Annotated in this window: 42 protein-coding genes and 1 tRNA gene (1 of these 43 running past the window's edge); 16 read left to right on the top strand and 27 right to left on the bottom strand. The window is 41.5% G+C overall.

Features of this window, described 5'->3' with window-relative positions; all coding sequences use genetic code 11:
- From FXV77_RS22200 to FXV77_RS17090, 3 genes are all read left to right on the top strand, one after another.
- On the top strand, positions 1-216 hold a 216-nt coding region (locus FXV77_RS22200; RefSeq protein ID WP_222867814.1), incomplete at its 5' end, for a PI-PLC domain-containing protein.
- Between the two features lie 74 nt (positions 217-290).
- A complete protein-coding gene (locus FXV77_RS17085) occupies positions 291-1778 on the top strand; it encodes an MFS transporter (RefSeq protein ID WP_148920460.1) in 1488 nt (495 codons plus the stop codon).
- Between the two features lie 10 nt (positions 1779-1788).
- Positions 1789-2664, top strand: coding sequence for an HAD-IIA family hydrolase (locus FXV77_RS17090; RefSeq protein WP_148920461.1), 876 nt, complete (start codon positions 1789-1791; stop codon positions 2662-2664).
- A gap of 13 nt (positions 2665-2677) precedes the next feature.
- On the opposite strand, the gene bglX is transcribed toward FXV77_RS17090, so the two are convergent.
- The 10 genes from bglX to FXV77_RS17140 all read right to left on the bottom strand — a co-directional run bounded on the left by bglX (position 2678) and on the right by FXV77_RS17140 (position 23906).
- Complete coding sequence (gene bglX, locus FXV77_RS17095) at positions 2678-4957, bottom strand: beta-glucosidase BglX (RefSeq protein WP_148920540.1); 2280 nt, start codon at positions 4955-4957, stop codon at positions 2678-2680.
- 35 nt (positions 4958-4992) lie between these two features.
- On the bottom strand, positions 4993-6750 hold the full coding sequence (locus FXV77_RS17100) for a family 43 glycosylhydrolase (protein ID WP_246162504.1): 1758 nt from the start codon (positions 6748-6750) through the stop codon (positions 4993-4995).
- Positions 6734-8212 (bottom strand): sulfatase family protein, encoded by a 1479-nt coding sequence (locus tag FXV77_RS17105; protein WP_222867815.1) that lies wholly within the window; start codon positions 8210-8212, stop codon positions 6734-6736. Before FXV77_RS17105 ends, FXV77_RS17100 begins: the two co-directional genes overlap by 17 nt.
- Positions 8213-8311: 99 nt before the next feature.
- Positions 8312-9676 (bottom strand): glucoamylase family protein, encoded by a 1365-nt coding sequence (locus FXV77_RS17110; protein ID WP_148920463.1) that lies wholly within the window; start codon positions 9674-9676, stop codon positions 8312-8314.
- A 55-nt stretch (positions 9677-9731) separates the two neighbouring features.
- The gene (locus tag FXV77_RS17115; protein ID WP_187444169.1) at positions 9732-11252 is read right to left on the bottom strand and encodes a RagB/SusD family nutrient uptake outer membrane protein; all 1521 of its coding nucleotides are present in this window, start codon (positions 11250-11252) and stop codon (positions 9732-9734) included.
- 17 nt (positions 11253-11269) lie between these two features.
- Positions 11270-14302, bottom strand: coding sequence for a SusC/RagA family TonB-linked outer membrane protein (locus tag FXV77_RS17120; RefSeq protein WP_148920465.1), 3033 nt, complete (start codon positions 14300-14302; stop codon positions 11270-11272).
- 415 nt (positions 14303-14717) lie between these two features.
- Positions 14718-16232 carry a DUF4886 domain-containing protein gene (locus tag FXV77_RS17125; RefSeq protein ID WP_148920466.1) on the bottom strand — a complete coding sequence of 505 codons (1515 nt, stop codon included), beginning with the start codon at positions 16230-16232 and terminating at the stop codon, positions 14718-14720.
- Between the two features lie 26 nt (positions 16233-16258).
- The gene (locus FXV77_RS17130; protein ID WP_246162505.1) at positions 16259-17752 is read right to left on the bottom strand and encodes a RagB/SusD family nutrient uptake outer membrane protein; all 1494 of its coding nucleotides are present in this window, start codon (positions 17750-17752) and stop codon (positions 16259-16261) included.
- Between the two features lie 17 nt (positions 17753-17769).
- Positions 17770-20772, bottom strand: a complete 3003-nt coding sequence (locus FXV77_RS17135; RefSeq protein ID WP_148920468.1) for a SusC/RagA family TonB-linked outer membrane protein — start codon at positions 20770-20772, stop codon at positions 17770-17772.
- Between the two features lie 281 nt (positions 20773-21053).
- The gene (locus tag FXV77_RS17140; RefSeq protein WP_148920469.1) at positions 21054-23906 is read right to left on the bottom strand and encodes a helix-turn-helix and ligand-binding sensor domain-containing protein; all 2853 of its coding nucleotides are present in this window, start codon (positions 23904-23906) and stop codon (positions 21054-21056) included.
- 156 nt (positions 23907-24062) lie between these two features.
- On the opposite strand from FXV77_RS17140, the gene ispE reads away from it, so the two are divergent.
- Complete coding sequence (gene ispE / locus FXV77_RS17145) at positions 24063-24878, top strand: 4-(cytidine 5'-diphospho)-2-C-methyl-D-erythritol kinase (RefSeq protein WP_148920470.1); 816 nt, start codon at positions 24063-24065, stop codon at positions 24876-24878.
- Between the two features lies 1 nt (position 24879).
- Here ispE and FXV77_RS17150 read toward each other — a convergent pair whose 3' ends face one another.
- From FXV77_RS17150 to FXV77_RS17170, 5 genes are all read right to left on the bottom strand, one after another.
- A complete protein-coding gene (locus tag FXV77_RS17150) occupies positions 24880-25857 on the bottom strand; it encodes a bifunctional riboflavin kinase/FAD synthetase (protein ID WP_148920471.1) in 978 nt (325 codons plus the stop codon).
- 5 nt (positions 25858-25862) lie between these two features.
- A complete protein-coding gene (truB, locus tag FXV77_RS17155; RefSeq protein WP_148920472.1) occupies positions 25863-26600 on the bottom strand; it encodes a tRNA pseudouridine(55) synthase TruB in 738 nt (245 codons plus the stop codon).
- Complete coding sequence (locus tag FXV77_RS17160; RefSeq protein ID WP_148920473.1) at positions 26601-27395, bottom strand: undecaprenyl-diphosphate phosphatase; 795 nt, start codon at positions 27393-27395, stop codon at positions 26601-26603.
- Between the two features lie 2 nt (positions 27396-27397).
- Entirely contained in the window at positions 27398-27640 is a 243-nt protein-coding gene (locus tag FXV77_RS17165) for a DUF3098 domain-containing protein (RefSeq protein WP_148920474.1), read from the bottom strand.
- 66 nt (positions 27641-27706) lie between these two features.
- Entirely contained in the window at positions 27707-28585 is an 879-nt protein-coding gene (locus FXV77_RS17170; RefSeq protein WP_148920475.1) for a cell division protein FtsX, read from the bottom strand.
- 202 nt (positions 28586-28787) lie between these two features.
- Between FXV77_RS17170 and leuS the strand changes: the two genes are divergently transcribed.
- The 3 genes from leuS to FXV77_RS17185 all read left to right on the top strand — a co-directional run bounded on the left by leuS (position 28788) and on the right by FXV77_RS17185 (position 33007).
- Positions 28788-31571 (top strand): leucine--tRNA ligase, encoded by a 2784-nt coding sequence (leuS, locus tag FXV77_RS17175; RefSeq protein WP_148920476.1) that lies wholly within the window; start codon positions 28788-28790, stop codon positions 31569-31571.
- A 120-nt stretch (positions 31572-31691) separates the two neighbouring features.
- A complete protein-coding gene (locus FXV77_RS17180; RefSeq protein WP_246162506.1) occupies positions 31692-32282 on the top strand; it encodes a hypothetical protein in 591 nt (196 codons plus the stop codon).
- Complete coding sequence (locus FXV77_RS17185) at positions 32279-33007, top strand: DUF3307 domain-containing protein (RefSeq protein ID WP_148920478.1); 729 nt, start codon at positions 32279-32281, stop codon at positions 33005-33007. The genes FXV77_RS17180 and FXV77_RS17185 overlap by 4 nt, the downstream gene beginning before the upstream one ends.
- Positions 33008-33041: 34 nt before the next feature.
- Here the strand turns inward: FXV77_RS17185 and FXV77_RS17190 are convergent, their stop codons facing one another.
- The gene (locus FXV77_RS17190) at positions 33042-33710 is read right to left on the bottom strand and encodes a copper homeostasis protein CutC (protein ID WP_148920479.1); all 669 of its coding nucleotides are present in this window, start codon (positions 33708-33710) and stop codon (positions 33042-33044) included.
- Between the two features lie 2 nt (positions 33711-33712).
- The gene (locus FXV77_RS17195) at positions 33713-34699 is read right to left on the bottom strand and encodes an isoaspartyl peptidase/L-asparaginase family protein (RefSeq protein WP_148920480.1); all 987 of its coding nucleotides are present in this window, start codon (positions 34697-34699) and stop codon (positions 33713-33715) included.
- A 208-nt stretch (positions 34700-34907) separates the two neighbouring features.
- On the opposite strand from FXV77_RS17195, the gene FXV77_RS17200 reads away from it, so the two are divergent.
- On the top strand, positions 34908-36113 hold the full coding sequence (locus tag FXV77_RS17200; RefSeq protein WP_246162507.1) for a pyridoxal phosphate-dependent aminotransferase: 1206 nt from the start codon (positions 34908-34910) through the stop codon (positions 36111-36113).
- 53 nt (positions 36114-36166) lie between these two features.
- Here FXV77_RS17200 and FXV77_RS17205 read toward each other — a convergent pair whose 3' ends face one another.
- From FXV77_RS17205 to FXV77_RS17220, 4 genes are read right to left on the bottom strand one after another with little or no spacing between them, the layout of a single operon-like run.
- Entirely contained in the window at positions 36167-37666 is a 1500-nt protein-coding gene (locus tag FXV77_RS17205; RefSeq protein ID WP_148920481.1) for a SusD/RagB family nutrient-binding outer membrane lipoprotein, read from the bottom strand.
- Positions 37667-37677: 11 nt separating this feature from the next.
- On the bottom strand, positions 37678-41025 hold the full coding sequence (locus FXV77_RS17210; RefSeq protein ID WP_148920482.1) for a SusC/RagA family TonB-linked outer membrane protein: 3348 nt from the start codon (positions 41023-41025) through the stop codon (positions 37678-37680).
- A gap of 36 nt (positions 41026-41061) precedes the next feature.
- Positions 41062-42090: a FecR family protein gene (locus FXV77_RS17215; protein ID WP_148920483.1), complete on the bottom strand. Its 1029-nt coding sequence runs from the start codon at positions 42088-42090 to the stop codon at positions 41062-41064.
- 33 nt (positions 42091-42123) lie between these two features.
- Positions 42124-42657, bottom strand: coding sequence for a sigma-70 family RNA polymerase sigma factor (locus tag FXV77_RS17220; protein ID WP_148920484.1), 534 nt, complete (start codon positions 42655-42657; stop codon positions 42124-42126).
- 70 nt (positions 42658-42727) lie between these two features.
- Here FXV77_RS17220 and FXV77_RS17225 point away from each other — a divergent pair, with 70 nt between their 5' ends.
- On the top strand, positions 42728-43702 hold the full coding sequence (locus FXV77_RS17225; protein ID WP_148920485.1) for a bile acid:sodium symporter family protein: 975 nt from the start codon (positions 42728-42730) through the stop codon (positions 43700-43702).
- Here FXV77_RS17225 and FXV77_RS17230 read toward each other — a convergent pair.
- Positions 43695-44159, bottom strand: coding sequence for a DUF4268 domain-containing protein (locus tag FXV77_RS17230; RefSeq protein WP_148920486.1), 465 nt, complete (start codon positions 44157-44159; stop codon positions 43695-43697). The two genes, FXV77_RS17225 and FXV77_RS17230, sit on opposite strands and share 8 nt — an antisense overlap.
- A gap of 123 nt (positions 44160-44282) precedes the next feature.
- Here FXV77_RS17230 and FXV77_RS17235 point away from each other — a divergent pair, with 123 nt between their 5' ends.
- Positions 44283-44816 (top strand): lipocalin family protein, encoded by a 534-nt coding sequence (locus FXV77_RS17235; protein WP_148920487.1) that lies wholly within the window; start codon positions 44283-44285, stop codon positions 44814-44816.
- 41 nt (positions 44817-44857) lie between these two features.
- On the opposite strand, the gene FXV77_RS17240 is transcribed toward FXV77_RS17235, so the two are convergent.
- Positions 44858-44931: transfer RNA gene (locus FXV77_RS17240), tRNA-Ala, on the bottom strand.
- A 110-nt stretch (positions 44932-45041) separates the two neighbouring features.
- Complete coding sequence (locus FXV77_RS17245) at positions 45042-45347, bottom strand: hypothetical protein (protein ID WP_148920488.1); 306 nt, start codon at positions 45345-45347, stop codon at positions 45042-45044.
- A gap of 153 nt (positions 45348-45500) precedes the next feature.
- Here FXV77_RS17245 and FXV77_RS17250 point away from each other — a divergent pair, with 153 nt between their 5' ends.
- Positions 45501-46916: an alkaline phosphatase gene (locus FXV77_RS17250; protein ID WP_148920489.1), complete on the top strand. Its 1416-nt coding sequence runs from the start codon at positions 45501-45503 to the stop codon at positions 46914-46916.
- A gap of 78 nt (positions 46917-46994) precedes the next feature.
- Here FXV77_RS17250 and FXV77_RS17255 read toward each other — a convergent pair whose 3' ends face one another.
- A complete protein-coding gene (locus tag FXV77_RS17255; protein ID WP_148920490.1) occupies positions 46995-47393 on the bottom strand; it encodes a single-stranded DNA-binding protein in 399 nt (132 codons plus the stop codon).
- A gap of 188 nt (positions 47394-47581) precedes the next feature.
- Between FXV77_RS17255 and FXV77_RS17260 the strand changes: the two genes are divergently transcribed.
- Positions 47582-47968: a DUF2116 family Zn-ribbon domain-containing protein gene (locus FXV77_RS17260; protein WP_148920491.1), complete on the top strand. Its 387-nt coding sequence runs from the start codon at positions 47582-47584 to the stop codon at positions 47966-47968.
- Positions 47969-48487: 519 nt separating this feature from the next.
- Here FXV77_RS17260 and FXV77_RS17265 read toward each other — a convergent pair.
- Positions 48488-49048, bottom strand: coding sequence for a DUF4230 domain-containing protein (locus FXV77_RS17265; RefSeq protein WP_148920492.1), 561 nt, complete (start codon positions 49046-49048; stop codon positions 48488-48490).
- A 104-nt stretch (positions 49049-49152) separates the two neighbouring features.
- Here FXV77_RS17265 and dnaE point away from each other — a divergent pair, with 104 nt between their 5' ends.
- The 3 genes from dnaE (at position 49153) to FXV77_RS17280 (ending at position 54673) form a co-directional block, all read left to right on the top strand.
- Positions 49153-53577, top strand: coding sequence for a DNA polymerase III subunit alpha (gene dnaE / locus FXV77_RS17270; protein WP_148920493.1), 4425 nt, complete (start codon positions 49153-49155; stop codon positions 53575-53577).
- 97 nt (positions 53578-53674) lie between these two features.
- Positions 53675-53992: a thioredoxin gene (gene trxA, locus FXV77_RS17275; protein ID WP_148920494.1), complete on the top strand. Its 318-nt coding sequence runs from the start codon at positions 53675-53677 to the stop codon at positions 53990-53992.
- 117 nt (positions 53993-54109) lie between these two features.
- Complete coding sequence (locus tag FXV77_RS17280) at positions 54110-54673, top strand: DUF4256 domain-containing protein (RefSeq protein ID WP_148920495.1); 564 nt, start codon at positions 54110-54112, stop codon at positions 54671-54673.
- A 33-nt stretch (positions 54674-54706) separates the two neighbouring features.
- On the opposite strand, the gene FXV77_RS17285 is transcribed toward FXV77_RS17280, so the two are convergent.
- The gene (locus FXV77_RS17285) at positions 54707-55717 is read right to left on the bottom strand and encodes an SMP-30/gluconolactonase/LRE family protein (protein WP_148920496.1); all 1011 of its coding nucleotides are present in this window, start codon (positions 55715-55717) and stop codon (positions 54707-54709) included.
- Between the two features lie 133 nt (positions 55718-55850).
- Between FXV77_RS17285 and htpG the strand changes: the two genes are divergently transcribed.
- Positions 55851-57671, top strand: the 5' portion of a protein-coding gene (gene htpG, locus FXV77_RS17290) for a molecular chaperone HtpG (protein WP_148920497.1). Its footprint extends 66 nt past the window's final position; only the first 1821 of its 1887 coding nucleotides appear in the window; its start codon is at positions 55851-55853; its stop codon lies off the right edge, out of view.

The raw sequence follows: 57671 nt of genomic DNA on the forward strand, positions 1-57671 counted from the left end.
GATATTAACCGGATAGGTTGTCGGCTGGAAGGCACAACGAGGGATATGATTAAAAAGGCAAAAAAGGAAGGTTTCAAGATAACCTTATGGCCGGGTCGCAGTGTGGAAGACTTCCTGCTTGGTGTGATGCTCGAACCTGATGGTCTATGTACGGATGTTCCCGTGGAGGTGATGACATGGGTGAAAGAGAATGCTCCCTGGATCACCATAAAATAAGGTGGCAGTCTAAAAATCCGATGGTGAAATGGAGTAGCCAAGGTAATAAATAAACAATTAGCTAATTCAAAAAAATGAAAGAAGCCACTTCAACTTCAGATCAAACGAAGACCTTTAAATACTGGCAGACGCGTACCCTTATTACAACGATAATCGGCTATGCTGTCTTCTATTTTGTACGTAAAAATTTCTCCTTTGCCATTCCGGCCCTGACAGCTGAGTATGGAATTACAAAAACAAGTTTTGGGATCATCATGACGCTGGTGACCATCGTTTATGGACTATCACGGTTTCTCAATGGGGTGATAGCAGATAGGATGAATGCCCGCTATCATATGTCCATCGGGTTGTTTTTATGTGCTATGGCTAATTTTGCGTTTGGCTGGGGAGACGACCTAAGTACACTGTTTACAGGACAGAAGGGTGGCCCAATGTTTACAAACACGATGGTGTTGGTATTAGGAATTCTTCTGATTTTAAACAACGTTTTTCAAGGAAGTGGTTATCCTCCTATCGCGCGTTTATTGACGCATTGGATACCTCCCCATGAGTTGGCGACAAAAATGTCAATTTGGAACACTTCGCATTCTATAGGCGCAGCCCTGGTCGCTATTCTTGCTGGCTATATCATGGGTACGATGGGTACCAACATGAGCAATAATCCGGAAGTGATCGCTTCCATTGCCGCAAATTTGAAAATAGACCCTACAGATACGGAGAAAATGAAGACCGTCCTCGAATATGCATCTCACTACGGTGCATGGAAGTGGTGTTTTTGGATTCCCGCGACTATCGCATTAGTTGGGTCAATAGGGCTATTCATTAGCTTGCGTGATACCCCCTCGTCGGTAGGCTTGTCCGAATTGCATAAGACTAACAAAAAGGGGAAGGGATCCTCTGCCGAATTTAGAGCTGTTCTCCGTAAAGCGGTTTATCGCAACAAATGGATATGGATATTGGGTGTGGCTAATTTCTTCGTATATGTGGTTCGTTTTGCTGTATTGGATTGGGGCCCGACATTTATGAAGGAAGCCCATGGCATGACATTGAGTAATGCAGGATGGACAGTAGCGCTCTTTGAAATATTTGGTATCGTTGGTATGCTGGCTGGCGGCTGGGTCACCGACAGGTTTTTTGCCGGTAGAGCACACCGCACCTGTCTGTATTGTATGATAGGTGTGGCCATATCCATGACTTTTTTCCTATACTTGCCAGACAGTTCTCCATCCTGGGCAATGATATTGTCTTTGGCTATGTGTGGATTTTTTATTTACGGCCCGCAGGCACTTATCGGTGTTGCTACATCCAATCAGGCAACTAATAGAGCTGCCGCCACCGCTAATGGTGTGGTTGGTATATTTGGGTATGCAAGTGGCTTGGTATCCGGTTTCGGAATTGGTTTTATGGTGGACACCTTCAACAAAGTGGACCCTGAAAAATCGTGGGACTACGTTTTCATGATGATGATAGGCATGGCGATCGTTTGTGTTTTCATTTTCGCCTTGATGTGGAAAGCCAAAGCACACGGTTACGATGAGGAAGACAAAGTTTTAGAAAATTAAAATATAAAAAATGACAGCATATGCATATATCGGTAGCGCAAAACTAGACACTACCGATGAACTTTACAACTGCCTAAAAAATATCAAACATATAGCATTGGATATGGACGGCACGATATACAATGGAAGTACCTTGTTTCCTTTTACGATTCCTTTTCTTGCCAAGTTAAAAGAAAAGGGGATTGGATATTCGTTCTTGACTAACAATCCCTCAAAAAGTACAGAAGACTACCTGGGACATTTAACCAAAATGGGCATCCATGCAGTCAAAGAAGAAATGTACACCTCTGCTCAAGCTACGATAGAGTACATAAAAACGAATATGCCAAAGGCAAAAAGACTTTTCATATTAGGCACACCTAGTATGATCAGTGAATTTGAGCGGGCAGGTTTTGAATCTACAGAAGACGATGAAAACGATATTCCTGATGTCGTAGTGGTCGGTTTCGACATGACGCTTAGTTATGCCCGTCTATGTAGAGCTTCTTGGTGGGTTGCACAAAAACTGCCCTATATTGCGACCAATCCCGATCGGGTCTGTCCGACGGATAAGAAAATCATTTTGGTGGACTGTGGAGCTATATATACTTGCATAGAATATGCTACGGGCAGACTGCCGGATAGGGTTATTGGTAAACCCAATCCGGGTATGTTGGACGGCATCCTGGAACGTTACAAATTAGACCCTTCCGAGGTACTGATGGTGGGAGATAGAATATATACGGATGTTAAAATGGCGCAAAATGCCGGAGCTGTCGGCGTATTGGTTCTTTCGGGAGAAACGACCATGGACATCGTCCAGGACTCGGATACCGTTCCCGATATTATTGCTGAGGATCTGGAAGAACTGCAACACATGCTTATTGCTGCTATGTCCCTGACATAAATGGTACTTCTTGTTAAAGAAGCGAAAACTCCGCTTCTTTAACATCACTGGAATTTGTACCAATAAATAGCTTAAAATCTCCCGGTTCAGCAACAAACTCGAGCGCATTGTTGTAGAATTTCAAATCTTCTACCCCGATTTCAAAAACCACATCCTGGCTCTCGCCTTTTTTAAGAAAAATCTTTTGAAATCCTTTAAGCTCCTTTACCGGACGGGTAACAGAACCCACCAAATCACGAATATAAAGCTGAACGACTTCCTCGCCATCGTAGTTGCCGCTATTCGTCAGCGTAACCGTCGCAGTAATCTTTTCATCGGCTTTCATGCTCGTTTTGTCCAACTGGATGTCGCTGTATGTAAACGTGGTGTAGCTTAAACCATAACCAAAGGGGTAGAGTGGTTCGTTGGTTACGTCAAGATAGTTAGAACGGAATTTTTCGAACCAAGCTCCGGCCGCCAGTGGACGACCGGTATTTTTGGCACTATAATACAACGGAACTTGTCCCACATTCTGCGGAAAGGTAGCTGGTAGCTTCCCCGACGGGTTCACATCTCCAAAAAGGACATCGGCAACGGCTTTTCCGGTTTCTGTACCACCAAACCAAACATTCAATATGGCGGGTACATGCTCGTTTTCCCATGTCAGTGTTAGCGGACGTCCCGCAAACAACACCAAAACCAACGGTTTACCTGTTTTCAATAAGGCTTCTAATAATTTCTTTTGCGTATCCGGAATATCCAATTCTGTTCGGCTTGAACTTTCACCGCTCATTTCAGAGGATTCGCCCAGTGCCGCGACGATGACGTCTGCTGACTCCGCTACCTGTAATGCTTCGGCGATGATCTCCGTTTCCGGTCGCTCGTCTCTCGGTATCGTGCGACCAAACATCGTGGCGCGTTCTTGATATATGGCATCCGATAGTAGGTTTGCTCCTAAATGCTGTACGATGTTAACTTTATCGCCCAATGCGGCTTGCATGCCCTCCAATAGACTAGGCGTGTTCTCAAGATCCGCACTTACACTCCAGGTTCCGGGCATATTAGCTCGGGTATTAGATAGCGGACCGATAAGCGCAACCGTACCACTTTTTTTCAGTGGTAGCGTATTATTTTCATTTTTTAGTAGAACAAAGGATTTACCGGCTATTTCACGCGCTTTCGCTAGATGGGAAGGCGTGAGGATATCGCTTTTTGCCCGCTCGTCATCGTAGTAACGGAAAGGGTCATCAAAAAGCCCTAGCTTATATTTTGTTTCTAATATGAGTCGACAGGCTTCATCAATTTCAGCTTGTGTCACCTTTCCTTCATCCAGCGATTTTTTCAACGTCGTAAGAAAACCTTCACCCACCATATCCATGTGTACACCGGCTTTCAACGCTAAAGCGGATACGGCTTGTAGATCACCCAAGCCATGATCAATGAGTTCGTTAATCGCGGTGTAGTCAGTAACGACCATCCCTTTGAATCCCCATTGGTTGCGTAAAACATCGGTCATCAACCACTTGTTTGCTGTGGCTGGTACGCCATTGATATCATTAAAAGACGTCATAACCGTACCTGCACCGGCATCGACTGCGGCCTTGTATGGAGGGAAGTATTCGTTGTACATACGATGTAAGCTCATATCGGTTGTATGATAATCTCTTCCAGCTTCTGCAGCGCCGTAGAGGGCGAAATGCTTCACACACGCCATCAAGGTATTGTGTGCCGAGAGGTCATTGCCTTGATAACCTTTGACCATTTCTGCTGCGATGCGTGCACTAAGATACGTGTCTTCACCACTTCCTTCTGATATCCGACCCCAACGCGGATCTCGAGAAATATCGACCATCGGAGAGAATGTCCAGTTCAAACCATCTGCACTGGCCTCTACGGCGGCAATACGTGCCGATTCACGAATAAGTGCCATATCCCAGGTAGCTGCTAGACCGAGGGGGATAGGAAACATGGTTTTATACCCATGAATAACGTCCATACCGAAAATAATGGGAATACCCAAGCGCGATTGTTTGACGGCTAATTCTTGTGCAGCTCTGATTTTGGCAGGCGAAGACATACTGAAGATCCCTCCGATTTCGCCTGTTTTTATTTTAGCTTCCACACCGGTAGATACCACAGATCCTGTGACAGCTTCACCTCCGGTAACGAGATTTAGCTGTCCGATTTTTTCTTCCACGGTCATCTTGCCCATGAGTTCCGAAATGAATTGATCCATTTTAGTGTTCGTTTGGGCATTTGTATTTACGCTACAAGTTGTAGCGATACTGAGTATCCATATTGTTAATCTTTTCATCATCGTTATCCTTATCTATGAGATTATCTATACTTTTATTCTATTTTGGTGATGGCGGACAATTCGGAAACACCATTTTCATTAAACGCCTCTATCGCGAAATAATAGGTTTGATCGGTGTTCAAGGACTTTAGCAAGAGTTCATTATCATCATAAACCATCCAGGAACTATACAACTTATCCGGAGCAATGCCCCAACGCACATTATAACCTTGTGTGTTGTTTTGTTTTGTCCAGTGTAGCGAAATATCACGTCTATCCATCTGTCTATCGAGCTGGAAATTTTTAACGGGAGCAGGTTTTTTCCCGTTTCCTATCCCGAAAATCCGGATCTCGGACATGGCAAGATGCGGAGTCGGCACTTCGATATTTTTATAACGGACATATCGCGTCGATACGGCGGATTCCAGCTCAATATAGTCGTTAGGTGTATCCTTAAAACTTTTGCTTTTATCGATAATTGTAAACCAGTTTTCGCCGTCATCGGAACCTTCCAGGGTATAGCGATGTCTTAATCCTTCAAAACGCCCATACATATCCGACTGATAATCGGCATAATTGATTTGGATAGCATATATAGCCGCCTGTTTTTCCAGATCGATAACGACCCATTGACTGGCATCGTTGTTTTCGGCAAGCCAAGACGTTTTAGCAATCTCGTCGGTCAATGCCGATGCATCATATCCCTCTTGGACCGATGATACACGGACGGGTTTGTTATAAGAGAGTAACATCCATCCTCTAAACTGACCTCGTTTATTCGGTACGGAAGGGGCATAACGCGGATAATCTCCGAAATAAGTATCGGTATACATGATTCCATCCTCATCGAAAAAAGTAGGAAACATACAAAGTCGTCTTTCCCAGGTCATGTTCACCGAATAATCCATCGTTGCAAAATGCCAATAATGACCACCGGGACCGACAACCGTACTACCGTGTCCCGCACCGTTCATATAGCCCCCCGGCTTATACGAAACCGGGTTATGTGCTTGATAGGTATAAGGGCCAAGTGGGTGGTCCGCTATATATACACCGTCGCCATACACGTTAAATTGGGTGCCGGGAGCAGCATATTGCATATAATATTTGTTGTTGTGCTTGGTAAGCCAGGGCCCTTCAATATAACCGCCCAGCACGGTATCAGCATGGTTTTCGCCGAAGCGTTCCCAACCATGTTTTTCGGGCGCTAAGTTGAAAAGCTCGACGATAACCGAATCGGCAATGAACCGTTTGTTTTTATCCAATTTACGTCCACGGATAGGAAATTTGTTGGATGAACCCCAGAACATATACGCCTGTCCGTCATCATCGATAAATAGATCTGGATCTTGCAAATTGTTAATGATCGAGGGAGTGGCTTTCCAATCGCCTTTTTTTGGATCGTCGGTGTATAGGACGCTCATGTGGCCAGATGGATCACCCGTAACGTATAATACGGAATCCCTGTAATTGTGCGCGGCTGGTGCATTCGATCCCTCGAAATACCACTTCTCGGGCATGATGAAATTCCAGTTTTGTAGGTCGGTAGAATGCCAGTACCCCATGGATCGGGTAACGAACATATAATATTCACCGCGGAACTCCACAACTGCAGGATCGGCTCCGGATCGGTAAGATATATCGCGATGCGCATTATAGATCATGTAGGTGTAATCCAGGTTCAGTGGATTGCAGTAGGTGTCTGCGCGCATCCCCTGACCGTATCCCGTAGTTATACAGAGAAGGAAAAACACGTAGATGCTTATAGCCTTGGCCATCCTCGTTTTGTTTATCTTATCTGTATTTTTCATCAACTCCATATTTATCTTGTAGCATCAGCAATTCTTGCTGTAGTTCTTGTGTTATTTTCTCTGTTCCTTTTCGCCCGTAAATGTTTTCAATCTCGGAGGGATCTTTTTTGATATCATAAAGCTCCCAAAGATTCTCCTTTGGAAAATGCATCAATTTGTACCGTTCCATTTTTACCCCGTAATGTGCACGCACACTGTGGAAACCCGGATATTCGTAGTAATGGTAGTAGAGCGATTTTCGCCAGTCTTTTGGTGTTCTGCCATTTTGTGCGAGTGCTTTGAAGGATCTCCCTTGCATATCATCTGGTATGGCGATCTGACACAGGTCCAGTAGGGTGGGTGCAAAATCTATATTCTGTGTTAGGCCATCTATTTTGATGCCCGGCTTGATGTGTTTGGGGTAGGACATGAGCAATGGCATACCAAAAGATTCTTCGTACATAAACCGCTTGTCAAACCATCCATGTTCGCCAAGGTAAAAGCCTTGGTCGGACGTGTAGATAACAATGGTGTTTTTATCCAATCCGTTGGCTTTAAGATAATCTAAAATCTCACCGACACTTTCATCTACTGATTTAACCGTAGCCAGATAATCCTGCATATAGCGTTGGAACTTCCAGAGCGCCTTTTCTTTTTCCGTACGCTTCGTCGTATAGAAATCGTTGTTGCGATCTCTATAAGCCGCGAAGAAACGTTTCTGTTCTGCCTGCGTCATGGTCTCTAAGAACGCATGTGGCCAAGGGTCGTACAGTAAAGTATCTGAATCGATACCGGTTACCATCTTCAGATCATGGCCTTCGTACATGTCCCGATAAATATTCATCTCTTGTTGTGCAGCCGCATATCGTCCTTCGTAATCATCAAAATATGTTTCGGGTATTGGAAAGGCAGTGTTTTCATAAAGCTTATAGTGCCGTTCAGCAGGTACCCAATTGCGATGCGGGGCTTTATGATGCATCATGAGGAAAAACGGTTTGTTTTTATCACGATGTTCCAACCAATCTGTGGTCAGGTTGGTAATCAGATCGGTAACATAACCCATACGACGAACGGTATCTCGTTCCGTAATGAAATAAGGATTGTAGTAATCCCCTTGATCATTTAAAATTTCCCAATGATCGAAGCCCGTTGGTTTTGAAATGAGGTGCCATTTACCGATAATAGCTGTTTCATAACCGTTTTGCTGTAGTATTTTGGGGAGCGTCTGTTGGGTACCGTCAAAACCTCTATTTCCATTCTGCATAAATCCATTCTTATGACTGTGCTTACCCGTCAGTATTGCTGCTCGACTAGGGCCACAAATGGAATTGCTGCAATAATTATTTAAGAATAGTGCCCCCTCGCTGGCGATACGGTCGATATGGGGCGTCGGTGCTTTTTGGGAAATAGGGTGTCCGTATGCACTGATGGCCTGCTCTGCATGGTCGTCACTCATGATAAATATCACGTTAGGACGCTGCATGTCAGTTTGACCGTAGGAACTCAGGGAGACTATCCACGCTATGTAGACAAGAATTGAATGTTTTATTTTGTTTCTGAACATGCGACAGGTTTTACTGTTTTAATCTTGTGGAGTGGAGAAGCCTAATTTTTTTAAACCATCCTGTACATCGGGAGCACCCATGAAAAGGTCCCAAATAAAACCATCTTTATAGTTCTGAATCATTACGACCATCGGTCCTTGATCAATGGCAAGATAACGTTGTGGATACCAATTCTCGGATTCGCTGTACGCATCATAGAAACCGTATTTACCCCATACCATATCGCCGATGTTATCCTTTAAGTAGCGCATAAAGCTGATGCTTTCCTTTGGTGTATAAGGTATCGAGGAAATAGCTGCGGTAGGAGAGATCACACCGGTTGGATCGTTGTCCGGATGGTGGGCGTTATAACCATTTGTGGAATAACTTGCCGTCCACCCCCAACCTTTGTCAGCCCCGTATCCTTTGAATTGTTTCGGATTTTCTTTGGCATAGGCAATATTGATTTTGGTATGGTTGGTCACCACATCTTGGTAATTGGCATACTGATCGGATAGACCCATTGGATTAAGCCCCAAAAAGGAGTAATGCGCCCAGAATAGTGGACCGATTTCTCCTTCTTTTGCATTATGTTTTAATACCGTTGGGATATCGTATTTGGTAATGGATGTCCTGATAGTACCATCACGTGCCCAGCCTTTATGGTAAGCTTCCGCTGGAATGGCGTGGGTAGGAGATGATGCGCCTAAGATATAAGCAATCATGCATTCATCAAAGCCATGTATCGAATGGTTCATGCCCCAGCCGTGTTTTGGGCTCCAATGCCAATAAAGTAGATCTTTCCCATTTCGGTAGAAATCCCAGTTAATGCCTTTCCAAAGTTCATCGGCTTTAGCTGCTATTTCTTTCTCTGCATTGCTGCCGTTTTTATAATACTCCCGGATACAGATCAAGGCTTCCGCCATAAATGCAGTTTCGACGATATCGCCCCCATCATCAGCTTCACTGAATGCCTTTGGTTCGCCTGTATCGCCAAAATACCAATGCGACCAGGCACCTTGAAACCGATCGATCTTGTCAAGAAAATTTAGCGCTTTTTCAAAGCGTGCTAGGCCTTCCTCTTTGGTGATAAATTCGTTGTGAATCCCCACTAAAACAGCCATTAAACCGAAACCGCTTCCACCAATGGTAATCACGTTTTCATCGTTTTGAGGATATTCACCATCGATATGGATTCGCTCTCTGGCTAGTCCGGAATTAGGTTCAGCACCATCCCAAAAATACTGGAACGTTTGTTTTTGGACAAGCGTAATCAGCGAATCGTCGGATAGCGTGTCGCCTGTCGGCTCAGTTTCTTTGCCGGTATCGTTTTCTGTATTGTTTGGAGAGGTACAAGACAGGATACCGGCGAGAATACCAAAGTATATAAAATATTTTCTCATAATATAAAATGATACACGTACGAGAGATCCGTACGTGCTTTATTAAAATATGTTTTTATCGTAAATTCGGATTTAAGTCCTTTTGAATTTGTGGAACCGGTAGATACTGTGCTGCAGGTGTAAACCCATAGTCTGCAAGCGCCGTTTGTGCCGTTCCTGTACGTAGAAGGTCATTATAGCGTTCCCCCCACCATTCGCAAGCAAATTCAGCCCGACGCTCGTCGAGTACATCTGTTAGTGTTGCTCCTGTTATCGGATCCAAATCGACACGTTCACGGACCAAGTTTAAGGATGCGTCCCCATTTTGTCCCTTACGGATTTTAGCTTCTGCATTGAGCAATAGCGCATCAGCATAGCGGAGTACACGAATGTTATTGTCCGATCCATAAGCTGTCCGTCCTGGTGTCATCTGATTCGCTGGCGAATATGCTTTTCCATTAAAGTGGGTTTGACCATTGGCATTTCCGTAGACCTTATCACCGCTAGGGCTTTCTACGAAAGACTCTGTGTCCTCACCTGCGTACAAAACAGTAGTTTTTAATCGAATGTCATCGCCGCGTTCTGTTAGAAAGTTGATGATTTTCTGTGATGGCTTCATGAATCCCCAACCAGCAATGGGACTGCCGTGTTGGTTCCCTGCAGGTCCTTGGAAGGCAAAAAACTCACCAGGTCTGACATCAGTACCAGACGGTGTTCCGAAGTCACTATACTGTATCTCATAAAGAGATTCGGTACTCATTTTCCCTTTTATCTTGAATAGCTCGTAAAAGTCCTCATACAATTGAAATTTATTACTTGCAATGATCTGTTCTGTAGCATCCAACACGATATCCCAATAGGGGCTACCGTTATCATTTTTAGCGATATCACTCGCGGCTTTGGCTTTGAGTAAAAGTGCGCTATATTTGGTCACACCGCCCTGATGCTGTGCATTTCTCGGAGCAGCATCTTCCAAGGCATTGGCACTTTCTTCCATTTCATTGATAATAAATTGCCGTACTTGTTCGACACTGCTTTTTTCCGTCTCATTAATGACAACGTTGTCTACCAAAATAGGAACGTCTCCAAATACACGCGAAACAATCAGGTGCGCAAAAGCACGGATAAAGCGCGCTTCGGCTCTATACCGGGCGTTTAATGCTAGATTTTCACTGTCCCCACTTGGAATATGTTCGGCAAACTTATCCAGTTCCAATAGGGTTTCATTAGCATAGAAGATGATGCCATAGTAATCTGTCCAACAGTTATTCAATCCCCAAAAATTCTGCACAGACGCATTATTTTTAAAGTTCTTTATTTCATCTAACTGAGACTGATCACTCTCCGTACTTCCTTTGTCTAAATCATCTCCGCGTACAGCACGCATGCCGACATCTATCCAATGCACGAATCCAGGAGCTCCTTTTGAAGCGGTTCTGTACAAACCTGATACAGGGCCATACATTTGCGATAGATCGGTATAGTCGATAGTTTCCGCTGGTTTCGTATTTTCCATCGGCCTATCTAAAAAATCCTTGGAACAACTTGTCGTCAGGACTAAAGAAGAGAATAATGCGATATTAATATATTTTTTCATGATCATTCTGATTGAAATTAATAAGATACTCTGACTCCAACACTATATGTTGCTGATACTGGATAGATGTTCCGATCATATCCTAAACCTGAAACGCCATCTCCGGTGATCTCTGGTGTAAAACCACTGTAGTTGGTGAAGATTGCCGGACGGTCTGCGGTAGCAAACACTCGGAATCGGGTTTGCTTATCCTCTTTTCCGATATTAAAGTTGTACCCCAGTTGGATATTCTGTATACGAAGATAAGAACCGCTTTCGACCCAAAAAGAGTTGGCTGCAAAGGTGTAACCGTTCGTAGTCGCCTCTGCGGAGGGGTAGGTGTTGGTTGAACCTTCGCCGTTCCATAAACTGGTTACAAATTTTGCATCACCGTTCATCATCGAGTACTGATTACGTGATGAGCGGTTTTGATTCAAGATCTTATTGCCCGTCTGTCCTTGGAAAACGATACTCAGATCAAAGTTTTTATAATCAAAACCCATATTGAAACCGTAGGTGATTTTCGGTAGATAATTTCCGATATCCGTTCTATCGTTTTCATCCAACACATTATCGCCATTTTGGTCTTTATAGATGAAATAACCCGGTTTTGCACCTTCTGCACTACCTATAGGATCATTATCGACTTGGCTTTGATTTTGGTAAATACCCGTTACCTCATATCCATAGAAATAATTCAATGGTTTGCCCACTTCTATGCGGACAGGGAAATTAGTTTGTCCACCCATCAAATAGGCTATTCCTCCCAGATCTTTCACCTCATTTTTTAATGTGGTCAAATTACCACCAATATTGTAGCCAAAATCTCCGATGCGATCAGCCCAATTTAGGTTGAATTCAAAACCGCTATTAGCAACATCACCGAAGTTACCATAAATATCCCCTCCTCGAAGCGCACGCGTACGATTAAATGCCAACCCTCGGGTTAAGCGATGGTAATAATCTACCGTTCCCTTTAACCGCTCATTCGCCATGGTGAAATCTAGGCCGAAATCCCATTCTTCCACTACTTCCCAACCAATTCTGCTAAATTGAGATTCGATGGTGTATCCCGGGAGATAGGCACCTGAACCAAGTCCAATGCTTCCGAAGATACCTGAATAATCATTGCCTGTATTTAATACAGCATACCCTGCATTGGCATTGATACCGTCGTTTCCTAACTTACCCCAACTACCTCTAACTTTCAAAAAGCTTAAAAAATCCTGTTCCTGTAGGAAATTTTCATTTGTCAATACCCATCCCAAACCGACAGAAGGGAAATAACCCCATTTAGTCTGGTATTTGGAACTGCCGTCTGCACGAAACGTCGCTGTTAAGAGATAGGTTTTTCTATAATCATACGTTCCTCTTGCAAAATAAGAAAGGCCGGCATTTCGGGTTCCATCTTCTTCATAGCCGGTTATAGATCTTGTTCCCAGATTAACATACCAACTCTCTTCGTTTGCTGGAATATCATCCGCAGAAGCTTGAGTTTTACGCCAACGTTGTTCACGTACGGAATGTCCTAATAACACACTCCAATTGTGGTCATCAGCGTTGTCGGTATATGTTAGTAAGTTATCCCAAATATAATTGGTGTACCGGTCTTGTACGGAGATTAGCTTTGATAACTGTGAACGCTGCGTATTGTCAACATAATACTCTGGCGTATAATCGTATTTATGATGGGAAGCCAATCGTTGACTTAGTTGCGTTTTGAATTTAAGTTTGTTGCCCCATATATTCACATCAGCGTAAGCGGAAGGTAACACCTGAAAAGCTTTTGTACGGTCATAGTTATAATATGCCTGTGCTACAGGGTTATTGAAAACCCCATTGTTATAGCCGATACTTGTAGATGAAGCGAAATCCTCTGGAAAAGCATTCGTATTGTTCGCATCTCGTACAGGATACAATGGAGAAGCGAAATAAGCTAAACCAAATGCGCCGTTATCCGGCGCAAACAACGTGGAATTACTTAAATGCACCGTAAAGCCCAATTTTAACCAATCAAATGCCTGCGCTTCCATTTGGAAACGTAAGTTATATCGTTTGTAATCGTTACGGGCATCCATAATCCCTTCTTGGTCAAGCATATTGGCCCCGAAAGAATAGTTGACTTTTTCTGTACCCCCCATTATGTCTAGAGAATGGCTGTGCATGGGTGCATTGTTTCTCAATAACTCCCCATACCAATCCGTATTGGTGGCAGGAACCAGTCCTTGGCCACCAAACTGCTCGATCGAATTCAATACATAAAGTGAATCTCCACGCGTCCCTTTTGCCAATTGCATAGCAGCATACTCGGCTCCACTTGCCATTCTAAGCATGTTAACTGGGTTTTGAAATCCGACATAACCTTCATAGTTCACCTGTGTTCGCATGTTCATCTTACCTTTTTTCGTGGTGATGATTACTACGCCGTTAGCTGCACGAACACCATATATAGCTGCACCAGAGGCGTCCTTTAAGATCGACATGCTCTCGATATCATTGGAGTTTAAGAAGTCGATGTTATCGACAAACATACCATCTACTACATACAATGGATTTTCGTTGTTTAGTGAACCAACACCTCTGACACGGACAGTTGGCGTGCTGCCTGGAGCACCGCTAGTGACAACTTGTACACCCGAAACACTTCCTTGTAAAGCCTGCATAGGGTTAGCAGTCGTTCGTTTAGTAAGGTCTTCCACGTTCACTTCCGTTACTGGCGCGGTCAAATCGTTTCTGTTAGCTGTTCCATAACCAATGACAACCACCTCTTCTAAAGCTTGGTCTTCGCTTATCAAAAAAACATCTAATGTTTCTTGGTCACTCACGGATACCGTTTGTGTAGTATAACCTATAAAACGAAATGTTAACGAATCTGTTGCGCTGGCTTCTATAGAGAATCGTCCCGCCGCATCTGTCTGGCTTCCCGTTCCGTCTGGTTTGGAGATGGTAACCCCCGGAAGACCAATCAAAGATTGACTGTCTTTTACCGTTCCGGTAACGGTTTTAACCTGAGCATATCCATAGGATAGGGCAGTGGTTAAAAACAAAAAAAGTAACAATAACTTCCTCATAAAAACTAGTTTGCTTAATGTTTATAATTGTGACACAATAACAGGTTATCGTAACACCTTATGTTTATAATATTAATATAACAAAGATGTGATGTATTGGTTTGATGATGAAATTCTTGTGTTTCACATTACTACTTCATAGTTGAATACTTACTGTGATAGTAGATGTTATTGTTGTTATTTTATTGTTTATCAGTTTATTGTGTCTTTTGTATACTTGCTTGTTAATTTTATGTCAGTAGAAGTTTTATCCGTTACCATGTAGTAGTTTTGATGTAGTAATTATACCGTTTTGTCTGATATTTTAATAGATTTTATGACTATCTGCGCCGTCAAAAAAGAAAAAAGATGAGTTTGACAACTAAAAAGGACATTTTAATTTTTCTGTTTTTAGTTGTCAAACTATGGAAGTGAATTAATTTAACGGGCGAATACGCACTGCATTAATATAAAAGAATTTGTTTACATGTGTATTGTTGGAACCCGCGGTTACCGTTATGGTGATTTCCCCATCACTGTTAGGTGTAATACCGGCAGAACTACATACTACTGACGGATGAGCAGGAGGGGTAGTAGAGGTAAGTACAGATACCGTATTGGTATTAGCTCCTTCCGCAATAAATGCAGTTTCTCTGACGTTTACATCACCTCCCTCTCTAGATGCATAGTAGCAGAGTTCATAGGATTTTTCAGGATCTAGTCCATAAAGCTTAAAGACGCCTTTTTCATAGGCTGGTGTTGTTCCCCAATCGAAAGCATGCCCAAAGAAAGATCTCCTCGCTACAGATTCGGGTATTGGAAATATTATTGGATTAGCTAACGGGACACCGTTGGTATTTACGCCATTGAATCGCTCCAGCATGGTGTAGGATATTCCGGTAAATTCGTTATTGATATCCTTCAGATTAGAGATAGAAAAACCAACGGCATTTGTCGTAATACCGTTCCATCCATCTACAGCCGTAGATTGTCCAAAATCGAGATAGATTGGATCGACAAATTCAAAACTGCCACCCCAGTCTTTGTAATCGACCATATCTGTCACCTCCAATGGCGTGGTAATGGCTGTGTGCGCAGCGTGTTGTGCAATCTCTGCTTCATAGCCAGACATACCCGATGGCTTGTATGTATTACCGATCACGCTTTGTCCCGTAATAGCTTCAAACCAGGCGCAAGCGGCGGTATATCTGCCAATTCCACTGTTTAGATGGTAGCCATCGCGTGTGACATTGTCACCAATAACACTTGTTCTGACGTTTTGGATAGCTGTTCCCGTCGGAACGACAAAATCGATATCAACTAAATCTTTTGCTTTATTAACAGCATCAACGATAGCTTCATACATCTTTGTTTGATCGTTGTCATAGTTGGCAAATCCGTCATGTGTGGAGTTTTGTGCATAAGCCCAGGTTTGGTGTAATAAGAATTTAACCTCGGGATTATTTGCTCTTGGTGCTACGTAATCAAATACCTCTGTTAGCGTAGCTTGCCAAGTATCATATTGCCCGGAGTTTTGACTCACCTGTTGAAAACTGACGTGAGTCCAATTTTCATCGGCCATAGCCCGGTGTATCGTATAGCCTTCTGTTTCTTCCAATTCACCATCGCGATTTATTTTTTGATATTTATACGCGTTCCTGTTTTGCTCGATGTTTTCCCAGTGGTCTTTAAGCGAGCCACCACCGATATAAAGGTTTCCGATGGTAACTGGTATACCCGCTGCGTCGAAAAGTCCGTATAGGTGTTCTTTCAATGCATCTTCCGAGAAACTGTTTCCTACGGCCAAGATACGGATACTTCCATCATCTTCCGGGTCGGGAAGAATTTCGCCCATGGCGGGACGCTCCATTTTTTGACAGGAGCTGAATGTCAAGGTTCCGGCCAAGATGCCAAATAGCAGTAGTAAACCGGTATATATATGTTTCTTCATGTTATTATGCTGAATTTAAGTTATAATCAATAGTCTGGATTTTGAATCAATACACCACCGGAACGATCAATCTCTACTTGGGGGATCGGATAAAACCGGTGTTTTACTTGGTAACTCGGATAACCTGCAGCGCGCATAGTTTGTACGTCGATTCCCCAGCGGACTAGATCAAAAAAACGCTGGTTCTCCATGCCGAGCTCTACTTGTCGTTCGTGACGTATCGCCTGGCGCAATTCCTCCTGGTCACGGGTGGTTACCTCAGGTAATATATTGGGGTTGGCTCCGCGTGCACGGGCTCTCACCTGCTCGAGGTAATCCAATGCTAAGTCAATATTGGCATCGCCACCAACTTCGTTGGCTGCTTCGGCGGCAAGTAAAACGATATCGGCATAGCGTATCATCCGTACATTGAACCATTGTCCTTGTAAGCTTCCGTACCTGGAGCGCAAAGCTGGATTGGTATAGATTTTTTTGTTCCAGTATGGTCTGTCCAAGCCGGCGGGCAATCTTTCTCCATATGGAGCATTCGTACTGTCGCTCCATAGAATAGTAACATCTTTACGTGGGTCGCCCGGTTCAAAGGCATTGATCAACCTTTGGTTTGGTATATTAAATCCCCAACCAAGATTAAACTGTCCGGCGCCCCGTACACCTTGACGTGAGGCATAAGTAACCCCAAAATTCTGTACACCATCATGGTAGGCCTGTATCTCAAAAATAGATTCTTTACTATTTTCGCTTTCTTCCCTAAAAATCATGTTGTAAGGAACGCTTAAATCATAAGCACCCGAATTGATTACGGCTTGTGCTGAACTTAACGCTTCGGCGAAGCGCTGGCGAGCCATAAACGTCTGTGTCTGCAAGGATAGTGCCGCTCCACGGGTGAGGCGGCCGTCAAACCCCGCCCATGTCTCGGGCAAATACGCTACAGCATCTTGCAGATCAGCATCAATGAGTTCGTAAACCTGCGAAACGGTCGATTTGGGCCGGATGGCAGAACCTTGATCCGTAATGCGAAAATCAATAATCGGCACTTCGCCAAACGTCCGTACCAAATTGAAATAAGCCCACGCCCGCAGAAATTTTGCTTCACCAATATTGGTCAACGTACCTTCTGTTAGGTTATCCAATGAATCTGCGGCAGACAAGACGTTGTTCGTCAAGTTAATCAGACTGTAATGTCCTGACCAATAGTCAACCGAATACCAATGCGTCAGCGAGTAGTTGAACGCGTCATAGATAGGTCCTGCTACGGATGCGTCTGAATCGTTACTTCCTATATCGGCATCGTCCGAACGGATATTGTGCAAGCCTACATATTGCAACCCGCTTGTCCCTTCGCTACGTAGCCCTGCGTAAGCTGCAAAAACATGTTCTTCCAAAGATCCAGTAGGAAGGTCGTCTTCCGTGAATCGTCCTTTAGGTTTAATATCCAACCAGTCCGTGCTACAGCTTGCCGTCAGTATGAGTAGGACCACGGACAACGTGAGCATAACGTTATTTTTATTATATGTTTTCATTTCAATCGTCATTTTGGTTAAAAATTCAAGTTCATGCCAAAGGTGTATACAGCCGGAACAGGATACGTGCCGTTATCTACCCCAAATGAAATAGCGCTTCCGCCGATTTCCGGGGTAAATCCGGTATTATTTGCCCATGTAAACATGTTCTGTGCATTGACGAATAACCGTAGGTTCTTTAATCGCAAGCGGCTAAGGGATTCTTGTGGAAATCTGTAGGCTAATGTCACATCGCGTAACCGAAAAAAACTGCCGTCTTCCACGAAATATGAAGAAATCTCCCTGTTGGCGGCACGTCCGTTGTCCAATATCGGTTCCCAATTGCTTGTTCCCGGACCTGTCCAGCGCGCCATTCTGTCTTGCAAAAAATTAACGGTTGCAGATTGCCTGTTCCATGTCCGCATAATCTCGTTGCCGTAAACACCTTGGAAATCCATGCTCAGATCAAAGTTCTTGTAGGATGTGGACAAGGATAGGCCATAATAAAAGTCCGGTGTAGGATTACCAATCATATCTCGGTCATTTCCATTAATTATACCATTGCCGTCTACATCTCGGAAACGAATATCCCCCGGACGAAAAGCACCACTTCCGAGACCATTTTGAACGTTATATTGATCGACCTCAGCCTGTGTCTGGAAGATTCCGTCGTGTATATACCCGTAAAAATAACCGATGGGATATCCGGCTATGGTTCTTGATGGTGGGTTTGTGATCTGAAAGCCATCGGTGGAGAGTTTTTTGACCATATTCTTGACGGTCGTGATATTTCCGCCGAAAGATAGTGACCAATCTTCGTTTATCCGTTGATGCCATCTGGCCGAAGCTTCGACACCTTTGTTTTCGATGTTCCCAATGTTACTTAATCCCGGGATAGATCCAAACATACCGGGAACCCTAACCATCACACCATCTGTATTTTTATGATAATAGACGGCTTCTATATCCAATCTGTTTTGCAGTGCAGACAATTCAAAGCCGGCTTCCCAGCTTTTCACGATTTCCCAGCGCAGATTTGGGTCGGGAATGTACTCCGGACCATATGCCGGGATAAGCTCATCGCCAAATACGGCAGACCTTCCGGCTTGAAGCAACGGATACATTGGATAACGATTGCCGCCAACATTCTGATTGCCCAAGCTTCCGTATGATCCGCGAATCTTTAAGTTGTTGATGATGTCCTGATCTTGCATAAAGTCCTCACGGCTTGCTACCCAGGCACCGCCTAGAGCATAGAAATTTTGCCAGGGATTGTTTTTTGCAAAGGCCGAAGAACCATCGCGTCGGAAGGATGCATTGACGAGGTACTTGCCATCGTAGTTATACAAAACCCGCGCTAAATAGGATAGGGTACGGGCTTCGGAGGCTGTTCCGTCGCCTTCTTGTCTAGCAGCATCGCCGATACCGACATACCAATAGTCCGGATCATTGGGAATGGGTATACTGGTCTCTCCCTGCGTTCGTTTAGAATTCGTGGTTTCTACGCCTTGCATATAGGTTGTAAAGCCGAGTGTTCCGGTGAAGTTATGCAAACCGAAACTGTTCTTGTAGTTTACTAACCAGTCTGTCTGGTATTTGTAATGTTTATCTTGCATTTGGCTTACAGACGTGTACCGATTGTCAACTATTTCGGCTTTATCCTCTCCTGCAATCTCGGGATTATATTGAGAAACTACTGCACTGTAACTTCTGCCCGTGTTAAATCCATAGTCCGCGGATACGTTAACACGGAAATTAAAATAGGAAAGGAAATCGACTTCGGCATATCCATTGGCTATTACGCGGTAGTTTAATCGAATATTGGAGTTCTTTCTCTCCTCAATAGCCAATAAAGGATTGTTTACCTGCGCGCGTTGGAAGCCGGGCATCGTATGATACAGCCCGTATTCTTCGTTATAGACCGGAGCAATCGGTACCGCCTGTATCGCGCCGAACACGCCACGCTCTACTGGGAGTTGTGCGCGGTATCCATTTAACACGATACCTGTACGGAAGTTATCGGTCAGCTTTAGTTCGTCAGCGATATTAAACGTAAATTGTTGATGACGTTCGTGGTTGATAATCCCCTCGTCATGCGAAAAACCCAACCCCATCCGAAAACTGTTGCGTTCTGTGGCACCACTAACGCTTAAGTTGTTGTAGTTCAGGATGCCATTTTTGAATATTTCGTCCTGCCAATCCGTATCGCCCGTCCAGTTTGTATAATTATAGGGGAGATTCCCTTGATTAAAAAGCTGTTCATCATAAAGCTCCTTAAATTGGGCGGTATCGGCCATTTTCATGCGGTGGTTCACATCTTTTATACCGATACGTGAACTAAATTCAAAATTCAGTTGTCCGGTTTTTGCCCTTTTGGTCGTCACGGCGATAACACCGTTCGCTCCACGAACACCGAAAATAGCTAATGAAGAAGGATCCTTCAATACCTCAATACTTTCTATATCGGCAGGGTTCAAAAAGTTAATGTTGTCATTCAATAATCCATCCACTACGTAAAGCGGCTTTACGGAATTGATAGAGTTCGTTCCTCGTATCCGGATGTCTGGCTCTTGCCCTGGTCTTCCAGAGTTGGTTACTTGCAGACCGGCTACCTTACCTTGAAGGTTGGCTACGGGATTTGTGCCGGGCTTGTCGACGATGTCGTCACCTTTTACTTGGGTGATAGATCCGGTTAGGTCACGCTTTTGGGCAGTACCATAACCAATCACCACAACTTCTTCCAGAGCTTGATCATCGGGCTCTAAAAAGATGTCGATGTTTGCTCGATTGTTGATTTCCACTGCTTGCGTGGCATAACCAATAAAACCGAATGTTAAGACATCGGTGGGGAAGACCTGGATAGAAAATCTACCAGCTTCATCAGTTTGGGTGCCTTGCCCTGTCGATTTTACTGATACAGTAACACCGGGCAACGCCATTAAAGACTGACTGTCTTTGACCGTCCCTGTAACGGTTCTAACCTGGGCATATCCTATTGATAGGATAGTGATTAGCATTAAAAGCGTAAAAAACTTCCTCATTGAAAATAGTTTAGTTTATTTTAGTTAATTAGCTATTGAACCAACAATTGGTTGCGTTATACAAAATATAATATAACGCAAATATGTAGTGTAATAATTTGTTGGGGAAATAAATTGGTTTCACATTACTACACCATAGGTATTATACCGCTACGGATGGCCGATGTTGTCTTTTTAATCATCAAATAATCAGGTGTTTATTGTTTTACTATGATTGCACAATAATTTTATAATAGTGTATTCAGTACACTACTTTGATGTAGTAGATTTGATGTAGTAGGTTAACGTTCCAACAAAAATTCACTGAGGTTTTTTTCTGTTGGTAAATCGAATTTCTTACGTAAACGGTAACGTCTCACCTCCACACCACGCGTTGTGATGTTAAGCAAAGAGGCCATATCTTTACTAGACATGTTGAGTCGCAAATAGGCACATAGTTTGAGATCATTGGGAGATAAAGATGGGTAATCTGCCTTTAATTTTTTGAAGAAATTCTCATGCGATTCATTAAAGCTTTTTTCAAATACGTCCCAATCACGTTCATCACTACGGGCATTATCCATAAGTTTATTCACTTTTTGCAATTGGTCAGTAGATAGTTTATTGCCATTCTTATCTTTAAGGTTGAAGAGTTCATCTTGCAAGTTGTTCAATAGTTCATTTTTGTATACGATATTGGTCGCTACATTGGCAAGCTCCCGACTTTTTTGTTCCAGCTTCAGCTCCAATTGCTCATTCTTTAGTTGCATGAATTTCTTCTCATTTTGTTCGGCTTCGCGGCGTAACAGCTCCTCTTGGCGACGACGAAGCTTTTGTCTTAACTGGAGCTTATCTTGTTTTATCTTCTCGATGATGCGACGCCGTACAATCATGAAGCCCAACACCAGTATAATAAGATATAAAAGAAATGCAGGCCATTGCAGATAAAATGGAGGAGAAATGGTGAACGTCATTTGACTAATTTCTGAAACCTGCCCATTGGTGGCTATTGCTCTCACTTTAAATGTATAGGTCCCCCAAGAAAGATTCGTAAAGTCAATATAGGGTATCTCGGAAGGGCTAGACCATTTATGATGGTATCCTTCTAGTTGATATTGGTATTTTAGGGATGTGCTAGAGTACCACGGAGAGGAGAATAGAACACGTATGTTGTTTTGATTGTAGGAGATAGATTTATTAATTTCTAGATAACGAATGGAATCGCTATTCATCATAGAAATATCCTGCAGTCCTTTAATGACAGGGCTTTCAATGGGTAAACTATGTCTAAAATGTGGGTTGTAGGCAACAAATCCGTTATCTAATGAAAAAAGAAACCGATCCGCAGCAAACTCCACATTTTCATGATTTTTCATAACCGTATTTTCCAACACATTAAAGGTCGCAGAATCGATGCGAATCGCATTATCGTTCCATTCGACTAAAGCAAAACGCCCATCATTGATAAAAATATAAGTGGTGTCATCTCGCTCTTTTATGGTAGCAGATTGGGCAAATGTGCCCAGTGATTTATTTAAATCGTCGTATACGTCGAATTTACTTAATACCTTATCATAAGTAAAAATGCCCTTATCTGTCGCGAAAACTGTATTACCACGTACACCGGTAGGTGTGATCCGTTGGATATCCGGAAAATCTCCCGCGAAAGAGAAAGTCTTTAAAGTTTTTATCGATGGACGGCCTGTAGATAGTTCTAAAAGCTGAATACTATTGTTTAATACTGCCCAAAAGGTCATATTCTCCCAAGGATAGAGTTTAAGAACAGCTTGCTTCGGGTCTTCAAACTTATGATGTAATTGCCATCCTTGTCGATCTTCAAATAAAGCAATTCCGGTGTAATTCCCTTGTATGAAAAAAGGTGCGTTAGGCCTAAGTTGGATGTTTTGCCAACCTCCAGTCAAACTTGATATGCGCTCTATATAGTTGTCTTTAACGAGAAAAGTACCATCATTGTGTCCACAGATAAGCTGGTTATTGAATATCTCCAGCGACCAAACTTGTCCTTGTGAATGAGGGATAAATTGAAAATAAAGCTGTTGAAGATAACTGCCTGTCGTCCAAGAACTATAAAATAAGCCTTGATTGGTTCCAAGGTATATTTTGTCTTGAAATACTTTGATGGCATATACCGTGCCTAATTCTCCAAAGATATCTTTATAGTAATAAAAAGGGGAGTTAATCTCGATACGATCTATACCGTTGTCTAATCCGGCCCATATATTTCCTTGCTTATCCAACACCATGCTGAGTATGGTGTTGTTTTGAAGACCATTTCGCTTATGGATATGTTGAAGTATTTTTCCCGTGCTATCGGCAATGAAAATACCATTTTTTATGGTGCCAAATGCAAAGGTATTATCATCTATTTTAATGCCGTTGTTTATTTGTGCTTCTTTAAGAAGTTGATTTAGTTGGGAATTGGTATTCCAGGGAAAGGCTTTCCCATTTTCGTCTAACAGAAACAACCCATCTTTTGCCGTGCCGACTAATATTTCGTTGTTACCAAAGGGGAGAAGTACCAGTACATTAGTCAATCGAGTTTCTAAAGGTGTAAAACCATGAGGTCCCCAAGCACTTAATCCGCTCGGAATCTTTTCCAACCAAATACGCTCCCCTGCTTGATGGGCAAAGAGAAAAGGCTCTCCGTTTCCATAATGTGTTGTTATTTTATTGCGATGTAGGAGATAAAATTTAGAGAATGATTGAAAGATGACGGAATCACCAGCGAAGAGAATTTTCCATATTTCGTCATTTTGAATGATACCCGGTTCTACCAAATGTGTCAAGGAGTAATACTGAAGCTTACCGTTCTTCTTTTCGAAATAACCGAATTCTTCTTTCCCGCCTGCATATATCTTTCCATCCTCTGCTACACGTACACTTCGGGCACCCATTTTGTTTTTTAAAGGGTATATTTCCCAATACGCACCGTCGAATGCGATCATGCCGTCGCCATTTGCCGTGTATAACACGCCATCTCGACCTTGGTCAATGCTCCAATTTTGATTTCCAGCCTTGTATTGTGCTTTGGTATAATTTTGGACATAAGGGCTCCCGATAGACGAAATAGATTGTCCATAACAGTAAACGCTTAGAAGTAAACAAAATAACAAACTTATGGTGCGAATCATCATACAGTACCTTTCGAATGCTGCAAGTTACAAACTCAAGCGCTTTCTAGCAAAAGCTTTGTTTTATGGTTCTTTTTTAAGGAAAAACCACGAATTGCTCATCCATACAATTATGAATAAAAAACGCATGGATAAAAGAACTTTTAAGTAATATTGCATATGATTTCATTTGCCAATGCTAAAATCAATATCGGACTAAATATTGTTGGTAAGCGTGCCGATGGCTATCACCTATTAGAATCTGTTTTTTACCCTTTTCCTTTATATGATATTATCGAAATCACATCAACCGAATCTGCTACGACGACAACGCTGGAAATTACAGGCATACATTTGCCGGTAGAGGATAATAATCTGTGTTTAAAGGCATATCACTTACTTGCAGAGCGATTTAGTTTACCTCCTGTACATATCCATTTACATAAGCAGATTCCCTATGGAGCTGGATTAGGGGGGGGGTCGTCAGATGGTGCAATGGTGTTGAAAATGCTCAATGAAAAATTTAATATCGGGCTTTCAGCTGTACAACTGGAAGAGATGGCTACTAAATTGGGGGCAGATTGTCCTTTTTTTATTCGAAATAGACCTTGTTATGCTGAGGGAATAGGAACAGATTTGTCTACTGTTTCAATAGATCTGTCGGATAAATTTTTAGTGCTCGTTAAGCCAGCGGTAAACATCGCTACAGCAGCGGCATACCAACATATTATACCAAATTCTGCAGAAGAAAATTTGAGAGAAGTACTACGTCTTCCTGTACAAGACTGGAAATTCTATGTTAAAAATGACTTTGAAGAGCGCATCTTCGAAAAATATCCAATCATAAGGGAAGTTAAATTAGCCTTGTATGCACATGGGGCTATGTATGCATCTATGTCTGGCTCAGGCTCGGCGGTATACGGTATATTTTCGAAACCTGTTGATTTAACTACATTAGATGATTTAGGTCAGGTTTATTACCCGGTGGAAATCTAAATTACATCCCGAAATATTCCCGAATACTTTTTTCGTCTTCCTTAATCTGGTTTTGCATGGTTTCCAACGAATTAAACCATTGATCGTGACGAATAAATCTTAGAAACTTCACCCGTAGCGTTGTAGAATAAATGTCATCCTTAAAATCCAATAAATTGATTTCAATTTTTCGGTTCATACCATCTACCGTTGGGCGGGTACCAATATACGCCATTCCTTTTGCGACACGATCGGGCTGTGGAGCAACATACTCGCCCGTATGGACGGTGGGCATGTTCGCGTATATTTCGACTTCTACTGCATAAATGCCATAAGCAGGGATAAGTTTATGTGCTTCGTGCACATTGAGGTTGGCAGTGGGAAAGCCAATTTCTCGACCAATTTGGTCACCACGTACGACGGTCCCAGTCAATTCAAATGGATAACCTAAATATTTATTAGCGCTTTCAATATCCCCTTTAATCAAGGATTCCCGGATTTTGGTAGATGATACGGCAACATCCTCGATATCCTGTTCCGGGATCTGTTCAACAGCGTAGTCATATATATCGGCGAGTTCTTTTAGATCTTTGATAGATCCTTGTCTGTCTTTCCCGAAATGGTGGTCGTAGCCGATGACAATCTGTTTCGTACCCAGTCGACCAACTAAGACATTACTGATATATTCTTCTGGTGATTGATTGGAAAAATCACGTGTAAAGGGCGTAATAATTAAATGGTCAATTCCAGATAAGGCTAACCGATGGGTTTTTTCTTCTATATCGTTAATAAGACGTAAGTTGTCGTCATCTGGGTTTATAATGAGGCGAGGATGCGGAAAAAAAGTAAGCAAGATAGTTTCGCCATTTCTTTCTGCGGCACATTCTCTCAACTTGGATAAGATTTTTTGATGGCCAATATGTACACCATCAAATGTACCGATAGTTACGATAGCATTGGAGAGTGGTTCAAACTCATCTAAACTTTTATATATCTTCACTATAATTAGTTGTTTGTCTGTTGTTGTTGAATCGTTGTTTTGTGTAATTTAATTTTTTCAATCAAATCCTGCAAGTTCCAGGCATCGTCTACGTGAAAATTACCGCTTTTGGTACGCCTAAGCTGACTAAGATGGGCTCCGATTCCTAATGCCTTTCCAAAATCATGGGCAATGGAACGAATATACGTTCCTTTAGAACAACTGATTCTGAAATACACGTTTGGCATTTCAACTTTCTCAATGTCGAAACTGTTTATGGTGATCCGCCGTGCCTTCAATTCCACTTCTTCTCCACGACGTGCCTTTTCGTACACACGTTCACCCTTTATTTTAATAGCCGAATGGACAGGTGGATATTGCTCAAGTTCACCTAAAAATTGTAAAGCTGCTTCATAGACGTCAGCTTCGGTGATATGCGTGTAATCAAATGTGTGATTAACTTCTGTTTCTAAATCGTAGGAGGGAGTAGTTGCACCTAATGTAATGATACCTGTATACTCTTTGTCTTCCGTCTGGAAAGAATCTATTCTTTTCGTGAATTTACCTGTACAGATAATCAATAATCCGGTTGCCAAAGGGTCGAGTGTTCCCGCATGCCCCACTTTAATTTTTTGCGGTTTCATACTATTGCGGAGTTTACCTACCACATCAAAACTTGTCCATTCCAAAGGTTTATCAACCAATAGAACCTCACCTCCTGCAAAATCGAATGGAGAAGATACGGTTTCTTCTACGTTTGTCATTTATACAATTTCCAGACTATGTCCGCTCAATAATAATCCAATAATCACTAACCCAACTATAATCCGATACCATCCGAACGCTTTAAAACCGTATTTAGTTAATACACTGATAAAACTTTTAATCGCTATAATAGCGACAATAAAACCAACCACGTTACCCACAATGAGTAGGTTTATTTCTTCACCGGTAAAAACATGTCCTTCCTTAAAGAATTTATAAAGTTTTACAACCGATGCGCCTAGCATCATCGGAATGGCCAAAAAGAAAGAGAACTCAGCAGCAGCTTTACGAGTGAGACTTTGAGTCATCCCACCGACGATAGTACTTGCCGAACGTGATGTTCCTGGAATCAATGCCAAACATTGATACCATCCAATAATAAACGCTTGTTTGTAAGAGATATCGTCCGAATTATCAACGTGAGGTCTATTAAACCATTTATCCACAAATAACAGGATAATTCCACCAATCACCAACATCACGGCTACCATCAACGGGCTTTCTAAAAGAGAGTCAATGAAATCATTGAGTATGAGACCTAGTATGGAAGCAGGGATAGCGGCTACGACCAGCTTATAATAGAAATCTAACGATTTAAAGAACCGTCTGTAATATAAAACTAAAACAGAAAGAATGGTACCAAGCTGTATGACGATAGTAAACAGCTTGACAAAAGGAGAGGGCTCCATTCCCATTAATGCTGTTCCGATAATCATATGACCTGTCGAAGAAACAGGTAAAAATTCTGTTAATCCTTCAATGATTGCCAAAACAATCGCCTGAAAATAGGTCATTCTTAATTAGTTTTTTTGTTTTTGGGTTTATATAAAATCGCAACGAAGCCTAAAGCGAATCCGAGGACAACTACGAAAGGAGCTAATGTTATCTTTGTGAAGCTGTAGATATCCTCCGTGCCCATCATGAGGATGAAACCTAGGACGACGACAAGGACACTTGCAATAAACAGTTGATAGTTTATTTTTTCAAAAACAAAGCCGGGTTTGGGCTGCGAAGTATGATGTTGTTTTTTTTCTGACATTCTTTTTCTATTCGTTATTTGTTGTTCGTTATTCGCGATTAATTACGGATAACGACATACTAATCATTATCTGTACAAACTATGCGATTTAGCCTTTAGATATTTTGTTACGGCGAAGTAAGTGCTGAAGCCCGAGATAACAATACCTAAGGCGACCACAATAAGGAAAATTGCACCAAACTCATACCAATTGCGTAAAAAGACCAAATCTGGAATCTGCTTCTGGGCGAATTGTAATGTAAATATCAACAGTAATACAGCTATCATGGCTCCCAGTAAACCGTGGAAAATGCCATATAAAAGATAGGGCTTACGTATGAAGTTCTTCGTCGCTCCGATAAGTTGCATACTCTTGATAAGGAATCTTTGTGAATAGATCGCCAGACGAATCGTGTTATTGATAAGAGCTACTGCAATGATCAGTAACACAATAGTGAATCCCAACACAACTATACCAATAATACGAATGTTTTTATTAACCATATCAATAAGTGATTCTTGGTAAATAACCTCTTTCACACGACTGTTTTTGGCTGATTTTTGAATAAAAGTTTGGATGCTATCGGTGTTAGCATATTGTTCTTTTAGGTAGACGTCGATGGATGGCAATAGGGGATTGTGGCCCAAATATTCTACAAAATCCTCTCCGAGGTCTTCTTTCAGGTTTTTTGCAGCCAGCTCCTTACTGATATATTCTGTGCGTAATACATAAGGATCTTTTTCAAGGTCCTTTTGCATGGCCAATACATCGCCTTCATTCACATTGTCGTTTACAATGATATTGAGGACAATATTTTCTTTGACATATTTTGATAGGTTTTTAGCATGTACCAAAATCAAGCCTAACAATCCTGTCATGAGTAGTACCAAGGCAATACTAATAACCGTTGACACATAAACAGACTTGGTTTTCTTTCTTGGTGAACCCTCTTCGTAAGTCGACATACGCTCTTTTTAATCTAATATTATGATGCGAAAGTAAATAATAATGTGCATTTAAGAAACAATTCGTCTGAATAATTTGCTTAAACACCTAGACATTTAACACTTAATATACACATTTTATTGTCTATTCTGAAACTTTTATGCCTAAATTGACGTAAAATAGCTATTTTCGCATCTCTTTCAGATTAGCAGCATCATTATTATGGAATACAATCATCAATCGTTAGAAAAGAAGTGGCAACAATTTTGGGCTGAAAATGGTACATTTAAGCCTGCGGAGACAACGGATAAACCAAAATATTATGTGTTGGATATGTTTCCTTATCCGTCCGGCGCCGGACTGCATGTAGGGCATCCGCTCGGTTATATTGCTTCTGATATTTTTTCCAGATATAAAAGATTGAAAGGTTTTAATGTATTGCATCCTATGGGGTATGATTCGTTCGGGCTGCCTGCAGAACAATATGCTATTCAAACGGGACAACATCCGTCCGTTACGACAGAAGCAAATATCAAACGCTATAGAGAACAATTGGATAATATCGGCTTTTCCTACGATTGGTCGAGGGAAGTGCGCACATCGGAACCCGATTATTATAAATGGACGCAGTGGATTTTCATGCAGTTGTTTAATGCTTGGTATAATAATGAAACGGATAAGGCTGAACAAATTAATAGTTTGATAGCACGATTCAAAGCCTCAGGTTCTGAGGGTATTAAAGCCGTTTGTGACGACGATATATTGACGTTTACCGCAACCGATTGGAATGGCTTTTCGGAGGAAGAACAACAACGGGAATTGTTGAAATATAGATTGGCTTATTTGCGTGAAAGTACAGTGAACTGGTGTGCTGCACTAGGGACTGTATTAGCAAATGATGAAGTTATCAATGGCGTGTCGGAACGAGGAGGCTATCCAGTAGAACAGAAAAAAATGATGCAATGGTCGATGCGTATAACAGCGTATGCAGATCGTTTGTTGCGCGGGTTGGATACGGTGGATTGGCCGGAACCGTTAGTAGAAATGCAACGTAATTGGATAGGGAAATCGGTGGGTGCATTGGTAAAATTTCCGCTACCTCAGTTGCATACGAATATAGAAGTTTTTACTACCCGCGTGGACACCATCTTTGGTGTATCTTTTCTTGTTTTAGCACCAGAATATGAATTAGTTGATGCGTTAACTACAGATGGACAACGGGTTGAAATTGAATCGTATAAAGAGAAGACGGCGAAGAAATCCGAACTAGACCGTATGGCGGATACCAAAACGGTATCAGGTGCTTTTACGGGTTCATACGCGAAGCACCCATTAACGGGAGAGGACGTGCCTATTTGGATTGCAGACTATGTATTGGCGGGATATGGAACGGGAGCTGTGATGGCTGTACCATCTGGTGACCAACGGGATTATGTTTTCGCAAAACATTTTAATTTACCAATCATCCCGATTTCCGATGCACAAAATATAGAAGAAGAAGCGGACCCCACGAAAGATGGTCGCTATGTCAATTCCGATTTTATCAATGGTCTGACATATAATGAAGCTGTACCATCTTTGATAAAACGTCTGGAAGAGCTCGGATTAGGTAAGGCTAAAATAAATTACCGGATGCGCGATGCTATTTTCGGACGGCAGCGCTATTGGGGTGAGCCTGTACCCGTATATTTTAAAGATGGCCTACCATATTTGATAAAAGAGGAAGAGTTGCCGTTATTATTGCCGGAAGTAGACAAGTATCTACCTACAGAAACGGGCGAACCACCGTTGGGAAGAGCTGACGGATGGAAGTATCACGGAAAATACGATTACGAGTTGAGTACGATGCCAGGCTGGGCCGGTTCTTCTTGGTATTGGTTCCGTTATATGGATCCCACTAATAAGGAATCTTTTGCATCTAAAGCGGCTGTAGATTATTGGAAATCCGTAGATTTATATATCGGTGGTTCAGAGCATGCTACGGGTCATTTGCTCTACTCCAGGTTCTGGAACAAAGTGCTGAAAGATCTTGGGTATCATAACGAAGAAGAACCTTTTAAAAAATTGATCAATCAGGGAATGATTCAAGGGCGTTCTAACTTCGTGTATCGTGTGCTTGACGAAGAGGGTAAGGGAACAAATGTTTTTGTGTCATATGCTCTAAAAGATAAATACAACACTATTCCATTGCATGTTGATGTTAACATCGTTTATAATGATGTGCTCGATACAGAGAAATTCAAAGCATTTCGTCCTGATTTTGCGGATGCAGAATTTGTCTTGGAAAATGGCAAATATATTTGTGGAACCGAAGTGGAAAAGATGTCAAAATCCAAGTTTAACGTGGTTAATCCGGACGACATTATAGAAACGTATGGTGCTGATACACTCCGCCTCTATGAGATGTTCTTAGGCCCATTAGAACAATCAAAACCTTGGAATACAAATGGTATTGAGGGCGTATATAAATTTTTACGTAAAGTGTGGCGTTTATTCCATGATGCACAGGGAAATTTTGTTGTATCGGACGAAGAGCCTAGCAAAGCAGAATACAAGGCACTGCATAAAATCATCAAAAAGGTAGAAGAGGACGTAGAGCGTTTCTCGTTCAATACCTCTGTATCGGCGTTTATGATCTGTGTGAACGAATTGACTGATTTGAAATGTAATAAACGAAAAATATTACAGGATCTCATTATTGTTCTTCAGCCTTATGCTCCTCATATTACGGAAGAGTTGTGGGCATTATTGGGGAATGAAGCAGGGGAAATCTCCTATGCCCCTTATCCTGCGTTTAATCCAGATTACTTAGTAGAATCAGAATTTGCTTATCCAGTTTCTGTTAATGGAAAAATGAAGATGAATCTATCGTTGGCTTTAGATTTGGATTCAAAAGCTGTCGAGGAAATTGTGTTAGCAAATGTGGATGTACAGCGTTATTTGGATGGAAAGACGGTGAAAAAAGTTGTTTTCGTGAAAGGCAAGATCATTAATATTGTGATCTAGTCGTTTATATCACTGTTTTTAGTGATATTCCATTTTATCACTGTTTTTAATGATAATTTTACTTATCACTAATTTTGCTGATATGCTGTTGTATACTTATATTTGAATAAAAGATATTATATGATAGCTGTCATATCAGGTGATATAGTCAAATCACGCTCGGTCGATCCGAAAGTATGGATGCCGGCTTTGGAGGAGGCCATAGGGTTGTATTCGGATAAATTCGATATTTTTCGAGGAGATAGTTTTCAAGCGGAGCTTACACTTCAAAATGTATTAACGGCTACTTTCTATATAAAAGCTGCCATGCTGGCGTTTGATTTAGATGTGCGTATTGGTATTGGTATCGGAACGAAGGAATATGATGCTCCGCATATCAAAAATTCGTTTGGCTCTGCACTTATTTATTCTGGAGAAGCTTTTGAAGAACTAAAAAAGGAAACAATATTTTTTAAATCGGCTTATCCCAAGCTAGATGCCATATGTAATGTGGTATTACCTTTAGTCGCAGAATTGACTACCCGATGGACACCTAACATGGCCGAAACGGTGAAAGCAGCATTCCAGAATGAGGGAGCTAACCAAGCTGAACTGGCTAAAATATTAGACAAGAAATATCAAAGTCAAGTGAGTACCGAATTGCAGAAAGCGAGCTATGCTAAAATACAACGGGCATTAGATTACTGTACAAAAGAAATGTTAGCGTTATGAGTATTTTATTCTTAAAGTTGCTGCTTGCGCATTTGATAGGTGATTTTGTCCTACAGCCCAAAAAATGGGTACAGAAACGAAGAGAACACATCGGGTATTTACTATTGCATATTGCCATACACGCAGCTTTGCTGGTCGTGTTCTTTATTCCCGAATTATCCGATCAATGGCAAGTTATATTGTTTATAAGCTGCGCACATCTGTTGATAGACAGTGGTAAGATTTATTTTGAGAAAAAACTTCCACGTCGCGCGTTTTTACTGTTTATAGCAGATCAGACGCTACATATTCTGTCATTAATTGTCGTTGTATGGTATACATATGGTTTACCGATCGATTGGGAAACGCTACTTTCTACAAAAAATCTATTGTATGTTTTAGCTTTTGTGCTGATTGTTTTTGTTAGTCCGATTATGTTACGGGTTTTCTTCAGCAAATGGACGTCCGAAGCTGATGTCGTCACGAAACCTAAAAACTCTCTCGTAGACGCAGGTATGCTCATCGGCATTATGGAACGGTTGCTAATTGTCCTTTTTATACAAGTAGGCTTCCTATCGGGTATAGGCTTTCTTTTGGGAGCGAAATCCATCTTTCGTTTCGGTGACTTAACAAATGCAAAGGACACCAAGTTTACAGAATATATCCTCGTAGGGACTTTGGCTAGTTTTGTTATCGGTATAGCGATCGGTTATGGTTTGCGGCTAGGTTTGAAGTATATCGTATAACGTTGGCAAACCGCCAATAATTTTCTGATTTTTTTTAGCTAAAAGCTTTCACTAATGCTTGTACTTCTGTAGCGACCGCTGTTTCCGAGCCGTCAGTGATAGCTGATGAATGAAAATACCCAGCATCTGTTTCTCTCCAAATTCGACCAATATTGGTGGAGCGTAAACCTCCGCCAGGCATAATAACAATACGGTTACGAGCCTGTTGTACTAAGCGTTTCAACTCGTCTTGTCCTAAATCTACATTTGGTGCACATCCTGAGGTGAGTACGGTCGCGAAGCCACAGGTAATAATATCTTCTAATGCTTGCGTACTATCTGAAACCTCATCAAATGCTCTATGAAAAGTACATGGTTTACCTCCTGCCAACTCGATCAAGATGCTATTTTGCTGTTTATCTATGTTTCCAGCCGCATCTAAGAGGCCAAATACAAAACCATCTACGCCCAACGCCTTGTAGTTTAAGATGTCCTTTTGCATTTGTGCAAATTCTGCCTCTGTATAGACGAAGCCTCCGCCTCGGGGCCGTACCATTACATGAAGAGCAATGTGTAATTCACGACGTACGGTTTCCGTTTCCTGCAAATCGGGGCTTGTTCCACCTACCTGCATGTCCGCACAAAATTCTACACGGTCAGCACCGCACTGTTGTGCTATACGTGCTGCTTCTGTATTAAAACAGGCAATTTCTATTTTTGGCATCTTTATTTAAGATAAGATGAAGAAGGTATAAGTTCGTTTCCCGCATGATCATACTTGGCGTAGTTAAAACCACCATGTATGCAATACGCACCATACGCTCCCTGTTTATTAAGCGCAATAAATCCAACTTGTATGTTATCCAACGTTTTCTTGCGGCTTTCTGTAAACTTGATGATTCGTTTTACGGCTTCTTCACAAGCTTTTTGAGGTGTATATCCTTGACGCATCAGTTCGACAACCAAATGCGAACCTACTGTGCGGATAACCTCTTCGCCATGTCCAGTAGCTGTAGCAGCACCCACTTCGTTGTCGACATATAGCCCGGCTCCAATGATAGGAGAGTCACCGACCCGCCCGTGCATTTTAAAAGCCATGCCACTGGTTGTGCAAGCCCCAGAGAGATTTCCTTGTGCGTCTAATGCAATCATGCCGATGGTATCGTGGTTTTCAATATTAACAACAGGTTCATATTTCGCTGTTTTGAGCCATTTGCGCCATTCCTTTTCAGAAGCTTCTGTTAATAGATTTTCGAGCGGAAATCCCTGTTCTTGTGCAAACTGTAGCGCGCCATCGCCGACTAACATTACGTGCGGTGTTTTTTCCATTACTGCCCGGGCCACTGATATGGGATGTTTAATCTGCTCCAGAGCAGCCACAGAGCCAATATTCGCATTTTCATCCATAATACAGGCATCCAGCGTCACTTTACCATCCCTGTCCGGGCGTCCACCGTAGCCCACGCTACGCTCAGTGGGATCGGCTTCTGTATAGCGTACCCCTTGTTCTACAGCATCTAATGCGCGTCCTCCTATAGAAAGAACTTTCCATGCCTCGGTGTTCGCTTTCAACCCAAAATCCCAGGTAGAAAGAACGATAGGCTTATTTATCGCTACCTCTAGCGGATCTATCTGTTGGGCATAAATAGGATGTAATCCAAGCAGGAGCGAACTAGCTCCGATCTTTTTTAAAAACTTTCTACGCGAATCCATAGAGGCAAACCTAAATAAATTCAATTTTATATCCAAGATCATAAATTTGATATATAAAATGAATTTTTTCGCTCTCCTCTTCCATTGAAAACATTTTAATAGAGGAAATCTATAAAAACCTATTGAAATCTCTACATTTTCTTTATCACGTTAGTTTTCTTAAAATTTCCATGTGATAAATGGAGAACATGTATATATTTGTAATATCATGAGTACGACATCATATTTATCAGATAGGATTAATAATTTATCCGAATCAGCAACCCTAAAAATGACAAAATTAGGGCGCGAATTAGCTTCTAAAGGTATTAACGTTATTAGTTTGAGTGTGGGAGAACCAGACTTTAACACACCCGATAATGTAAAGGATGCGGCAAAGAAAGCACTAGACGAGAATTATACACGTTATTCTCCAGTGCCGGGTTATCCTGAACTCCGCCAAGCCATTGTTAATAAACTACAAAACGAAAACGGTTTGGTGTACGAACCGTCACAAATCGTGGTTTCTACTGGTGCTAAACAGTCGTTGTCTAACGTTATCTTAACGCTGATCAATCCAGGTGACGAAGTCATTATCCCTACACCATATTGGGTTTCCTATTCGGAAATGGTCGTATTGGCAGAAGGGAAGTCCGTATTTATTGATACAGATATCGACTCGGATTTCAAGATTACGCCCGCGCAGCTGGAGGCCGCTATTACCCCCAAAACGAAATTGTTTATGTTCTCTTCGCCTTGTAATCCAACAGGATCTGTTTACAGCAAGGACGAGTTAGCTGCATTGGCAAAGGTTTTCGAGAAATATCCGAATATTTTTATATTATCGGATGAAATTTATGAACACATTAATTTTATCGACAAACACGAGTCCATCGCACAATTTGAGCCTATCCGTGACCGCGTGATCATTGTAAATGGTTTTTCCAAAGCTTTTGCCATGACAGGCTGGCGTTTAGGATATATAGCTGCTAATAAAGAAATTGCTGCTGCGAACGATAAATTGCAAGGGCAAACAACCTCTGGTACCTGTTCCATTGCACAACGGGCGGGTATTATCGCTTATAACGATGGATTGGAAAGTGTACAACAGATGAAAGAAGCATTTGTCCGTCGTCGTCAATTAGTATACGACCTGCTAAATGATATTCCCGGCGTGAAGACAAATCTTCCCGAAGGAGCATTTTATTTCTTCCCGGAAATCAGTTCGTTTTTCGGCAAGAAAGATGCAAAAGGAAATGTGATTAAAGATTCTTCAGACTTGGCACTGTATCTTTTAAATGAAGGGCATGTAGCGACCGTTGGAGGCGACTCTTTCGGTAACAATAACTACATTCGTCTTTCGTATGCGGCTTCAGACGAGGCTTTGACAGAAGCATTGCGACGTATAAAAGAGGCATTGAGTAAGTTGTCTTAAAAGAATAACGTAAAACGAGCGGGTCGCAATTCAATTTGCGGCCCGCTCGTTTTTTAATTTTTATCCCACCATACTTTGGACAGAAATGAGTCTCCATTGCTCATCCGATCAACGGCTTCTTCATAGTTTGTTTTATTGAGCTCAGCTTCTTCACTGGAATAGATACCACGGCGTGGGATTCTTCCGTTTGTCGAACCGGGATTTGGTCCAGGTGTCAGTTCAGGATACCCCATTCTTCTCCATTCGGCAAAGGCCTCCATATTGCGTCCAAACAGTTGAATCCATTTTTGGATGGCTATTTTTTCTAATTTTTGTTCGACAGAAAGGTTTGCAAAGCTCAATACATCTTCTTCATACGATGGAGGTATGCTCGTTATATTATACGGTGCTAACGCAAAGGAAGCTTCGACACCATCCATAAAAAATGTATGTGCCTCATTTTCGGAAGCTCCCCAATTTAACAGTGCGGCTTCTGCCTTGTAATAGCAGATATCAGCATATGTCATCGCGTAGCTGGGGATAGGGCTGTGACTGAGACTGAACCAGGTGGATTTGTTGGGCGTCGAAAAGTTTGACCGTATTAATTCCGACAGTTCATTATCTGTAAGCGCGACACCAATTCCCTGATATACTTGCATGCCATTAATCGTAACGGGGTCAGCCAATAAGGGCAAACGAGGATCATTGTAGTCTTTAAGTTGATCCACTAAGGTATTGGCCAAGTACCGCAGATCCGAACTGCCTGTTATATTTTGACGCAATATCGGATTTTGATTTTCTGCCTGTGCATCGTTATATGTTGGCACTGCTGCGTTATCGTTATTGCTGTCGAGCAAACCATACGAAGAGGTCATGGCTGTCGTCACTGTCTGTTCGGCCAAACTGGGATTAGCATACCGAATCCGCATTCCCAAACGCAACTTGAGAGAATTTCCAAATTTCTTCCACTGATCGACGTTTCCGTTATAAAAGAAATCTGCGGGGCCGTAAGACTCGTCTCCCGAAGTGAGTTTGCTTAATGCCTGATCGAGCTTTTGTATTAAGTTTGGATAAATTTCTTCCTGTTTATCAAATTTTGGAATTCTATTGATTTCCTTATTTGATGTTGTCACTTCCGCATAAGGGATGTCTCCAAATAAATCGGTTAATCGTTGGTATAAATATACTTCATATATTTCCGCGATAGCCAATTTGCTTCTTCCAGATGGCTGATCGTACTGACCTTCCAGTTCTTGTTTGATCTGGATAATATTGCGTAGCAAGGTGTAATGTTGTGACCATATAAGATTTTCAGGTCCTTCGAAATACCGCGATACAGGTACGACAGGTCCGCCAGCCCAATGCTGTATCCACGAACCGAATTTATTATTGGGCAACTCTCCCGATTCCTGAAAAGTACCATCGCGCAATATCCTGGAGATCAATAATGCAGGATCCACAGAAGTGACAGAGGTAGGTGGTTTATTGATTTGCTCAAAATCTTTTGTACAAGAAACAAAGGTTGCGGCACCGAGACCGACATATATAATTTTTTTGAATGATGCTATTTTCATAATTATTCACATTAAAGACCTAATGATATATTGAATCCAAAGTTTCTTATCATAGGCAAAGAAGTAGACTCTATACCTATAGAGGAATTGTGGACATTAAAGGCAGAAGCCTCTGGAGAAAAACCATCTGTTTTCCGTTGAAAGTAAAATAGATTCCTTCCGTACAATCCAAGTTTTATCGATCGGATAACTTTGGTTGGCACTAGTTTGGCCGGTAAGAAATACGATAGGCTGATCTCCCGCATCGCGATATAACTCATATCGTTGATCATCTCCTCAGACACCATTACTTCCTTATCGTTGGCAACCATATTCCAATAGTCCTGTGCTGTTACTTGCCTTTCATTTTTCTGACCGGTACTTATCCATTCTCCTGCGCCATTTTGGGTAGCAATTATACCATCGGCTACATATGTTCCATCACGCCCTGGCAATGTTTTCTCACTGGTTCCATAGACGATCTGCTCTCTATTTGATTGTGAGAATACGATTCCACCTTGGCGGATGTCGACCAGTCCGTAAAATGTGAAACCTTTATAGGTAAACGTATTGCCAAATCCGCCTATCCAATTTGGTTGTGCGTTACCTAAGTCTGTTTCGACACGCCCTGTCGTACGCAAGGGCAGTCCCGTGTCTGCATCGATTAGTCGATTTCCTTGATCGTCTTTGATCCAAGCAAATTGCGTTCCGACCAATTGACCGAAAGGTTTACCGACTTCTGCAACGACATTAATACCTCTATCGGTCGCTAAAAGAAAAGTTTCTACACCAGGATAGAGAGACTCCACCTTATTTCTGTTTCGATTGAAATTGAAGATGGTGTTCCATTCAAATCCACTTTCTGATCGAATCGGTGTGGCACTAAGCATAAACTCAATCCCTTTATTGCTAATTTCTCCCGCATTTATACGATTCCTAACGTATAGACTTGAGGGAGAAATGGGGACATCCAGTATTTGATTTTTGGTCTTCGCTTGATAATAGGTAAAAGAGAATGAGAGTCTGTTATTCGCAAACCTTAGGTCGGCTCCCGCTTCGACGGAGGTTGTCAGCTCATTCTTGAGATTAGGATCCGGAATGATGTCTGTATAGGAAGCCATCGGTACACCACCGTGTGTATATTGATTGAGGCTATATGTTCCCATTAATTGATAGGGGTTACCGGAGCTTCCTGCTTGCGCCCACGAACCTCGTATTTTGAAGTACGATAAGGCGTTTGATTGCCAATTAAGCATGTCGGACAACACTAAACTGGTACTGACAGACGGATAAAAGAAGGAACTGTTGTCTTTGGATAATGTGGACGACCAGTCGTTTCTAGCCGAAAAGTCCACAAACCAGTAGTCTCTATACCCTAATTGACCAGAGAGGTAAGCCGAATTGATTCGTGATTCGATCAGATCAAATAAATAGGAATTTGTAGTCGTGTTATTGATAACGTATAAGTTTGGAACAATAAATTGATTTCCGGTATTTCCCGTTAATCTCATATATCTGCTTTGATGAGCACCACCGAGATTGACGTTTAATTTGAAATCCTCTGAAAGATCAAAATTTGTACTGGCTAAGATATCGTAGTTGTTTTCGCGAGACCGAATAACCTCTTCGCGGATATCCCCTTTACGATTCAGACTTTGGTAGGTATCAATAGGTCTATAGCGGAAGCGTTGATCGGTATATAAATCTGTCCCACCCGTTGCTGTAACTTTTAGCCAAGGGAAGAAATCATAGGTCAAGCGCAATAAGCCTATAACACGATCCCTCCGGTCTTCGTTATGATTTTCGTGGATTGTCCAAAAAGGATTCGCCGTAGAGCTGTTGGTAGCATAGGTTTTTTCCAATCCCTCGGTAACGCCCGAAAATCCCAACTGATTGGCCACATCATCTGCTGTCCACTTATATTGAGACATAATTTGATTACTCAGACTTCGAGGCTGGCTGATGAAGAGGTAAGCCGGGTTGTCCGCCGCATCAGAAAGTGTTGGTCTGTTGTTTGCATTTTGCAAGATATAATTTGCTTTTACGTCAATATGAAACTTTTCCGTTATCTTACCTTGTGTCCGCAACCCGAAATTATTCCTATTGAGCGTGTTAGTCGGTATATAACCATCAACCTTGGTATTGGCAAAAGAGAATCTATAATTTACACGATCGTTTCCTCCGTCCACGCTAATATTGTTGATAAATTGCTGTTCAGTTTGGAAGAAAGATTGGTAGGTATCTGGTTGAGGATTTAATTGAAGGATATTGCCATACATATCCTCGTAGGTCTGTCCCTCCATGCGTGGTCCCCAACTGGCGCGAGTGGTACGATCACGGCCGGCACTCATTTTGGGAATACCCGTATATCCATTGGCGATTGCAGTCGCCATCGGAACAATACTGCCGTCATCTCGCCGAAAATGTGTAAAGGTACCATTGAGACCTTGTCCATATTCATTTTGAAAATCGGGTAATATCAATCCGTTCCCTAACGAATAGTCCGTATTATAGTTCACATTAGTGCGTCCGGATTTTCCTGATTTTGTCGTGATCAGGATAACCCCATTACTACCACGTTGTCCATACAAGGCCGCAGCATTAGGCCCTTTTAGCACAGACATACTTTCAATATCTTCGGGGTTAATATTACCTATTCCATCGCCATAGTCCGTTCCACCACTTTGCGTAGGAGAGGAGATGTTTTGGTTATCAATCGGTACACCATCCACAACGTACAGCGGCTGGCTATTTCCGATAAGGGAGTTATTTCCGCGAATCACCACTTTCGATGATCCACCAGCACCAGAAGCCGCACGGCTAACTTGCACGCCGGCAACTTTTCCAGATAGCGCGTTGGCTACATTCACCTCTTTACCCTGTGTCAGCTCATCGCCCTTCAGGTCGGCGACGGTATAGCCGAGCGATTTCTTCTCCCGTTTGATACCCAGGGCTGTTACAACAACCTCATCAATGTTTTCCGTATCAGTGTCCAAATCAACCGTCATAGCAACTTTGTCGTTTAACGCAATATTATAGCCGCTCAATATTTTTGGTTTATATCCCAAAGATGTAATGGATACACTATAATTGTCTCCCGCTGGAATGTTATTAAACGAGAATGTACCGCTTTCAGTTGTTGTAGTGGCTTGCTTAAAGGCCGTTGAGGTATTTTCAATGGTAACGGTTGCACCATGAATAGGGGCGCCTTGGGCATCCCTTACCACACCATTGACAGAAGCCGTTGTTTGTGCTACAGCTATGTGCAAGCCCATGACGGCGAAAGCTGAGAATGGTATGCTCCATTTCATCTTCGGTTTCGTCAAGCCGAGCATGAGCGTGGTCAATAGCTTGTACGTGTTTGTTGGCGATTTACTCATAATTTGTTTTTATTTAGTGATTTCATCATAAACTAGCTAGTATATTTCTAATTCTATTTCGTGTAAATATTGAATTTCATTCAGGATTTTCTGGTAAGCATTTGGCTCTTGGTTAAATGAGCCCGTATAGAATTTTTGTTTTATTTGCTCCTTATTATATCGTATGTTAATGGCATAATTTTGGTTTAATATGAGGAAGACCTCGTCCAGCGCTACATTTTTAAAAACAATTTTTTGTGCTGTTTCTTTGAAATAGCCGCCTCGTTCAGTAGCGGATATCGGAGATTTGATACTATATAATATTTTAGCTTTCCTGTGGTCAACCTCTATTTCTTCGTTAGGCATCAATACATGTGCGATTTGATGCTGTTCTTTGGCCCTTGTGGGTTTTACTTCTACAGACCCTTCAAGAAGTTTGACATGTGTGGTCGAAGAAGTGGATTCTTCCACGATAAAAACTGTTCCGAGGGCGGTGGTAATCACGCCTGAGGAATGTACATTAAACGGTTTCTCCTCATTTTTGGCAACTGAAAATTTCGCTTTTCCTTTTAGGAAGAAATCTCTGGTAGCCAGTCGATCAAAATGCTCGGCAAATTTGATTTCTGACTTCGGGTAAAGCGCTACAACAGATCCATCAGCTGCGGTAATATGCATAGTATCTTTTCCCGAATTAATATAATATAAGTTGTTTGGTGAATCAAGTTGGGGAACTTCGCGTTGTACCATATCTTCTTCTATAGGATATGCTGTGTTGGTTCTGGAAAAATAAAAAACAGCGCTTATTAACAAAACGATAGAAGCAGCCATTGCCCATCTGAGTCTCAACCGGCGTCTTTGAATCCTAAGGAAATGTTGGGGTTGTTTGATATAATCTACAATCGCTTGTTTAACTTGTTCCGCGTTTGGATATTCAGATAGATTATCTGCATCAAACCATTCTTGTTCTGGAAATAAAGCGTCCTCCTGTTCTTTTATTTTATGAATATTTCGGTGGATAAATTCTATTTCAGTGTCCGAACAATCGCCTTTAAGATACCTTTCCAGAATTTCTTTTGTGATCTTCATACATAAGTATTACGATTGAAAATACGAATACCCCTAAAATAAAAAATAAAAAATGAATATGGATCTAAATAGAATTTTACGAAGCGTCTTAAGCGCTAAATGTATATGGTTTTCTACGGTTTTCGGAGAGATGGATAGTTTATGGGCAATTTCTTTATAGGATAGCTGTTCAAATCGACTTAATTGAAAGATCTCTTTCCGGGTTGCAGGCATAGATTCGATGGCCCTTTGGATTTGGTAATCAAGTTCTTTGGTTTGAAAAATATCCAGCGGACTAACATCGAACGATTCTTTGTTATCGGTTATAAATAACTTTCGTCTATTCGTTTCTTCTTTGATAACATCAAGAAGGATGGTTTTCGATATCGTGAATATCTGGGCTTCAATATTAATAGGAATATTTCTATGAACAAGGTTTTTCCATAATTTAATAAAAACACGTTGTACCGTTTCTTCAGCGATATATTTAGAATGTGTTTTGTTTAGCGCATAGTGATATACCTTTTTGTTCCAATTATTAAAAATGGAATCGAAGTCGGTAGTCGAAATATTATTGCAGTGCGCCATAATTTCGGTCTGTTTGATAAACCGAAGTTAAGAAAAAGTTGTTTCCATAAAAAGCGTATCTTCGTCCTCTATGAAATTGAACTTTGACGGCTTTATTTTGGCCTTATTCTGCTTCATTGTATTGGCCTATTTCTTTCCACAGCTTTACTTATGGCATGATGGGGAAATACTTACGTGGATCACAAGCGTAGGCATATCGCTTATTTTCTTTTTCTACGGACTAAAATTGAGCTTTCAGCAATTGAAAGCTGGATTGAGCAATTGGAAACTTCACCTTTTGGTACAAGGTGCTACCTTTGTCTTATTTCCGTTGCTCTTACTGCCATTTTACCCATTTGTCCAAAACGGATTACAGCACGATTTTTGGCTCTCTTTTTTCTTTTTGGCGGCGTTGCCGTCCACGGTATCATCTTCCGTGGTGATGGTTGCCATTGCCCGGGGAAATATTTCTGCCGCAATTTTCAATGCCAGTATATCGGGGTTGATAGGTGTGATCCTTACGCCATTATGGATGCAGTTTTTTCTTGATTTTGGAGAGATTGATGTTTTTGGCGATGTATATTGGGGCTTAATAAAAGAGATCATTATCCCGGTCATTGCGGGATTGCTATTGCAACCATATTTTGGCAAATGGGCTTTGAAATATAATCGACAATTGACGCTGTTTGATAAATCTATCATTTTGTTCATCGTATATAGTAGCTTCGCCGAATCGTTTGTAAGCGGTGTATTTGAAAGGACGGGAAAGTTATATCTACTATGGGTTTTTGTAGGAGTAGTGCTGCTGTTTATTCTTGTTTATGGGTTGATTTATATGTTAGCGAAATCTGTCTTCAAGTTCGATAGAGGAGACCAGATAACAGCATTGTTCTGTGGTTCTAAAAAATCATTGACCCACGGTTCGGTATTCGGAAAGTTTCTGTTTGCCCACTCCGCTAGCGCCGGCCTCTATTTTCTACCGCTGATGATATTTCACGCTTTTCAAATATTGGTAGTTACTGTAATTGCACAGCGATATCATAATAAAACGAAGGATATTATTTAAATAGCTCAAACCCATATTTCGCATTACTCCAAAATCGATCTAAAGCGATGATACGAGGTTTAAAATAACCGATTAGGGTAGGCCAGTCTTCCTCTTTAAAAACAGAAACTTTTTTGTTAAGTTCTATTCCGATGCGAGCGGTATTTTTGCCGTATTCGTCATTATGGTTTTCACTCCATACCCATTCCTCTTCAAGTTCGGCATGGAGTATTTTTTTGTATTCTTGAAATTGTGTAAACATCAGTTCGCGTATTCCTTGATCTGGATGGCTGATTTCAATATAGATAATTGCCGTCTTACCGTCTGCCTCCATGCGGAAGTAAAGATGTTTAATCCCCGTTTTATAGTTGACCCAATTGATTTTTAATCCATCTTCATTTGGAACTAAGGATAGGAATCTACCGAAGTTTGTCCAAAACCGGTCCTTTAGTTTCTTTGCTTCCTCTTTTGAATACAATGTTTTTCTTTTAAAATGTTATTCCCAATACTTCCTAAAACCTTCATAACATGGTTCTTGAAAGTTTTTCAAAACTATTAATTAATAGCCAAACTTTTACAGGGCTTTTGGGGTTTAGTGTATATGGATAGAAAAAAATCATTATTGTTGCTAGCAGCTGTCGCTGCAGGCACAACATTATATAATTTGTTGAAGCCCGTTAAATCTAATGTCGCCGTAGTGCAGGGATTTCAAACGGATAAATATTTAGGAGAGTGGTTCGAGATCGCACGCATGGATTTTTATTGGGAAAAGAACCTGAAAAATGTGCTGGCATCCTACGCTTTAAACGACGATAACAGTATCCAGGTCAACAATCAAGGATATGATATGGTGAAGGATAAGTATAAGCAAAGCATTGGAAAAGCGAAGTTTGTTAGAAGCGAAGAGGAGGGAGCATTAAAAGTGTCCTTTTTCGGTCCGTTCTATTCGGGGTATAATGTCGTGATGGTTGATGAAGATTATCGTTATGCTTTAGTGTTTGGTGAGAATCTCGACTATATGTGGATGCTCTCCCGCGATAAGACAATGCCTGATGATATCAAGCAGAAGTATCTTGCTTACGCTAAGCGTTCCGGATATGCTACCGATAAATTGGTATGGACGATACAAGAGTAAAAAAGAGGTAGGATTGCAGATCCTACCTCTTTTTTGATAAGTGGAGAATATCGGAGTCGAACCGATGACCTTTTGGCTGCCAGCCAAACGCTCTAGCCAGCTGAGCTAATCCCCCTTTTTGAAAAATCATTCAAACTTAGATAAATTCATTTTCATATGCAAATTAAATATGTTGTATATAAGATGAATTTATCCTAACACTTCCCTGCCATTAAAACTTTTTCATTAAGAAAATATAGGATTTAAAACTGAATAATCAATCGTGGTATCTGAAATTATCAAATCAGTAATTTGGTCGAGATCCTCTTGGGTGATACGGTTTCCAATACCCGCATTAAAAGAACGGCTGAGTATCAAAGCAGTTTCCCTTCTTTCGGTCGGAGAAATTAAATTGCTACCACGATAAAAATTGACCAGGGAAATCGCAAATGCAGCAAAACTTTCCAATGTGAAAGGTATATTGTGCTGTAATGTATACCGCATATATTTTTCAAAATCCTGAACGATCATTTCTTTCTGTTGTACTGTCATATCAGCAAAATTAATGTTTTCCTTAAATCTATGTAACTTGTTGGATAAGATTTGGTCTTTTTTGATTATTTATTTTAACTTCATCATCTACTTAACTTAACACAGATTTAATACTTGTATTTTATCTTTATCAACATAAACATATCCAAGAAAATGAAGAAAAATTTTTTAATTCTTTACCTCCTTTTATTTGTTGTATGCGGCGCGTTCGCACAACAGAAACCCAAATACGTTTTTTTTATGATTGGTGACGGAATGGGATTGAATCAGATTAATCTTACGGAGGTTTTTCTGGCCGCACAGGAAGATCGCAACACGGTATTCCCCTTGGTATTCTCTACTTTTCCCTATGCTACATTTGCTACCTCTTATTCTTTATCGCACGGTGTGACCGATTCTGCGGCGGGAGGAACAGCATTGGCAGTGGGTAAGAAAACAAAAAACGGCGTCTTAGGGATGGATAGTGCAGCGACCACAACATACAAGAGTATAGCCTACCTAGCGAAAGAGGCGGGTTTAAAGGTGGGAATCACTACATCCGTAAGTATAGACCATGCTACGCCCGCGTCGTTCTATGCCCATCAACCTAACCGCAGTCGGTATTATGAAATAGGGCAAGATCTGATAAAGTCAAATTTTGATTTTTTTGCAGGATCAGGTTTCTTGAGCCCAGACAAGAATTCGGAAAAAAAAGAATCGCCCTCGTTGTTTCCGCAGTTTGAGAAAGCTGGATATACCTTAACCTATGGCTTAGATGACTATAATACAGCAAAACAATCTGCTGATAAAATAATATTAATGAATGTAAAAGGTAGTGATAAGTCTTCCTTGAAATATGCGATAGATCAGCAAGAGACGGATTTAAACTTAGCACAGATAACTGATGCGGCAATCGAATCGTTGACCAAAAACAACAATAGCGGATTCTTTTTAATGGTCGAAGGTGGAAAAATTGACTGGTCATCGCATGCGAACGATGCGACGACGACGATTCGCGAAGTATTAGATTTCAATGAAGCTGTGAAGCGGGCTTATGCGTTCTACGAAAAGCATCCGGAGGAGACGCTGATTATCGTTACGGCTGACCATGAAACTGGAGGTATCGCTGTGGGTAATGGGGGAAGCCGCCTGAACACAAAATTGTTGGAAAACCAACGGGTATCGCAAGGCACATTATCTAAGTTATTATCTGATTTAAGAGCTTCGAAAAAAGAAGTGAGTTGGGAAGAAGTAAAAGGTATCTTAACGGAAAATGTTGGACTATTTGCTGATGTGGCAGTGGATGAAAAAGAGGAAAAAGCACTCGTTGCGATTTATGAGCGGAGTTTTGTACAACATGAGACAGAAACTTCAAAAAGTTTATATGCAAATGATGATAAATTGGCAAGTGAGGCTATCAAAATATTGAATAAAAAAGGTACTGTAAGTTGGGCATCAGGAGGTCATTCTGCGGCTTATATCCCTGTTTTTGCTATCGGAGCAGGAGCGGAGAGATTTACGCATAAGATGGAGAATACCGATATTCCTAAAAAAGTGGCAGAAGCTGCGGGGTGGGATTTCTTTGATTGAGGGTTATCCGATAAAAATAGAAAAGTTATAAAGAATAAGCGGGGAGTTTTTTGATGGAGAGCTCCCCGCTATTATTTATTACGGAAGATCGGTATCGTTGTCCTCAACATCGGCCTGAACTTCCAATAAGGATGCGTTTGCGACTTGTCCGTCTAATACAACAAATTGTTGCACCCGTATATCTGTAACCTCTCTTTTGATGTTATTGATATCAGTGTAATCGCGATAAACCAAAGAACCTTGTATCAACAGGCGGGTTCCTTTTTTACATTTATTTTCCAGGCGCTCTGCCAGTTTCCCCCAGAATACCAAACTATGCCAATACGTAATTTCCACCCACTCGCCTTGGCTGTTTCTGGAATATTCGTTGGTCGCGAAACGTACATTGGAAACTTTGGTACCGTTTGTTGTTGTTTTTACTTCTGCATCGGCTCCTAAGCGCCCGATAAGTTGTACTACATTGATTAATGTGCTCATAATATTTAAATTTTAGTTGTAAATCCACTTTCAATATTTTACATTTATAGTGTCAATGGCATTCGCTTTTGACATTTCAAAGTTGCGAAAGCTGGTTTCGACTAGCCGGTAGTTAACCAATTATAAGCGTTTATAAACGTTTATAAGCGTTTACAAACGTTTGTACAATAAAAAGAATTATGTGAAATATGGAGAAACGTATGTGTTTGGCTTGTGGCGAACCTGTTATTGGGCGGTCGGATAAACGCTTTTGCGATGATGGCTGTCGGAATGCATACAACAATAAACGGAATAGTCTTCCCAATAGTTTTATGCGAAAAATCAACGATATACTGAAACGTAACCGACAAGTGCTCGGTAAGGTACTAGGCAATGAAAAAATGCAGAAAGTATCTCGCGAAAAACTATTGTCTAAAGGATTTGATTTTGATTTCTTCACGAATCAACTTAGTAATGCCAAAGGGCAAATCTATTTTTTTGTCTATGAATTTGGTTACCTACAGTTGGATGAGGAACTGTTTCTGGTGGTTAGACAAAAAACGCCAGAGAATGTTTTTCAAAATAGATTCGTATAAGGTAACCATCATGGTTTATTCAAACCTACACAAGGGGATGAATAAACCTGATAGCTTCATCACCTTTAAAGAACAACTGAGTGGAACGAGCTCATCTATACAATTGAGATTAAACACGTATAGATAATTTATTCGGATGAAAAATAGATGCGGAATTATTTTGAATCATTGGATTTTGTTATTATCTTAGCATTTCATAATTCAGTCCGCTAGAGCATGGCGGCAAGTTATAATTGGTTAGTAAGACCTTTATCCGCCCGGATAGAGGTCTTCTTTTTTATATTATTCTTCCGTCGATGATCAGATTTTCTTCTTAGCTTTATTAGTTCCCAGCTAGCTGATGAGGCTAACTAAGGGGAATGAAAAAATCCTGAAGCGGGGAGCCTCAGGATTTTACCAAACCAATTATTAACCTAAATTATGAAATTATACTCTTATAACGCGGAAGGATACAAACTATTATCTACTATTGATCCTTTAACATTTTTTAACACTTAAAGACGTCTTATGTATCGCAGTTTATTCAAAAGACACGCTTACCTTGGAAAAGCCCAATCCTTCTAACAATGGTCTAAACACATGTATTGCGTTTTCTTTTGTTTGACTAAGCATGTCTGAATTTCGTACCTCCTTATAGATTGCTTTCTCGGCACTTTTAAAAGCCTCATCCACTAAAGTTGCTTCCCGGAAGAAAGCCATTTTTGTATCATATACTTTTGAAGCTTCGTGATCTATTTTTACATAACAGATTTCGGGGGATGGCAGCCGTATGGAAACCGAATCGTCTATCACGTCTATATCTTGTGGAGAAAGTTTGGTCAGATCCACACAACCCACGGCGTCTGCCTTGACGATGAGTAAAACGCTTGCATCTGGTAAGTAGGCGCTTACGTTCTTATGTTCCAGTACATCGCTGAACCGATATTTCACCAATTCCAGCTTGCCCATTGCTTCAATGCGTTCGATCAGTAATTGATGTTTGCTTTCCGACGTAGGCCTATTTCCGTATCGCACAAGCAAGAACCAGCCGATAACGACCAGAACACCGATAAGAAGCACAATTTTCAAAAATTTCATCATGATTTATCTTTGTTAAATTATATTCCTATACAAAATAAGCAAAATGTTTTTTTACATTCCCTATCTTTATTTTTTAATTTTGTTGAGAAGAGAAAGGGAATTTGATGTATATAATTTTTGATACCGAGACTACAGGTTTACCGAAGCGTTGGGATGCCCCCATCACAGATACTGATAACTGGCCGCGCTGTATACAAATAGCATGGCAGCTGCATGATGAAATGGGTAATCTTATTGAGCATCAGGACTATTTGATTAAACCGGATGGTTTTAATATTCCTTACGATTCTGAAAAAATTCATGGTATCTCTACCGAGTTAGCCGAAACAGAGGGTGTTCCGTTAGTGGATGTGCTGGATAAATTTAATGCCGCTTTAGCAAAGGCAAAGTTTGTTGTCGGACAGAATATAGGATTTGATATCAATATTATGGGGAGCGAGCTCTACCGGTATGAAGTCAACTCTCCTTTAGCGGGTATGCCTGTATTGGACACATGTACGGAGGTTACAGCAGAATTGCTAAAACTTCCCGGAGGCCGTGGCGGACGTTATAAACTGCCCAACCTTACGGAACTTCATAATTACTTGTTTGGTATGCCATTTGCCGAAGCTCACAATGCGACGGCCGATGTGGAAGCAACAACGCGTTGTTTTTTCGAGCTCGTTAGACGGGAAGTATTTACACCGGAAGAGCTACAAGTAGATACAGGATATTTTGTTGAATTTAAGCAGCACCATCCGGATACCATTGCCTCGGTAGGCTTAAAGCATATCAACCTAAAAGCTGCATCAGATGCTATTCGTGCCACGCAAAAGACAGATGAACCTACAACCGTTATAGACGAGGAGCTTAAGAAAGCATTAGACGATGCGGAGTTTGCCCATCTGCATAACCATTCGCAGTTTTCCGTATTGCAGTCAACCATTTCTATCCCCGCATTGGTAAACGCTGCCGCGAAGACGAATATGCCAGCTGTGGCCCTTACCGACAACGGTAATATGATGGGTGCCTTTCATTTTGTTAATACGGTACTTGGATATAATAAGGAAATCGAGACAAAAAATGCAGAAGCATTAGAACGGGGAGCACCACCGGTGGGGCGAACGATTAAACCTATCGTAGGTTGCGAATTTTATGTATGCGAAGATCGAACGGATAAATCAAGGAAAGACAACGGTTATCAAATTGTCGTATTAGCAAAGAATTTAAAAGGCTATCATAACTTAGCAAAAATGGCATCGATTGCCTATACAGAAGGATTCTATTATGTTCCTCGTATAGACCGATCGGTGATTGAACAGTATAAAGAAGACGTGATGGTTCTTTCGGGTAACTTGTATGGCGAGATACCAAGCAAAGTACTGAATATCGGTGAAACGCAGGCAGAGGAGGCTTTGGTATGGTGGAAACAACAGTTCGGTGAAGATTTCTATATCGAACTCATGCGACATGGACAGGAAGATGAAGATCGGGTAAACCAGACGCTTATTCAACTGGCCCGAAAACATGATGTCAAGCTGATTGCGACGAATAATACCTATTACGTTAGTAAAGACAATGCGCATGCCCATGATATTTTACTGTGTGTAAAAGATGGCGAAAAATTATCTACACCGAAGGGGAGGGGCCGCGGCTTTCGCTTCGGGTTGCCCAATCAGGAGTACTATTTTAAGTCGGCTGCGGAGATGAAGCAAGTTTTTGCTGATGTTCCAGATGCCATTATCAATATACAGGAGATTTTAGATAAGATTGAGATTTATTCTTTAAACAGAGACGTCCTTTTACCCAAATTTATCATTCCGGAGAAGTTTCAGCACGCTGAGGACGACTTAGATGGCGGTAAACGTGGTGAGAATGCATACTTACGCCATTTAACGTACGAAGGTGCAAAAGAGCGTTATGGAGAAATAACCGATAGTATTCGGGAGCGTTTGGATTTCGAGTTAGAAACGATCGAAAGAACAGGGTATCCAGGCTATTTCCTTATTGTACATGATTTTATTGATGCCGCCCGCAAAATGGGTGTGTCCGTAGGACCGGGACGTGGTTCAGCAGCGGGTTCCGCTGTTGCCTATTGTTTGAAAATCACCAATTTAGATCCCATTGAATACGATTTGCTTTTTGAGCGCTTCTTGAACCCGGACCGTGTTTCCATGCCCGATATTGATATCGACTTTGACGACGAGGGGCGAAGCCGAGTCATGCAATACGTTATTGATAAATACGGTGCTTCCCAGGTTGCCCAAATCATCACATACGGTACGATGGCGGCGAAATCGTCTATCCGGGATACGGCACGGGTGCTTGATTTACCTTTGCAAGACGCCAACGAGATTGCAAAACTTATTCCCAACCTCAAGTTGAGTAAGATTTTCTCGATGGATGAAAAAGCAATGAAAGAGGTATTGCGATCCGAAGAACTGGAAGCGGTCAACCGTTTAAAATCATTGGCTGATGGCGCAGGATTGGAAGCAGAAACCATCAAGCAGGCCCGTGTTTTGGAAGGTTCGATGCGGAATACAGGAATTCATGCCTGTGGCGTGATCATCACACCCGACGATATTACCAAGTTTGTTCCGGTATCGTTGGCAAAAGACTCCGACTTGTATGTCACCCAGTTTGACAACTCCGTGGTAGAAAGTGCCGGTCTATTGAAGATGGACTTCTTGGGGCTGAAGACGCTTACCTTGATTAAAGATACCGTTGCCAACGTGAAATTACGCCATGGGGTTGAACTTGATCCCGATAGATTTCCGATTGATGACTTGTTGACGTATGAGCTGTTCCAACGTGGGGAGACAGTTGGTGTGTTCCAATATGAATCTCCTGGAATGCAGAAGTATATGAAAGAATTGAAGCCTACGGTATTTGCCGACTTAATCGCTATGAACGCGTTATACCGTCCGGGGCCGATGGAATATATTCCGTCTTTCGTTAAGCGAAAACACGGAATAGAACCTATTACCTACGATTTGGAAGCGTGTGAAGAGTACCTAAAGGAAACGTATGGTATCACGGTTTATCAAGAGCAGGTGATGCTTTTGTCACAAAAGCTGGCGGGGTTCTCCAAGGGTGACGCCGATGTTCTGCGGAAGGCGATGGGTAAGAAGCAGAAAGCCGTATTGGACAAGATGAAGCCAAAATTTGTTGCGCAGGCGGCTGCTAACGGGCACAACGCAAAAACACTGGAAAAAATATGGACAGACTGGGAAGCCTTTGCATCTTATGCCTTCAATAAATCACATTCTACCTGTTACGCTTGGGTAGCCTATCAAACGGCTTATCTTAAAGCACACTATCCTGCTGAATATATGGCAGCGGTGTTGTCCAATAACATGAACGATATCAAGACCGTGACATTCTTTATGGAAGAATGTCGACGAATGGGCCTTCAAGTGCTTGGACCAGATGTGAACGAGTCGTATTACAAATTTACGGTGAACGACCAGGGAGCTATTCGTTTCGGGATGGGGGCCGTGAAAGGTGTAGGCGCCGGCGCGGTAGACACCATTGTCCAAACACGTGAAAAAGATGGTAAATACAAATCCGTATTCGATCTCGCCAAACGGGTAGATCTGCGTGCCGCAAATAAAAAAGCATTTGAGAGCTTGGCTTATGCCGGTGGTTTTGATAGCTTTAACAATACCCATAGGGCACAGTATTTCCATGTGGATGGCGACAATTCCACTGGATTGGAAAAAGCGATTAAATATGGCCACCGCGTGAAAGAGAATGAAAACTCGGCGCAAGCAAGTCTGTTTGGTGGATCAGCAGCAACGGAATTACCGGAACCTGTATTGGCACCCTGTCCAGCTTGGGGGCTTATCGAGAAACTAAAATACGAAAAAGACGTCATCGGAATCTATTTGACCAGCCATCCGTTGGATAACTATAAGTTTGAAATAAAGCACTTCTGCCAGCACAAGGTAATAGACCTCCAATTGATAAATAAGGTCAAAGCAAGTGAAGTGGAGGAAGAAATATTGTTGGAATTTAACCGGATTAAAAATAAGGAAGTGATTATTGGCGGTATTATCGCCGCGGCTAATCATAGAGTAGCGAAATCCGGTAAACCGTTCGGTTCGTTTATGATTGAGGATTACAGTGACTCCTTTGAAATTATGGTGTTTGGCGAAGATTACGTCAAATTCCGAGGATATCTACAGGAAGGGTTTTTTGTACAAATCAGAGGATTGGTACAAGAACGGTTTAGACAGGCAGGTAATTGGGGGTTTGAGTTAAAAAATATACAGCTACTTTCCGACTTACGAGATAAAATGGCAAAGTCGTTTACAATACAATGCCCGCTTCACCTGTTGAATGACCAATTTGTACATCAAATGTATACCTTAGTTGAATCAACAAAAGTAGAAGGAACCGAATGCAATTGTCAGTTGAAATTTAAAATTCTGGATATACAGGATGAGTTGGTCATTGAGATGCCCGCCAAATCGTTGAAGATAAATCTTACAAACGACTTTTTAGATGGTTTGGAAAAATTCGAAGGGGTGCACTATAGATTAAATTGATAGGCTATAAAAATTTGTGAAGAACGAATGACGATTATCTATAGTCAAATTTCTATCTTTGTTTTATTACGTTAGAGAAATCGAAAAATTAAATATTATGGCATTAGAAATTACAGATAGCAATTTTGATGAGCTTGTTCTTAAATCGGATAAACCAGTTTTAATTGATTTTTGGGCAGAATGGTGTGGTCCTTGCCGTATGGTTGGGCCTGTAGTAGATGAAATCGCGACAGAGTATGAAGGAAAAGCCGTGGTGGGAAAAGTAAATGTGGATAATAACCCCGACATTTCCGTTAAATATGGCATTCGCAATATTCCTGCTTTGTTATTTTTCAAAAACGGTGAAATCGTCGATAAACAGATTGGCGCTGTGCCAAAGTCCGTTTTGGTAGAAAAGTTGACCAAACAGCTCTAAGTAAGACTTTAAAGAAAAAAGAAAAAGCCGGCTTTTTATTGGAAGACCGGCTTTTTCTTTTTTGCATAAAATAGATTTATTGTATCTTCGTTTTCTTCAATCAAACAGTGCTATACCATGGACAACAAAACAAAACTGCCACAGGAACGAATAGATGAACTTCTCGATATCCTAAAAACTCGCTTCGAAAAAAATAAGAATCGTCATCCCGATTTGGATTGGACAAAAATACAGGAGAAGCTCGATGCAAGTCCTAAAAAGCTTTGGTCGCTCCATGTAATGGAGGAGACAGGAGGAGAACCTGATGTAATAGGCTACGATAAAGAAAAAGATAACTATGTTTTTTGTGATTGTGTTGCCGAGAGTCCTAAAGGACGTAGAAGTGTTTGCTATGATCCAGAAGCTTTGGAATCCAGGAAAGAACATAAACCCAAACATAGCGCTGTTGGGATGGCTGCGGAGATGGGTATCGATCTTTTAACAGAAGAACAATATCGTACACTACAAACGCTTGGAAAGTTTGATACCAAAACTTCCAGTTGGGTATTAACGCCATCTACCATTCGAGAAAAAGGCGGTGCCATTTTCGGGGATTGGCGTTATGGTCAGGTATTTATTTACCATAACGGGGCAGAATCCTATTACGCTGCCCGCGGTTTTCGAGGTATATTAACGGTTTAAAGGCAGTAAATGAGCCCTTTTTAGGGAAAGGTGTTATTTCAGTCTGACTCTTAGCACCTTCCCACTATTGGTGATATACAGTGTTTTCTCATCGGTAGAAAGTGCTACGTTGGAAGCGGCGTTATCTAATTTTACTTTACCGAGTACTTTACCATCCGAATTGAAAATCCATATTCCGCCTGGACCACTTGCATACACGATTCCATTGCTGTCAATCTTCAAACCATCTGGTAATCCTGGCAGCCCATTACGCGCGTTCGTAGCACTGTAAAATAATTTCGGGGTTGCGGCAGTATCGGCTAAATCGAGTACATACCAATCAGCAGCCTTAGGGTCCGAATTACCAATCAATAGCCTTTGTCCATCCGGGAAGAGTGCGATACCATTGGGTTTGCTAATCTTATCGGTCAAAAGTATAGTTTCCCCATTTTGTTTTACTTTGTATACACCATTAAAAGGGATTTCTTTTTCAGGGTCATCATCACGCTGCGTAGGTAATCCATATGGTGGATCCGTAAAAAATAACTCGTCTGCCTTATTGTACACAGCGTCATTGGGACTATTTAGGCGTTTATCGTTATATTGATCAGTTAAGGTGAGAAAAGCCGGCTTAGGCTGTAGTAATGGAGCCTCCATTCTGGCAATTTGACGATTACCGTGCTGACACAACACCAAGTTTCCCGCGTTATCCAACAGCAAGCCATTGCTACCAGGTTCTTTCAGTTTTTCCACGTCCTCGCCAGTATAGCCACTAGGTCTTAAATAAACTTCGTTTCCCTTTTCAGCTGTCCATTTGTAAATCGTATTAGTAGGTACATCCGAAAACAATAGCATCTGCTCACTTTCCACCCATACTGGCCCTTCGCTCCATTCAAAACCCTCCGCAATGATTTCTGCTACGGCCGTGCTGTCGATAATGGCATCTAAATCCGCATCCAGACGTTCTACGATACCTATAGTTTCGTATTTCATTTGTTCAGATTCTGGTGGAGTATTACAGGAAAATGCAATGACCAAAATATAGGAAATAAATGTAAGTTTCATCGTAGCGGTATTTTTCGACTGTCTAAATTACATTTTTTCTTTAGATAACTGTCATCCTGTCCTAAAAAAGACAAATGGAATACTCCTTGATAGCATTGTTGTTGATTTTTTATAGACAAAAACGAAAACATATATGCAAGAAAAAGGTAGTATTTCGATTCATACCGAGAATATTTTTCCGGTGATTAAAAAGTTTCTTTATTCCGATAATGAGATCTTTTTACGTGAACTGGTCTCCAACGCCGTTGATGCTTCTCAAAAAATAAAGAGGTTATCCTCTTTGGGGCAGTTTCAAGGTGAACTAGGTGATCTTACCATCGATGTGAAGTTTGACGAAAACGCCAAAACGATTACCATTTCCGACCGTGGTCTTGGTATGACGGCAGAGGAGATTAAAAAATACATCAATCAGATCGCATTTTCAGGTGCTACAGAGTTTATGGAGAAATTTAAGGAAGCAAACGATGCAAACGAGATTATCGGACGTTTCGGGCTAGGCTTCTATTCCGCTTTTATGGTAGCAGATAAAGTGGAAATTCAATCGTTATCACATCAAGATGGAGCCGTTCCAGCACATTGGACTTGTGATGGAAGCACCTCCTACGAAATAAGTGAAGGAACGCGTACCGAACGTGGTACAGATGTGATTCTCCATATCAATGAAGAATCTCAAGAGTTTTTAAACGAGGGACGTTTGAGTGAGATTTTGAATAAGTACGCCCGTTTTTTACCAATTCCTGTACGGTTTGGAACAAAAACAGAATCAGAACCCGATGGCGAAGATGAAGAAGGTAAGCCAAAATATAAGTCTGTAGAAGTTGATAATATCATCAACAATACGACACCAGCATGGACGAAAGCACCATCCGAGCTAAAAGATGAAGATTATTTAGCCTTCTATCGCGAACTCTATCCATATTCGATGGATGAGCCGTTGTTCTGGATACACCTGAATGTTGATTATCCGTTTAACTTAACGGGTATCCTATATTTCCCGAAAGTAAAGAACGAAATGGATATTCAACGGAATAAAATTCAGTTGTATTCCCGCCAGGTATTCATCACGGACGAGGTGAAAGACATCGTACCGGAATTCTTGATGTTGCTGCAAGGAGTCATTGACTCGCCGGATATTCCATTGAACGTATCCCGCTCGTTCCTACAGGCAGATAGCAACGTAAAGAAGATTAATAATTACATCACGAAGAAAGTTGCCGATAAGCTGAATGAAATATTCAAAGCTGATCGCAAAAACTTTGAACAAAAATGGAACGATATAGCGCTCTTTATCAAATATGGTATGCTGAGCGATGAAAAGTTTGCGGAAAAAGCCAATGATTTCTGCCTGTTGTCTAATATGGACAAAGAGAGCTTTACATTAAAAGAATATTATGAAAAAGTAAAAGATATTCAAGTCGATAAAGATGGCAATATTGTGTACTTATATACCAATGACCCATCACAACAGGATGGCTTTATCGGATCGGTGAAAGAGAAAGGCTACGATGTATTGGTGCTTGATGGCCAGTTGGACAACCATTTCGTGGGCTATTTGGAACAAAAAGGTGGCGAGAAAATTCAGGCGAAGCGTGTGGATGCCGATGTGGCAGATAAATTGATTCAGAAAGAGGAAACACAGACACTATCCTTATCAGAAGAAGAATCTAAGAAAGCATCCGAAATCTTTGAAAAAGCGATTTCCAGAGCCGAGATGAAGGTGGAAGTTGATGCACTACACAGCGACGGTCTCCCTGTTTCCGTTACAGAAGATGAGTTTATGCGCCGGATGAAAGATATGGCGAAAACAGGTGGAGGAATGGGTTTCTACGGCACATTGCCCGACAACTATAAAGTGACGGTCAATGGAAACCACCCGTTGATAAAACGAATTTTAGACAGCTCAGAGGAAGAAGGTACGCAATTAGCGAAACAAGCCTTCGATTTAGCATTATTG

Origin of the sequence: Sphingobacterium phlebotomi (assembly GCF_008180195.1) — a bacterium.
Taxonomy (GTDB): Bacteria; Bacteroidota; Bacteroidia; order Sphingobacteriales; family Sphingobacteriaceae; genus Sphingobacterium; species Sphingobacterium phlebotomi.

Coding starts and splice junctions, on each gene's coding strand:
- FXV77_RS17085 (WP_148920460.1), top strand. CDS start 291: ATGAAAGAAGCCACTTCAACTTCAGATCAAACGAAGACCTTTAAATAC.
- FXV77_RS17090 (WP_148920461.1), top strand. CDS start 1,789: ATGACAGCATATGCATATATCGGTAGCGCAAAACTAGACACTACCGAT.
- bglX (WP_148920540.1), bottom strand. CDS start 4,957: ATGAAAAGATTAACAATATGGATACTCAGTATCGCTACAACTTGTAGC.
- FXV77_RS17100 (WP_246162504.1), bottom strand. CDS start 6,750: ATGAAAAATACAGATAAGATAAACAAAACGAGGATGGCCAAGGCTATA.
- FXV77_RS17105 (WP_222867815.1), bottom strand. CDS start 8,212: ATGCAGCGTCCTAACGTGATATTTATCATGAGTGACGACCATGCAGAG.
- FXV77_RS17110 (WP_148920463.1), bottom strand. CDS start 9,676: ATGAGAAAATATTTTATATACTTTGGTATTCTCGCCGGTATCCTGTCT.
- FXV77_RS17115 (WP_187444169.1), bottom strand. CDS start 11,252: ATGAAAAAATATATTAATATCGCATTATTCTCTTCTTTAGTCCTGACG.
- FXV77_RS17120 (WP_148920465.1), bottom strand. CDS start 14,302: ATGAGGAAGTTATTGTTACTTTTTTTGTTTTTAACCACTGCCCTATCC.
- FXV77_RS17125 (WP_148920466.1), bottom strand. CDS start 16,232: ATGAAGAAACATATATATACCGGTTTACTACTGCTATTTGGCATCTTG.
- FXV77_RS17130 (WP_246162505.1), bottom strand. CDS start 17,752: ATGAAAACATATAATAAAAATAACGTTATGCTCACGTTGTCCGTGGTC.
- FXV77_RS17135 (WP_148920468.1), bottom strand. CDS start 20,772: ATGAGGAAGTTTTTTACGCTTTTAATGCTAATCACTATCCTATCAATA.
- FXV77_RS17140 (WP_148920469.1), bottom strand. CDS start 23,906: ATGATGATTCGCACCATAAGTTTGTTATTTTGTTTACTTCTAAGCGTT.
- ispE (WP_148920470.1), top strand. CDS start 24,063: ATGATTTCATTTGCCAATGCTAAAATCAATATCGGACTAAATATTGTT.
- truB (WP_148920472.1), bottom strand. CDS start 26,600: ATGACAAACGTAGAAGAAACCGTATCTTCTCCATTCGATTTTGCAGGA.
- FXV77_RS17160 (WP_148920473.1), bottom strand. CDS start 27,395: ATGACCTATTTTCAGGCGATTGTTTTGGCAATCATTGAAGGATTAACA.
- FXV77_RS17165 (WP_148920474.1), bottom strand. CDS start 27,640: ATGTCAGAAAAAAAACAACATCATACTTCGCAGCCCAAACCCGGCTTT.
- FXV77_RS17170 (WP_148920475.1), bottom strand. CDS start 28,585: ATGTCGACTTACGAAGAGGGTTCACCAAGAAAGAAAACCAAGTCTGTT.
- leuS (WP_148920476.1), top strand. CDS start 28,788: ATGGAATACAATCATCAATCGTTAGAAAAGAAGTGGCAACAATTTTGG.
- FXV77_RS17180 (WP_246162506.1), top strand. CDS start 31,692: ATGATAGCTGTCATATCAGGTGATATAGTCAAATCACGCTCGGTCGAT.
- FXV77_RS17185 (WP_148920478.1), top strand. CDS start 32,279: ATGAGTATTTTATTCTTAAAGTTGCTGCTTGCGCATTTGATAGGTGAT.
- FXV77_RS17190 (WP_148920479.1), bottom strand. CDS start 33,710: ATGCCAAAAATAGAAATTGCCTGTTTTAATACAGAAGCAGCACGTATA.
- FXV77_RS17195 (WP_148920480.1), bottom strand. CDS start 34,699: ATGGATTCGCGTAGAAAGTTTTTAAAAAAGATCGGAGCTAGTTCGCTC.
- FXV77_RS17200 (WP_246162507.1), top strand. CDS start 34,908: ATGAGTACGACATCATATTTATCAGATAGGATTAATAATTTATCCGAA.
- FXV77_RS17205 (WP_148920481.1), bottom strand. CDS start 37,666: ATGAAAATAGCATCATTCAAAAAAATTATATATGTCGGTCTCGGTGCC.
- FXV77_RS17210 (WP_148920482.1), bottom strand. CDS start 41,025: ATGAGTAAATCGCCAACAAACACGTACAAGCTATTGACCACGCTCATG.
- FXV77_RS17215 (WP_148920483.1), bottom strand. CDS start 42,090: ATGAAGATCACAAAAGAAATTCTGGAAAGGTATCTTAAAGGCGATTGT.
- FXV77_RS17220 (WP_148920484.1), bottom strand. CDS start 42,657: ATGGCGCACTGCAATAATATTTCGACTACCGACTTCGATTCCATTTTT.
- FXV77_RS17225 (WP_148920485.1), top strand. CDS start 42,728: ATGAAATTGAACTTTGACGGCTTTATTTTGGCCTTATTCTGCTTCATT.
- FXV77_RS17235 (WP_148920487.1), top strand. CDS start 44,283: ATGGATAGAAAAAAATCATTATTGTTGCTAGCAGCTGTCGCTGCAGGC.
- FXV77_RS17245 (WP_148920488.1), bottom strand. CDS start 45,347: ATGACAGTACAACAGAAAGAAATGATCGTTCAGGATTTTGAAAAATAT.
- FXV77_RS17250 (WP_148920489.1), top strand. CDS start 45,501: ATGAAGAAAAATTTTTTAATTCTTTACCTCCTTTTATTTGTTGTATGC.
- FXV77_RS17255 (WP_148920490.1), bottom strand. CDS start 47,393: ATGAGCACATTAATCAATGTAGTACAACTTATCGGGCGCTTAGGAGCC.
- FXV77_RS17260 (WP_148920491.1), top strand. CDS start 47,582: ATGGAGAAACGTATGTGTTTGGCTTGTGGCGAACCTGTTATTGGGCGG.
- FXV77_RS17265 (WP_148920492.1), bottom strand. CDS start 49,048: ATGATGAAATTTTTGAAAATTGTGCTTCTTATCGGTGTTCTGGTCGTT.
- dnaE (WP_148920493.1), top strand. CDS start 49,153: ATGTATATAATTTTTGATACCGAGACTACAGGTTTACCGAAGCGTTGG.
- trxA (WP_148920494.1), top strand. CDS start 53,675: ATGGCATTAGAAATTACAGATAGCAATTTTGATGAGCTTGTTCTTAAA.
- FXV77_RS17280 (WP_148920495.1), top strand. CDS start 54,110: ATGGACAACAAAACAAAACTGCCACAGGAACGAATAGATGAACTTCTC.
- FXV77_RS17285 (WP_148920496.1), bottom strand. CDS start 55,717: ATGAAACTTACATTTATTTCCTATATTTTGGTCATTGCATTTTCCTGT.